This window comes from Paenibacillus sp. FSL M8-0212 (assembly GCF_038004645.1).
GTDB lineage: Bacteria > Bacillota > Bacilli > Paenibacillales > Paenibacillaceae > Paenibacillus.
The window spans coordinates 1,441,405-1,499,075 of the sequence record NZ_JBBORP010000001.1 but is presented as its reverse complement, the minus strand read 5'-3'; the positions used below and the strand labels follow the sequence as shown (position 1 = coordinate 1,499,075).

The window sequence follows — 57,671 nt, the reverse complement described above, 5'->3', positions numbered from 1 at the left end:
TAATCCGAAATGTTGCGCGTATAGTATTCAATAATATCCTTACGACGGATAATACCGAGGAAGACACGATCGACATCCACCACGGGCACAAAATTTTGGTCTGCTGCAAGTGTCAGCATATCCTCCATTTCAGCCTCAATGAATACACATTCATTATATACCCGATTGTTAATCTCATGGACTTGGACCTGATCCATCGTGTCAAAAGTTAATCCGGGTGTATTTCGCATTTTCCATAACAAATCGCCTTCGGACAGGGTAGCAACATATTTTCCATCCTGGTCAATCACGGGAATGGCGGTGTAGTGTTGCGATTCCAATTGCTCAATAGCATCTTTCATGGAAGCGGTAGACTTGATATAGGCCACTTCGGCTTTGGGGAGTAAAAAATAGCTGATTTCCATCATCGGGCTCCTTTTCAGCCTTTTGCATAGCAAAAAAGCTTTAGTATGTAATCTCTCTCTTCTTATTTAAACATATTATGTGAGCTTTCGGCTATTTTTAATGATAAATTCGTCAGATTTGTTTCATTGTTTAAATGGCTCTGGAAATCTATAGTGTATATTAGAGGTGATGTAACCATGAAATCCAAACGTAAATTAATGTACGGACTGCTGCCCATCTTGTTTGCAGGTGGAATCGGAATGTATCTATACATGCAGAATAATAAAGAAGCAGAGGCCAAGCCCCAAACTACCGTGAATCAGTACATAGAGCATCTGCAAAAAAAAGAGTTTGACCAGTTGTACACCTTGATGACACCTGCTTCGCTGCAAGAGTCGGGCATGAACAAGGAACAATTTGTTGAGAAATACAATGCGATCTATTCGGGTATGGAAGTATCCACCGTCAAGGCGGAGGTTAAGCCTATGGATGTTGCCGAAACGGCTTCCGATGGCAGTAAGACCGATACAGATAAACAAAACCCGGATACGTATGAGGTGGATTATAATCTGCAACTGACAACTTTTTTGGGGGAAGTCAGTGAGACGCATACATTGAAACTGGTCCGGCAAGAGCTTGAGGACGGGGGCAAAAACTGGCAAATAAACTGGCAGCCTTCGCTGATCCTTAATGACATGGTTAAGGGCAGTAAGGTACGAGTGAGGACGCTGTTCCCGGATCGTGGAGACATTGTAGATCGTGATGGTTTGCCACTCGCTACCAAGGGCACGATGAATGAATGGGGAATTGTACCTGAGAAACTTGGTGATAACCCGGACCAGATGATTGCTCGAATCGCGAGCCATTATCAGGTTTCGGAAGATGCCATTCATAAGGCGCTTGCGCAGACATGGGTGAAGCCGGAGTATTTTGTCCCGATTGGTTCAACGGAGGAGTTTGACGTGCCAGAATCTTTAAGCGGGGTTACGATGCAAAGCAAGGAAATCCGCTATTATCCACTTGGTGAGGCAGCTGCGCACCTGATTGGTTACGTGCGCAAAGCCACCAAGGAAGATCTGGATAAGGATACGGAAGGGTATTATCGCGCAGAAGATTGGATTGGTAAAGCGGGTTTGGAGCAGTCCATGGAGAAACAGCTGCGTGGTGAACGTGGTGGTCTGATTGAAATCACGGATGAATCCGGTAACTCCCGTTCTGAGCTTATTCGCAAGGATGCTGTAGATGGACAGAATGTTCAGCTGACGATTAGCTCCAAACAGCAAAAGAAATTATATCAGACATTATCCAGTGGTGGAGACGCCGGTGCAATGGTTCTAATGAATCCGACGGACGGCAATCTGCTGGCGTTGGTCAGTGCACCTTCCTATAACCCGAACAAAATGGTCACAGGACTTACACAGGCAGAGTGGGATGCTTATTCGGCGAATGAGAAGCTTCCTTTTATCAACAGATTCACTACCCGGTATGCACCAGGATCAACCTTCAAAGCGATTACAGCCGCAGCGGGACTGATGGAGAAGGTGACTACAGCGGACAAAACACATGATATCTCTGGCTTGCAATGGCGTAAAGACGATAGTTGGGGCGGTTATTATGTCAAGCGTGTGAAGAGTTTATCTCCGGTTAACATGGTTGATGCACTGGTATACTCGGATAATATTTACTTTGCCATGGAAGCGATTGAGATGGGCAGCGCCAAGTTTATTGATGGGATTCAGAAGTTTGGTTTTGGTGATAACTTTGGACTGGATGAAATGTATCTGAAGCCAAGCCAATATGCCAATGAAGCACATCTGGATCTGTCGTCTGAGGTATTACTCGCGGATACGTCTTACGGGCAAGGGGAGATGTTAATGTCCCCGATTCATCTTGCAGCGTCATTTACACCTTTTATTAATGAAGGGAAGCTGGTGAAACCTGTTCTGATCGAGGGAAAAGAAAGCACTAACCCTGAGGTAATTATTACTCCGGAAGCCGCAAATACGGTTAAGGATGCTTTGGGAGAAGTTGTTTCCCGGCAGGGAGGCACCGCCCACACCTTGAATTCAGTTCCTGGAGGACTCGCGGGCAAGACGGGAACAGCGGAGCTGAAAGCGAAGAAGGGAGAGAAGGGGCAGGAAAACGGATTTTTCGTAGTATTTGATAACGATTCTCCGACCTTCCTGTTATCAGCTGTAATTGAAGAGGTGAACGGCCGGGGCGGAAGTCACTATGTCGTGGATAAATTAAAGCCTTTTTTGGAAAAGTTGGAGATTTCGCAGTAACTCTGATTTAATATATAGCCTCGCAAGCATAATTTAAAGACCCGGTCACCATGTTATGGTTCTCACATGTGATCGGGCCTTTTTTTATTTTATTCAATATGGAATCATTTATTTCCTTGCAGTGATCATGAAGCGTGCCGAGTTGGTACGAATGCCCTTCTCGTCGTGATTTTCTTTCACAAACTGCTGGAATCGCTCGAAGTCAGTGTCTACCTTTCCGAAATCAGGAATGATGGGTGCATGGGTTAGGAGAAACATCAAATCTTCGGGTGTAGCGTAATGCTCCACCACATTATATTCACGGGCCTGAATGTCATGGAAACCTGCTTTTTGAAGTTCATGTTTGTACCGTTCCATCAATGTACCAGGTTGAATGCCAAGGCTCTGTCCACGGCCAAAAGCTTCTGAAATGTTGGATTTATCGTGTTCGCTGACCTGCTGGGTTAGAAATATCCCGCCATCAGCAAGAACCCTTAATACTTCTGAAGCAGAGAATCCGGAGTGTCTGGAAGATACCACATTAAAGAAGCAATCTGGAAAATCCAGTTTTTCTGCGTCCATATGAAGAAAGCGTACATTGGAATGACCGCCCGTAGCCTGAAGATTATGCTGTGCGGTCTCAATCATTCCTTGAGCGAGATCAATTCCCACCAGTAATAAGGCATCTTCCGCAATGGACAGAATAGCTTCTCCGCCACCTGTTCCAATATCCAGCAACAGATCGGACGGTCGTGTATGGCGAACAACTTCCTCATAGAAGTTCCATCCGATTTTCTCCGAGACCACGTTCATGGAGCTGAAGTTCCAGCCATTCGTCCGGCCTACGCGTTCGTAAAAGTCAGCGTAATTTATGTTGTTTTTCATTTTCATATTCCTCCAATGTGAGTTTGTTTGAACAGGACAAGAGAGTTGTGCCAAATCGTTCTAGTGTATAGGTCGAATACGATCAAATGGACAGACGTGTCCCTTGATAGCTGGTACGCGTTTTGACCCAGCCCGACAACTATATACTTCGAACAATACGGAGCAACATCCGTGTCACCTCACAAGTTGGAATGTCTCCATTATATTCAATTGACAGCGTATTCGCGAGGTGTTATTTTGAGGTGGAATGTATTCTATGAGTTCGAGGTGATCCATGGTGGCTATTCGTGCGAAGCAGATTTTTGTCAATTTACCTGTTCAAGATTTGAAGAAATCCGTTGAATTTTTTACCAAGGTGGGGTTTGAGTTCGACGCCAATTTTACGGACGAGTCTGCTACTTGTATGATCATCGGGGAAAATATTTACGCCATGCTTCTGGTGGAGGAACGTTTCCAATCCTTCATCTCGAAAAAAATCTCCAATGCTGCCGATACAACCGAAGTCATCGTTGCCCTGTCTGTAGATAGCCGTGAGCAGGTAGATGTGATTGTACAAGCTGCCCTCGATGCAGGAGGGAAGCCATCCAACGAACCACAAGATCATGGATTCATGTATGGATGGAGTTTTCAGGATCTGGATGATCATCTGTGGGAAGTCTCCTATATGGACCTAAGTGCTTTTCCTTCGGCGTGACAAAATGAAAATAAATAGAGCCTTCCTAAGTTTATAGGAAGGTTTTTTTGCATCCATTTATTATCGGAAGTATGCATTCACACATCCCCATGGACATGGACATGAATAGGATAACCCAAGCTTGTTAAAAACGATTACAGGGAGATGACCATGACTCGTTCAAACGTGAAAAGTTATCGCTATCGTATTGGTAAAAAGCAATATATCGTAATACAGATTCACCAAACGGCGAAGGGTTATGCCGATTCAGGGAATGTACTTGCAAGTAATGCAGTCAACGTGCAGATCATGAAACAGAAAGGTCGCCGTTCTTCTCGCAGACGTTAGTCTGGCAGCAGAGAAGAGAAGTGGGGAGGGGGATGAATAATGAGTACACGCAGAAAGAAAGCAAAACAGGTTAACCGGGTGGACGTAGACAAAAGCCGTTTGAAATTCCAGGCACGACAGTCAGCCAAAGCTTCGGTTGGACAGGGCGGTAATGCATTCGCGATCAATGCCAACGAACTGGGCAACATCCGGGTGCGCGCAGGACAGCAGGGCTGAACAGGAGGAGATACCGCGTGTCGGTATCTCCTTTTTCGTTTATGGAAACACACACAGAATTTATCCGGATTACATATGGTGTATTTTACCTTTTTGCTATATGATAAGTGTCGATTCCTGTTGACACTAAGTATCGAAAGATGCCTAAAGCTGATGTACTAAAAAGTTAGAAGGTAAGTATACATACGTTTCTTTTTGATGGAGGGATTAGGATGTATTGTCACATATGTGGGACCAAAAGTAGTCCTGGGGATAGTACGTGCAGAAAGTGTAACACAAAATTGAAAGATGCAAGCTCCACAGAGGAACAGATCTGGGCGGAAACAGCCGTGGGTTTGGAAAAAAGAACAGAAGAAACAGCCGAATTATTATCCCGGCAGCAACAGCCTGCACCCAGACAGAGCAACACCAGTCAAGGCCGCGCATTTAGTTGGATCATTCCACTGCTACTTGCAGCCGTGATGGGGGCTTTACTAACGTTTTACTACAAGCAGGAGATGAGTATTAATGCGGAAGTGAAAACTCTGCATCAACAGGCGGAACAAGCTGCACTAGAGGGGAAATATAAAGAGGCTCTTCAGCTGCTGGACAGCGCTCTAACGAAACGACCGAACTATGATGCACTTATACAGGATCGGCAAATTACGGCGAAAGCGTTCAATCTGATGAATCAGTTGGATGAGGCATCCACAAGTCTGAAGACAGGAAAGCTGTCCGCAGGAGACAAGACCATTCAAGCTGTAGCCAAAGCGTTGATGGAGCGGGAAGAACCTGTTTTTGCCAAAGTGCGTGCCGCATTCAACAACAGAAAGGTAACGCTGGCCGTATTGAAGGTGAAAAAGGAAATCGACAGTTTGACAACAATTGAGGCACTAGCTGAGAAGCTGGATACCGTATCAAACTTGAAAGGCAAGGAAGCTGAGACGGTAGAGAAGCAAATTGTCGACAAGCTCGCAAGCATAAGTTATAAAGAGGCGGAACAGCAAGTAAAGCAAAAGAATTTCACAACTGCTTTACAAACGGTCGACCAGGGATTGTCCTATGCTCCGGAAAATGAAAAACTGACTTCGTATCGTGAACGGGTGCTCAGTGAAAAAAAGGCATTTGAAAAAGCGGAAGCGGATCGCATTCAACTGGCGGAGCAACAGGCTGCAGAAGAAGATCTGATGAATCGAACGGCGGCAGTAAGTGTCGTGAACGTTGATGCGACGCTTGATATGTACGGGGATCTTTATATTAGCGGTTCATTGATCAATAATGCAACTCGTCCGATCTCTTCCGTTACAGTTTTGATTGATATTTATGATATAGACGGTGTATACCTGGGCCAAACTTATGCAGATGTGTATCCAAGCTGGCTGGATGTAGGTGAAGAAGGTTTCTTTGAAACCTATTATTATGGTGTGTACGAGGAAGCGGAAATCTCTGTTGTGAATGCAACGTGGTATCTCGAATAGGGGGACAGGTTGGAATGGCCAAACGAACATGGAGTACAATCATATCCAGTGCTATTATCATTGGTGCTGGAGCAGGAGGCGTGTTCTGGATACACCAGCATTCAGCAGATCAGTTGCAGGATGGGCCCAGACTGGCAGTTGTTGCCGCGAAGGAAACGGAAAATGCGGCAGCGACGACTGCCTCCAAGCAACCTGTGAAGAAGACACGCAAACAGATTATAGAAGAAAGCCAGAAGAAAGTGGTAACGATCGAGAGTAGCAGCGGATTGGGCTCCGGTTTTCTCTACAATGATCAGGGAGATGTCGTGACCAATGCGCATGTGGTGGAGGGGGCGAATGAAGTAACTATTCGGACCTTGAACCATGAGGAATACAAGGGGACGGTTATTGGTATTGGGGATGAAACAGACGTAGCTGTAGTCAGGGTTCCTGATTTGAAAAAAATTAAGCCGTTAATCATCGCCAAATCCAAAGCTGAGACCGGAGACGAGATTCTAGCATTGGGTAGTCCACTTGGGCTAGAGAACACCGTAACAACCGGAATCATCAGTGGATTGGGGCGTAGCTTTGAAATAGCGCCTTACATCTATAGTAACCTCTATCAGATCTCGGCACCAATAACACATGGCAACAGTGGTGGACCACTCATTAGTGCGGAGACTGGTGAAGTGATCGGCATTAATTCGGCGGTCGTGGAACAGGAGGGGGGAATAGGATTCAGTATCCCTATGACTAGTGTGCTCAAGCAGGTGCAGGCGTGGTCCAAAAATCCTTCTGGCACAACGTTGGTACGGACGGCTGGAGATACTCACTTGGGTTCAGCCACTAAGACATTGCAAGCAGAAGGAATTGTAACGGACTTTTATACAAGCCTTAATCTGAGTGATTATGTCACTGCTTATGCACTGCTCGGAAGCGAGTGGCAGAGTGCTACAACATATGCCAAGTTCAGAGAAGGATATCTGAATACAAGTGAAGTGACCATCAGTGAGGTGTCCTCAGTCAATAAAGGCGATGACGAGATGGAAGTGAAGGCAATGATTACAGCAAATGAACGCAAGGATGGGGAATATATACTATCGCAATATCGGGTCGAGTATCAGTTGGGTTATGAGAATGGTCAACTGAAAATATTGCATGGTAAAGGTAAAAAAGTGAAATGATTGTGGAGGGAGAGTTGGCCTATGTGCCAACTCTCCTTTTTGATTGCTTATATTCGATGTATCTGTTAAAATACAGAACGAATGTTCAGTATGTATGGGACGGAGTGAAATGGAATGAATATGAATAAAAAGCAACTTCAAACCGAGCAGACCAAGAAGAAACTTGCGGATGCTTCCAAAGCCCTTTTTGTACAAAAAGGTTATAAAGCAACGTCCATTGAGGATATTGTAGCTGCGACGGGCAGCAGCAAAGGCAATATATATTACCATTTTAAAAGTAAGGAAGGTCTGTTCCTCTATCTAATCGATGAGTGGGACCGGGAGTGGGAAGAGAGCTGGGCGGCCAAAGAACATCTCTATCGCACCTCCACGGAAAAGGTTTATGGTTTGGCGGAACAATTAGTTCTGGATGATATGAATCACCCGCTGACGAAGGCAGCTGATGAGTTCTTCACAGGGGAAAAGAAAGAAAATGATATTGAGGAGCGGATCTCCTTAATGTTTGAGCGGCATATTCAATTTAATAAACAAATGATAGAGCAAGGCATTGAGAGCGGTGAGTTCAAAGCAGACAATGTAGATAATCTCGCACTCATATTGGAAAGTACCATTATTGGTCTTAGTCAGATGTCACGGGGCATGGAGCCAGATCAGGCTCTTGCGTTATACCGCCAGGCTGCCAGTGTATTCTTACATGGGATTGCAAAAGATAAAGCTTAAGCAACATTTTGACAACTACGGAGGATGGAATCATGGCATTACTTACACGGAACAGGGGCGCACTGCTGCTGTTAATGTTTAATATTTTTCTTGTTTTTACGGGTATTGGTCTGGTTGTGCCGATCATGCCTGCGTATATGGATCTACTGCATATCACCGGATTCACGGTTGGATTGCTGGTAGCGGCATTTTCCTTCACCCAGTTTCTGTTCTCCCCGCTTGCGGGTCGTTGGTCGGATACGTGGGGACGTAAGAAAATTATCGTTGGCGGCATGCTGATCTTTGCCGTATCGGAGTTTATGTTTGGTGCGGTCAATGCACCAGTCTTGCTATTCGCAGCCCGGATGTTAGGAGGTATTGGTGCGGCGATGATCTTCCCGGCAGTTATGGCATACACCGCGGATATTACAACAGAGGAAGAACGCGGCAAAGGTATGGGATTGATTAATGCAGCGATTACAACCGGATTTATTATCGGTCCGGGAATTGGTGGGTACATTGCGGACTTTGGCATTCGAATTCCGTTTTACGCCGCTGGGGTTGCCGGGTTGCTGGCATCCATCATTACATTGATTATCTTGCCTGAATCTACGCGAAGCACAGGAGAACAAAGTAAACCTATCCCTGGCTTAACGAAGGTCAAAGCTCCAGGTATGGTATCCCAATTGCTGAATTCATACCGTGAACCATACTTTTTCAGTTTGATCATCGTGTTTGTTATGGCATTTGGTCTGGCGAACTATGAGACGGTATTTTCACTGTTTGTGGATCACAAGTTTGGCTTCACGACCAAAGACATTGCATTTATCATTACATTTGGTTCCATCGCGGGTGCGGTTGTGCAAGTATCCCTGATCGGTTGGTTGCTCAATCGGTTTGGTGAAAAGATGGTCATTTCGGTCTGTCTGTTATTTGTAGCCGTATTTGTACTGTTGACCTTGTTTGTGCATACGTACTGGCTCATTCTTGTTGTAACGTTTATCGTCTTTCTGGGTATGGATATTTTACGTCCGGCGATCAGTACACAGATGTCCAAACTGGCACAAGAACAACAGGGCTTTGTAGCCGGACTGAACTCGGCGTATACCAGTTTGGGGAATATCGCAGGTCCAATCGTAGCTGGAGCACTGTTCGATGTGAATATTAACTATCCTTATGTTTCAGCAGCAGCCGTTTTGGCGATCTGTTTCCTGTTATCCCTGCGGGTACTCAGAGGGGCCAAAGCGGTAAAGCAACCGAAGGCTGAAATGTAATTTTATAATTGGAAAAGAAAGCTTGCATATCAATGCATCAACACCAAAAAAGTCGACTACACATGTTTCATGTGCAGTCGACTTTTTTAATAGTTCGGTATTAACGAATTTCTCCATTCGTTTCAATCAGTTTTTGATACCAGTGGAAACTCTGTTTGCGGATACGTCTCAATTCCTTGATATCGAATTCCTCACGATCCACATAGATGAATCCATAACGTTTGCTTGATCCTTGATGTGTGCTAACCAGATCGATCGCAGACCAAGGGCAGAAGCCAAACACATCCACGCCGTCCGTGATCGCTAGTTGAATCTGTTCGATATGCTTATTGAAGAATTCAATACGATATGGATCGTTAACCACGTCGCCTTCCTCGAGTTTATCAAATGCCCCCAGACCATTTTCCGTAACGATCAATGGCAGATGATAACGAGAGTAGATCTGGCGCAGGGTAGAGCGGAAGCCCACCGGATCAATTTCCCAGCCAAACTCCGTTTTTTGCAGATTGGGATTCACAGATCCTCTATATGCGCCCGGTTCACCTACGATTTCATGCTGATCTCCTGTATGGGAGAAGTCATTGCCATCGTTCAGGCTTTCACCAACCGTTTGGGAAGTATAGTAGTTAAACGCAATAAAGTCAGGGTTTCCTTGAGCCAGGATGTCCATATCTCCGTCTTCAATGACAGGTGTATATCCTTTCTCCTCGAGATAACTCCAAGCAATATGATTATAACGTCCATATACCGCCATATCGAGATAGAGCCAGTTACGAATGGCAGCATAGTTATCAGCCGCGAGTGTGTCTTCTGGTTTGGAGCTCGCCGGGTAAATTACACCGATATTAGGAGCTGGGCCAATTTTGGCTTCAGGCAGCATTTCATGACATAGCACCATGGCTTTAGCTTGAGCAACCAGCATGTGGTGATTTTGCTGATACAGTGTTTTTTGCGGATCAACAAGTGTTGTATCCAGTGTACCCAGAGAGCCAGGATGCAGGATCAGCATATTTTGTTCGTTAATGGTCAACCAATATTTGACCCGATCTCCGTAGTTCTCATAAAGGGTCTTGGCATATTGTTCAAAAGCATCAATCGTTGCACGGTTGGACCAGCCACCTTTTTCTTCAAGTGCATAAGGAAGATCGAAGTGATACATCGTCACAATGGGTTCAATACCGTATTTAATTAACTCATTAATGAGAGAATCGTAAAAGGCGAGTCCCTTCGGATTAACCTCACCCGCTCCTTGCGGATAGATGCGTGTCCATGCGATGGAGAAGCGGTAGGCTTTAAAGCCCATTTCGGCGAGCAACGCCACATCTTCTTTGTACATATGATAGTGATCACTGGTTACCTTGAAGTCGGTTACGCCTTCCACATGATTGCCCATGTCGATGACAGAAGGGCCTTTGCCATCTTCATTCCAGGCTCCCTCGATCTGATAGGCAGAGGTTGAACCTCCCCAGAAGAAATCTTTAGGAAATGGTTTCAGTTGAGTATGTTTCATGTTTAGTTCCTCCTAAGTTGAATTCATAATATATAAGTTGGGTCAGACAACGAGAGTCAGCAGGACATCATTTTTCTGTACCTGTTCCTGAGTCGTTTCGAACACATCTACTTCTTGCTGCGTTAGGGTCACAATGACAGGTGTTACGGTTTCGTATCCGGCTTCCTTGATCTTATCGATGTCAAACTGGATCAACAGATCGCCCTGTCTGACGATATCCCCTTCCTGAACGACAGGAGAGAAGTGTTTTCCTTTCAGTGCTACTGTGTTGATGCCAATATGAATCAGGATTTCCGTTCCTGCGTTGGTGGTTAGTCCAATGGCATGTCCAGTTGGGAAGAGGGAAGTGACAACACCGTCTACCGGAGCGACAACTTCACCAATCTCAGGGACAATCGCCAAACCTTTGCCCATAGCACCAGTCGAAAAGGCGGGGTCATTAATAGTACTAAGTGCTACGGCTTTACCTGTAAGTGGGCTATAGATTTGTTCTTTCTTGATCTCCGTTGTTTTGGTCTCAGGTACTACAGGAAGTTCTGCTGGTGTACTTTGAGCCGATGTGTTGGAGACAGATTCATTTTTCTTGGAAACTGTGTCTTTCGTTTTGCTTTCATAACCAAACATCACTGTTAATACCGCGGCTACCGCAAAGGAGCAGGCAATTGCAATTACGTAGACAACCGTTGGTGTATAGACAGGAATGGCAAATATATTGTGGAACACATAAGCAGTCATTTTAACACCAAAGTGACCATTGATGGCACCGCCGATCGCACCTGCGATAACCACGATAGGAATCACACGTTTATAACGCAGGATCAGACCGTATACGATTGGTTCAGTGACTCCTGCAAGTAAACCTGTAAGGCTGGTCGAGCCAGCAAGAGTGCGCAGGGTTTTGTTTTTTTTCGCTTTCAGGAAAATACCGAAGGCTACACCGATTTGTGCAAATACAGCTGCAGCAGCCATGGCTTCAATTGGATCGCCGCCAACCCCGATATTCTGTATCGTGATTGGAGTGAAGCCCCAGTGGAGTCCGAACACAACCATGAAGGTCATGAATCCACCCAGTACAACCCCTGATAATATACCGCTGACGCCAATGAGCCAAGTTACGCCGGAGGAGATCCAGTCACCTACCGTAGTGCCGAATGGTCCAAAGGCCATTGCGGACAGCGGAACCATAATCATCAGAGCAATCATCGGTACAAGGAACAATTGCAGGTCTTTCAAAATGATTTTCTTGAGTAACTTATCGAGAACAGCGTAGATACTAATCGATATGAAGATTGGGAATACGCTGGCTGAATAATTCATCATCACAACCGGTATACCCAGGAACGATACATCTGAGCCCTTATCCATGAGCCCGGTGAAGCTCGGCTCCATCAGAGCGGCACCAATTACACCAGCTACATAAGGATTAGCTTTCAGCTTCATACCCAGTGTGATGCCGAGGAAAATGGGCAAGAAATAAAATACAGCGTTGCCGGCAGCAGATAGAATCAGGTATGTGTCACTTGTATCCGACATCCATCCGAGCATGGTCAAGACAGTCAGCAAAGCTTTTAGCATACCTGATCCTGCCATAGCCGGGATTAACGGTGAGAAACTTCCGGATATTATTTCAAAAACTTTGGATAATAGCGAGGTTTTTTCCCCTGTGGACTCAGCCGATGAGGAGGAGTCTCCTCCGAAATCCCGGTTTTTCATAATCTCCGCATATACATGAGCCACGTTACTACCGATGACCACCTGGAACTGGCCGCCGCTTTCGACAACGGTAATAATACCGTCATGCTTTTCCAGCGTTTCGCGTTCGGCCTTTTTCGAATCTTTCAGGTCGAATCTCAGCCGGGTCGCACAGTGGACAAGACCATTGATATTGGCTTCTCCGCCGACGAGACGAACGATGTCATCCCCCATTTTTTTATGATCCATGTTCATTCTCCTTTGTTGTTAAGATTGCCTGAAAACAAAAAAATACCTAAACGAATGGCTATGATCATCGGAAAGATGACCTGTTGCCAATCATTTAGGTATCGCCTGCTTGAGCAGTAACAATCCTTGTCGTTAAGTTGTGAGACCTACTATATCTGACGCCGAAATCGTTTGCAAGCTTTTTTTATTCCACGTCAAGCAAATCGTTACGGGAAGTGACACGTTGAATATGGATCGTTAAATACACCTTTTCATCAATGGACATGGCACTTTCAAACTTGTCTTCAAGGTACTGATTGATCCGTTGTGTGCATTCAAATGCCTTGTTATATTTGTCCTTCACCTGTTCATACAGAAAGTTATCTCCTGAAGCAAATTGCTCCTGTTCATTACTCAACATTCTCTGCACAAAATATTGAAGATGGGTAATAAACCGGGAATAATTAAACGAATTTTCATCCAGGGCAATTTGGTAATGATTAGTCACAATATTGAAGATATCATCAATCACTTCGGTAATTTCAACGGTTTGTTTCATACCCTGAGCATCTTGGCGTGCGTTTACAAAATGCATGGCAATAAAACTTGCCTCATGTTCATCCATTTGAATGCCAAATTGTTCCTGGATCAGTTCCACAGCGTTCATGCCAATCCCAAATTCCTTCTTGTAAAACTTCTTGATCTGCCACAAAAGAGAATTCTTCAGCCCGACGGATTTACGGTACCGGGTAATGGCAAACTGAATATGATCGATCAATGAGATATAGATATTATCACTAAAAATATCGCCCATTTCCTGTTTTGCATGGCCTACAATTTCGTCTGCTAACTTCAAATATTCGACCGACGTTTCCCCAATCAGATCAATGAGTTTTTGCGGTATTTTATCCGATTTCAGCACAAAGGTTTTTTCAATTTTATCCTCATCCACAGGCTGTCCATTTTTCTTTTTGAAGCCAAGACCGTTGCCAATGACAACAAATTCGTGACCAACCTGGTTCTCAGCCCGGATGACATTGTTGTTAAAAATCTGACGGATGATCATATATGTGTTTCACCTCAATTGGTCGTAATAATAACAAAAAACCCAAACTAAGGCTTAATAGACAGCCTTGGTTTGGGTATCGCCTGCTTACCAGTAACAATCCCGAAGAAGACGCAGCTTCCTCTTTCAATTATGTCCACTATACCGCTTTCATAACAGAATAACAATACAATGATTTATGGAAATGGACGTAAAGACGTGGATTTTTGGTATAATAAGAAATGCTGGAAGTGAATTAGATGGGCTGGGTTGCATAATAAGTTACCGAGGACGGTCATTTTTAAGCATATACAGGATTATTGGAGTGATAACATGAGCAATGCAAAAGGAAAAGGCGGCACCGGCCGTGGTACGGGTAAAAAAGGCTGGAACCGTTGGCAGGCCGCTGCTAACCGGGCGAAAAGTGCCCCAAAGCCTTATAAAAGTAAAGGTACAAAGAAGAAGGACGATACCGAAACTTCAAGTGACAAGTCCGAGTAAGTATGGCTTGGCGATGCCAGAGGAGAGAGCTGCCTGACTAACGGGTGGGTCTCTTTTTGCTTGAAAAGATAAAAAAATTAAATTGACAGTATTGTAGATATGGTAATAATATAGAGCTTACGCAAATTAGATGGTAGTGCTACTATATAGAGAAAGGAGCATCAGCATGCCTGTTAATATGGATGATAATCCACTTGGACTGATTCTGTCACGGACGTATCTGGCATACAAAAAAACAACAACTAGAAATCTGAGCGAACAGGATATTACGCCGGAACAATTTGCAGTTCTGAATGAATTGAGCAAGGCTGGAAGCCATATATCACAGAAAAAACTGGCTGAATTAACAGTGCGGGACCAGACAACGGTAGGCAAAATTATAGACAAGTTGATTCGCAAAGGTCTGGTGACAAGAGAAGAAGATCCACAGGACCGCAGAGCGGTTTTGCTTTGTTTAACGGCGGAAGGACTGGAAATGAATAACGTTCTGACACCTAAGTCAAAAAAGCAAGAGCAAGAGGCACTCGCCGATTGTTCCCCTGAAGAGCTTGAAGCATTTATGAATGTGATGAATCGGATCTACGAAAAGATGAAATAAATTTTTTTTGGTCTAATATGTGCATGTGCATATATATGTAGTGCAATTATTTCAATTTTAACTAATGGGAGTCGTGAACGAATGAAAAGCTTCAAAGATTTTCTTAAAGTGCCGCAGACAAAAATAGGGTTGGTTTTTGCAATAATTGTTCCACTGTTATTTGTTGTGATCTGGATGACGGGTTATCATCAAGCCACGGAGAGAGTGGATCAACTTCAAGTAGCGCTGGTGAACGAAGACGGGACACAGGGAACAGAGGTGCAGAAGCAGATTGAAACGCTCGCGCCTTTCCATGTCAATGTACTGGATTCTGCCCAGGAAGCCGAGAAACAGATGAATGCTGGTAACTATGCCATGGTTATTGTTATTCCGGAAGGATTCACTGACCAGATTGAAGGAGGTACAGAGGCGAGCTTGTCCTTTTATATCAATCAGGGAAATGCCGATGTAGCCAAATCCATTGTGGAACACGCGGCGACTGGAATGACTGCACAAATGGGACAAGGGATTTTGGAGTCCAAGGTTCAAGTCACCCTTAACCAGGATAGTATCAACAACGATGAGTTGAGTGCCGCTATTGGACAAGCGATGGCAAAGATGAATGAAGGGCCTGTGAAGGCTGAAATTAATAAAACGAACAGTGTAAGTGATTTTGCTACATCGATGCTGCCCATGATTCTGGGTTTTATCACCTACATTGCTGCGATGACTATGAACATTCAGTTCAATATTACGTCGAATATGATGAAACGTACCCATTCCAAGTGGGAAATCTTCTGGGGACGGCAAATGTTGTTACTGTGTATAGCAGTGATTGTTCCTCTAATTGTGGATACAGTTGCTCTTCTGTTCACGGATGTAGCGAGCTCCTTCGGCGCGTTGTATCTGTATCATGTGCTGGTGAGTCTGGCGTGTATCTGTTTTACACAGATGAGTTTTGCCCTGTTTGGCAATGCAGGCCCTCTATTTAATGTAGCGATGGTTCCACTCCAGTTGATGACAGCAGGAAATATCATTCCAGCCGAGATGCTGGCGCCGTTCTACCGTTATATCGGTAACTTTCTGCCCGCTTCCAATGGGGTACAGGGATTTATGCGTTTGATCTATAGTGGAGAGGCAGTAGGTGGATACATGGTTCATCTTCTGTTGATCTCCATTATTACGTGGGGAATTACGTTGCTGCGAGTTGGCATGCAAAAAGCAGGTAATGGACAGTTGACGATGACGCCTCCAGCATCAGCACAGGCACAACATTAATAGTTTCCTTCTATATATAATGTAATAACACACAAGAAAGTGGTTCACGTATAGTTATATGCGTGCATCACTTTTTTTGTGTATCTTCTATAGTAGTTCTACTTATACTCGTGGTAACTTACAGTCGCCCCAGTAATCTTGAAAGATTTTGATATGAGGGATAAGCATAATTAAACATATTAATGAAGCTAAAATATATTAGAGAAGATTTAGCCCTATTAATTCTAAAAAAAATTAGACATGTATTGCGTTGTATGAATGGATTTTAGGATATAAACACGATGCAACTGGGATAGAGGAGAGCAACACAGTAAAGGTGGTTGATTTGTGGTAAATGAATTTTATTAAATTAAGTATTGTAATTAATATCTATGCGTGATATATTATTAGTCCGGCCAAGAAAACACGGTTGAATACTGGTGCGGCAAGCAAATGAAATAAGCTTCGAAAGAAACTTGAAAAAAGAGCTTGCAAAGTTGGTTCGGACATGATATTATATAAGAGTTGCTGAAGAGAACGACATTCGGTAACGAAACAAGTTTGATCTTTGAAAACTGAACAACGAGTGAGTAAACATTCTGCTTGCAGAATGAACGCGAAAGTTTGAGACAAGCCTTGGCTTGGATCGGCTGGAGCACAAATGAGATTTTTAATCTCGTCAGATTCAAAATGAGCTTATCGCTCTTTTCAATACTTTATTGGAGAGTTTGATCCTGGCTCAGGACGAACGCTGGCGGCATGCCTAATACATGCAAGTCGAGCGGACTTGAAGAGAAGCTTGCTTCTCTGATGGTTAGCGGCGGACGGGTGAGTAACACGTAGGCAACCTGCCCTCAAGTTTGGGACAACTACCGGAAACGGTAGCTAATACCGAATAGTTGTTTTCTTCGCCTGAAGGAAACTGGAAAGACGGAGCAATCTGTCACTTGGGGATGGGCCTGCGGCGCATTAGCTAGTTGGTGGGGTAACGGCTCACCAAGGCGACGATGCGTAGCCGACCTGAGAGGGTGATCGGCCACACTGGGACTGAGACACGGCCCAGACTCCTACGGGAGGCAGCAGTAGGGAATCTTCCGCAATGGGCGAAAGCCTGACGGAGCAATGCCGCGTGAGTGATGAAGGTTTTCGGATCGTAAAGCTCTGTTGCCAGGGAAGAACGCTTGGGAGAGTAACTGCTCTCAAGGTGACGGTACCTGAGAAGAAAGCCCCGGCTAACTACGTGCCAGCAGCCGCGGTAATACGTAGGGGGCAAGCGTTGTCCGGAATTATTGGGCGTAAAGCGCGCGCAGGCGGTCATTTAAGTCTGGTGTTTAATCCCGGGGCTCAACCCCGGATCGCACTGGAAACTGGGTGACTTGAGTGCAGAAGAGGAGAGTGGAATTCCACGTGTAGCGGTGAAATGCGTAGATATGTGGAGGAACACCAGTGGCGAAGGCGACTCTCTGGGCTGTAACTGACGCTGAGGCGCGAAAGCGTGGGGAGCAAACAGGATTAGATACCCTGGTAGTCCACGCCGTAAACGATGAGTGCTAGGTGTTAGGGGTTTCGATACCCTTGGTGCCGAAGTTAACACATTAAGCACTCCGCCTGGGGAGTACGGTCGCAAGACTGAAACTCAAAGGAATTGACGGGGACCCGCACAAGCAGTGGAGTATGTGGTTTAATTCGAAGCAACGCGAAGAACCTTACCAGGTCTTGACATCTGAATGACCGGTGCAGAGATGTACCTTTTCTTCGGAACATTCAAGACAGGTGGTGCATGGTTGTCGTCGCTCGTGTCGTGAGATGTTGGGTTAAGTCCCGCAACGAGCGCAACCCTTATATTTAGTTGCCAGCATTTCGGATGGGCACTCTAGATAGACTGCCGGTGACAAACCGGAGGAAGGTGGGGATGACGTCAAATCATCATGCCCCTTATGACCTGGGCTACACACGTACTACAATGGCCGGTACAACGGGCTGCGAAATCGCGAGATGGAGCCAATCCCAACAAAGCCGGTCTCAGTTCGGATTGCAGGCTGCAACTCGCCTGCATGAAGTCGGAATTGCTAGTAATCGCGGATCAGCATGCCGCGGTGAATACGTTCCCGGGTCTTGTACACACCGCCCGTCACACCACGAGAGTTTATAACACCCGAAGTCGGTGGGGTAACCGCAAGGAGCCAGCCGCCGAAGGTGGGATAGATGATTGGGGTGAAGTCGTAACAAGGTAGCCGTATCGGAAGGTGCGGCTGGATCACCTCCTTTCTATGGAGAATCGTTTCCTGCAACGGAAACATTCAAATATGCAGCTTAGCTGCAAAACACTCACTCGTTGCTCAGTTTTGAGAGCTCAAACTCTCAAACAGCTTGCTTTTGCATGGAGCTTGTTCTTTGAAAACTAGATATCGAAACGAAACAAACGCGAATTAGAACATTCCTTTAAGCTGATCTTGTGTAAACAAGTGAAGTGTTTTTATAAGGTAGATTGCACGTACGATGGTATCGAATGGGAGCGACTTTTGGCTTTGCGCAAGCAAAACAAGGGAAGCGAGCAGTCGAAACCGGAGCACGAGGTTAAGCTACTAAGAGCACACGGAGGATGCCTAGGCGCTAGGAGCCGATGAAGGACGTGGCGAACAACGAAACTGCCTCGGGGAGCTGTAAGCAAGCTTTGATCCGGGGGTGTCCGAATGGGGAAACCCAGCTGGGGTAATTTCCAGTTACTCACAACTGAATACATAGGTTGTGTAGAGGCATACCAGGGGAACTGAAACATCTAAGTACCCTGAGGAAGAGAAAAATAGTGATTCCGTCAGTAGCGGCGAGCGAACGCGGAGAAGCCCAAACCAGAGAGCTTGCTCTTTGGGGTTGTGGGACGTCTCACATGGAGTTACAAAGGAACCGGTTAAGTGAAGAGGTCTGGAAAGGCCCGCCAAAGAAGGTAAAAGCCCTGTAGTTGAAAGTTGGTTCCCTCCGAGACGGATCCCGAGTAGTGCGGGGCACGTGAAACCCCGTATGAATCCGGCAGGACCATCTGCCAAGGCTAAATACTTCCTAGCGACCGATAGTGAAGCAGTACCGTGAGGGAAAGGTGAAAAGCACCCCGGAAGGGGAGTGAAATAGAACCTGAAACCGTGTGCTTACAAAAAGTCAGAGCCCGTTTTAGGGGTGATGGCGTGCCTTTTGTAGAATGAACCGGCGAGTTACGTTCCCGTGCAAGGTTAAGGTGAAGAGCCGGAGCCGCAGCGAAAGCGAGTCTGAATAGGGCGACTTAGTACGTGGACGTAGACCCGAAACCGGGTGATCTACCCCTGTCCAGGGTGAAGGTGCGGTAACACGCACTGGAGGCCCGAACCCACGCATGTTGAAAAATGCGGGGATGAGGTGGGGGTAGCGGAGAAATTCCAATCGAACTCGGAGATAGCTGGTTCTCCCCGAAATAGCTTTAGGGCTAGCCTCGGAAACTAGAGTCGTGGAGGTAGAGCACTGATTGGGTGCGGGGCCCGCAAGGGTTACCAAGCTCAGTCAAACTCCGAATGCCATAGACTTACTTCCGGGAGTCAGACAGTGAGTGCTAAGATCCATTGTCAAAAGGGAAACAGCCCAGACCATCAGCTAAGGTCCCCAAGTGTGTGTTAAGTGGGAAAGGATGTGGAGTTGCACAGACAACCAGGATGTTGGCTTAGAAGCAGCCACCATTGAAAGAGTGCGTAATAGCTCACTGGTCGAGTGACTCTGCGCCGAAAATGTAACGGGGCTAAACACACCACCGAAGCTATGGCTTGATGCTTTGCATCAGGGGTAGGGGAGCGTTGTATAAGGGTTGAAGGTGTACCGTAAGGAGCGCTGGACATTATACAAGTGAGAATGCCGGTATGAGTAACGAAAAGATCAGTGAGAATCTGATCCGCCGAAAGCCTAAGGGTTCCTGAGGAAGGCTCGTCCGCTCAGGGTAAGTCGGGACCTAAGGCGAGGCCGAAAGGCGTAGTCGAAGGACAACAGGTCGAAATTCCTGTACCACCGTAAGCCGTTATGAGCAATGGGGGGACGCAGTAGGGTAGTGACGCGGACTGATGGATGTCCGTCTAAGCAGTAAGGCTGATGTGTAGGCAAATCCGCACATTGTAAGGCTGAGCTGTGATGGGGAGCGAAAATTATAGTAGCGAAGGTCATGATCTCACACTGCCAAGAAAAGCCTCTAGCCAGGTGATGGTGCCCGTACCGCAAACCGACACAGGTAGGCGAGAAGAGTATTCTAAGGCGCGCGGAAGAACTCTCGTTAAGGAACTCGGCAAAATGACCCCGTAACTTCGGGAGAAGGGGTGCCCCGGTAGTGTGAATAGCACGAGGGGGCCGCAGTGAAAAGGCCCAAGCGACTGTTTAGCAAAAACACAGGTCTGTGCGAAGCCGTAAGGCGAAGTATACGGGCTGACGCCTGCCCGGTGCTGGAAGGTTAAGGGGAGTGGTTAGGAGCAATCCGAAGCTGTGAACCGAAGCCCCAGTAAACGGCGGCCGTAACTATAACGGTCCTAAGGTAGCGAAATTCCTTGTCAGGTAAATTCTGACCCGCACGAATGGCGTAACGACTTGGGCGCTGTCTCAACGAGAGATCCGGTGAAATTTTAATACCTGTGAAGATGCAGGTTACCCGCGACAAGACGGAAAGACCCCATGGAGCTTTACTGCAGCTTGATATTGAATTTGGGTACGATCTGTACAGGATAGGTGGGAGCCTTTGAAACGTGAGCGCCAGCTTGCGTGGAGGCAACGTTGGGATACCACCCTGATCGTATCTAGGTTCTAACCTGGTACCGTAATCGGTGCGGGGACAGTGTCAGGTGGGCAGTTTGACTGGGGCGGTCGCCTCCTAAAGAGTAACGGAGGCGCCCAAAGGTTCCCTCAGAATGGTTGGAAATCATTCGAAGAGTGCAAAGGCATAAGGGAGCTTGACTGCGAGACCTACAAGTCGAGCAGGGACGAAAGTCGGGCTTAGTGATCCGGTGGTACCGCATGGAAGGGCCATCGCTCAACGGATAAAAGCTACCCTGGGGATAACAGGCTTATCTCCCCCAAGAGTCCACATCGACGGGGAGGTTTGGCACCTCGATGTCGGCTCATCGCATCCTGGGGCTGAAGTAGGTCCCAAGGGTTGGGCTGTTCGCCCATTAAAGCGGTACGCGAGCTGGGTTCAGAACGTCGTGAGACAGTTCGGTCCCTATCTGTCGTGGGCGTAGGAAATTTGAGAGGAGCTGTCCTTAGTACGAGAGGACCGGGATGGACGTACCGCTGGTGTACCAGTTGTTCCGCCAGGAGCACCGCTGGGTAGCTATGTACGGACGGGATAAACGCTGAAAGCATCTAAGCGTGAAGCCCCCTCAAGATGAGATTTCCCAGTATGTAAGACCCCTTGAAGACGACGAGGTAGATAGGCTGGGGGTGGAAGTGCAGCAATGCATGGAGCTGACCAGTACTAATCGGTCGAGGGCTTATCCAATTAGCAAGTTGTAATTCGCATGTTTCGTTTCGAATCTAGTTTTCAGAGAACAACACTCTGAAATGTAAGCTACGCGTTTGGTGGCGATGGCGGAGGGGTTCCACACGTACCCATCCCGAACACGACCGTTAAGCCCTCTAGCGCCGATGGTACTTGGACCGCAGGGTCCTGGGAGAGTAGGACGCCGCCAAGCAATAGGAAGACACACTTGATGATATCGAGTGTGTCTTTTTTATTTCAATGTAATTCATTTTATGTAATTCATTAGTTCTGATTTGACTTGTTATATACATAAAATACTGGCGTTCCAATCCTTAAAGCTGTGATACAATAGGTGAGGTCTATATAGAAAACGGAAACACGCATAAGTACGAGGAGGAACAGTGAACACGATGAAATCAGCCCCGTTTATTGCCGTGGAAGGTCCGATCGGAGCGGGGAAAACAACGCTGGCAACGATGCTTTCCCATGAATTGAATCTTCCGTTAGTTAAAGAAATCGTAGAAGAGAATCCATTTCTGGCTTCCTTTTATCAGGATATCGACGAGTGGAGTTTCCAATTGGAAATGTTTTTTCTGTGTAATCGGTTTAAACAACTGGAAGACACGGGCGCTCATTATGTAGAGCAGGATACCCCAGTTATTTCAGACTATCATATCTATAAAAACATGATTTTTGCCGATCGTACCTTAAAGGGAACGAAACGGGATAAATATCGTCAAATTTATCATCTGTTAACAGATGATCTGCCAAAGCCCAATCTGGTGCTCTATATTGAAGCTGAACTCGATACGTTGATGTACCGCATTAACAAGCGTGGGCGCTCATTTGAGCAGGATATGGACCCGGCATATATGGAACAATTGATCGCTGATTACAAAACAGGCATGGATTATCTGGCGAATAGCTCAAATCCACCAGTAATCATTAAGGTTAATGCAGAGCAACTCGACTTTGTGGAACATCCTGAACACTTCAGGCAAATTGTTAATCAGGTAAAGGAGTATATCATATGAATAACTATGGCATTCCAACGAATGCATTAATTACGATAGCAGGTACGGTTGGAGTGGGTAAATCCACGTTAACAGCTGCGCTTGCACAGCGTTTGAATTTCAAGACTTCTCTGGAGCAAGTTGATCATAATCCATATTTGGAGAAGTTCTATCATGACTTTGAGCGTTGGAGCTTCCATCTGCAGATTTATTTCCTGGCAGAGCGCTTCAAGGAACAGAAAAAGATTTTTGAACTAGGTGGGGGATTCGTACAGGATCGTTCCATCTATGAAGATACGGGCATTTTTGCACAAATGCATGCAGATCAAGGAACCATGTCTGCTACAGATTTCGAGACATACAGCAGTTTGTTTGAAGCGATGGTAATGACACCGTATTTCCCACATCCAGACGTGCTGATCTATCTGGAAGGCAGTCTGCCTTCGATTTTAAACCGTATTACGGAACGTGGACGCGAGATGGAAATCCAAACGGACCGTTCGTACTGGGAGCACATGCACGAGCGCTATTCCGTGTGGATTGATCAATTTACGGCTTGCCCTGTGCTGCGTCTGAACATTGATGAGTATGATGTGCATGATCCGGCATCGGTGGATGCCATTTTGGCACAGATTGCAGCTGTCATTCAGCCTTCCAAGGAAGTGCAAAGATAAGATAGAGCGAGTTTTCCAATATAGTTTTCTGGATTACAGAGGTTATATCTATGATATAGATACGGACAACGTCCCTTCTACGGCTATTATGCTGTTGAAGGGATGTTTTTTTATGTGCCAAGGGAATGATTATGAGATGTTTGTGGACAAAACTAAAAGGATATATTCGAGCGTATAAGGAAATGGATGCTTAATATATCTTTTCTATTATATAAATACATGGTCACCAAAAGTAGAAAAATGTTGAATAATAGGTCTTTTTGTGGTTTCATAGGAAAGGTGAATTCTGGAAAAGAAGCATATGCATGACTCAGGAGGGAAAGACAACGTGGAAGAGAAACAAGGAGTTAAAATCGGTATGCCGATCATTGGTGGCTTAATTGCAGCCATTCTGGGAGGCATCGTATGGGCAGCTATTGCCGCAATGACCGAGTATGAGGTGGGATTAATTGCGATTTTGATTGGAGCGCTCACGGGCTACGCAGTTGTGTTGTTCTCCAATAAACGAATTGCGACGGTGCATAAAGTCATTGCCGTACTTTTTGCGCTCGTCGGCATTCTGCTGGGGAAATATCTGACGGTGGTTTATTTTACTTCCGAACTGTTTGGTGATGTAGGCGTGATGGAACTCGTGTTTGATAGCGAGATGATCAGTGCGTTTGTGGAAACCTTCCAGGACTACTTCAGTCAACCGATTGATTTGTTATTCATCGTGCTTGCAATTGTATCTGCATGGCAGATTCCTGGCCGGATGGCGAGAACCAGTTTAGCTACGGATGCATCTTCATCGGAGCACGCGCCAAGAGCTTAATCGGATGGACGGTGGACGCTTGGCAGCAAAATGAAGAACGTTTGATAGAAGAAACTTAATGCTCATCATCCTAAGCACTTGTGAAAAGGTTATATCGAAGGACTGGTAGCAGAAGAAAAACGTAGTAAAGAGCATCTGCTTTAAAAGATATTTATAAAGTACTCAGAGTGAGCAGCAGTTAGGCATGTTCACATTGCGGCTGAGTTACTTGCATACATAAAAGGGACGATACGCCTGAGGGTGTACGTCCCTTTTGTGTATCCACCAGGTAGGGGTGGATATTGCTCATAACTTTTGCAACAATTCGGATCGAATTAAATTACTTACCACATAACCCTAGTAAATATCCAGCATGTTCATAAGGTTAATTACAAGAAAGATAGGGTCACCCCAGGAGGTAGGTTCAAATATCCGAATGGTCATTTACAGCGATAAAGCTGATGATGAGAGATTACTTTTACCACTAGAGGACAGAGCTCTAAGTTCCAGATTATCGTTTAAAGCGCATATCTTACGGCAATGAGAGTTGAATAATACTGTATGAAGTTGAAGACAGGGCTATATTATTTGTTTTGGTCAGCGAATACAGCCATGGCATCTTTCATAAATACTGCCAATCCATCGCCAAACTGATCAATATTACGAGTGAAGCGTTCATCGTCTACGTACATCTGACCAAGTCCTCTAAAGGCCTCAGGTGAGTAGCTTCCCATTTGGTTTAGCCAAGTGTACCACTCTTTAATGCCTGCCTGTGCCTCCGCAGACGCTGGTTCTGTGTGACGAAGTGAAGCCAGATGTTTGTAGATTTCGTTCATTTGATCGGATAGAGCTTTCTGATCCGTGGTTGATTTACTGTGGAGCTTCTGATTTGCCTGATCTACGGCTTGGTCTCCCCACCGTTCACGCGCTTCCTGTTCATACGGATTCTGGCTAAAATCAAATCCTTCGAATTGTTCTTTGGCTGTCATTTTAATTTCTCCTCTCACGTGTAGAACTGTTCTATCAATAGTAGCAATCATCTGGTCCAAGCGTTGGCGCTTCTCCAGCAAAATAAGTCGGTGCATATTTAGTGCTTCTTCTGGATCGAAGGAGGGGTTGGTGATAATGTTTTTGATCTCCTTCAGAGAGAAGTCGAGTTCCTTGAAAAACAAAATCTGCTGCAACCGTTCCAGGTTGGCATCTGAATATAATCGATACCCGGCAGCAGTTACTTCGTCTGGGGTTAATAGTCCGATCTCATCATAGTGATGCAGTGTGCGCACACTGATCGAGGCAAGTTCGGCAACTTCTTTTACCTTCATGGCCATGTGTGAAACCTCCTTACAACACCGATTGTACAGTGTCACGTTACGTGAGAGTCAACAGTTGAAAATGAAAAAACAAGATGCAAGCATGGAGGCTGCATCTTGATTATGGATTGGTGGCTGGATGTGAATAGATGTGATGAAATTATTGTATCATTCAGTCACTGTAGGGGAGCGGCTGTGCTTCTATGTCGAAGACATGGGTTGCTGCCGCGCCGCGGGGGTGTTTTGAGGCTCCTCTGTTATGGAGAGGAGCGTGAACAGTTGTGGGCTGCACCATGTATGCGGTGCAGCCCACGGGGCTGGCAGTGCAGGGAGAGCAGGGCTACGCCTGCACCCCGCGCACTGCCGCAGCGAACTGCGCAGCCGCTGCGCGCACATCGGCCGCGCCCGCGATGGCGGAGATGACGGCTACGCCGTCGGCTTCAGCCGCCATCACGGCGGCCGTGGTATCGGGCGTAATGCCGCCGATACCCACAACCGGAACTGCGATGCCTGCGGCGCGCAGTTCTGCCACCCCTGCGGGGCCCAGCACAGCATGGGCATCCGCTTTGGAGCGCGTCGGGTATATGGGCCCGACGCCAAGATAGTCGGCGCCCGCCTGCACCGCACGGCGCGCCTCATCCACGGAGTGGGCGGATACGCCAAGCATCCGCCCATCTCCAATGCGGGCGCGTACCAGCGCCGCGTCCGCATCTTCCTGGCCGACATGCACGCCGTCGGCCTCCACCGCTACAGCCAGCTCCACATCATCGTTCACGATGAACGGCACCCCGTGCTGGCTGCACACCTCACGAAGCCGCATCGCAAGCGTGATGCGAGCTTCGTGAGCCAGGGCGCCAGTTCCCTTTTCACGGAACTGGAACAGCGTGATGCCGCCAGCAATGGCCTGGCGCAGCACTTCCACAGGGTCTTGCGTTGTATTAACGCTGCCCATCACCAAATACACCTGCATCGCGCGTCGTACTGCTTCTGCATCCCAAGGGCGCATCACTGCTCACCCCGCTGTCTGCGCTGATACGCAAAATGATTCGTCGGCCCATGTCCGGCCCCAATCCCCAGCTCATCTTCGATGGCCGCCTGAATGAATGCTCGCGCAGTCGTAACGGCAGCCAGAACAGGTGAACCCTTGGCTAACTCTGCGGTGATCGCAGCAGAGTATGTGCATCCTGTTCCGTGTGTATGACGTGTTACCACACGAACATTCTCCAGATAATGAAAAGACTGCCCATCGTAGAGCACATCCACGATCATGCCACTTCCTTCATCATGACCACCTTTGACCAAAGCATACGTCGAGCCCATCTGTACAATCCGTCTTGCGGCTTCTTCTCGCTGACTCAGATTCGTAATGGCCATCCCGGTAAGCAGTTCCGCTTCAGGAATATTAGGTGTTGTGATCAGGGCATGGGGCAACAGCTCCGTAACCAGCGCCTGTACCGCTTCATGCTGGAGCAGGGGGGCGCCACCTTTGGCTACCATCACAGGGTCAATGACCAGATTTGACCAACGGTATTGCTGCCATTTCTCAGCCACTAGACGAATAATCTCGGCACTATATAACATCCCGGTCTTCGTTGCGGTTGGTTGAAAGTCCTCCCCGGTCGAGTCCAACTGTTGAGCGATACCATCGTAAGGGATGGGAAAGACACCCTGCACTCCTGTTGTATTTTGGGCAGCAATAGCGGTGATGACGGTCATGCCGTATACCCCAAGCTCCTGGAATGTTTTCAGATCGGCCTGAATTCCTGCGCCGCCCCCGTTATCAGAACCTGCAATGGTTAGCGCTTGAGCAAAGCTCATATTGCACCTCCACGGATCTGACGGATCTGTGCGCGTTCTGACAAGAGGTCGGTTGTAACTTGTGCTAATTGATTCAACAATTCAATCTGGAAGCTACCCGGTCCCTGATGAGCCGTTCGCTCTGCCGCCAGTTCAGCTGCTACACCATAAAACACGAGCGCTTCAACAACACTGCCTAGAAGATCGGCTTCTGATTCCGCTATGGCTGTAAAAGCGCCAATCACCGAACTGAGCAGACAACCTGCACCCGTGACCTGAGTGAGTAAGGCATGTCCATTACTTGTGAGGAATGTGGATTGTCCATCAGTAATGATATCTTCTTTCCCGGTAATGACCACAACACAGCCAAGTTGTTGTGCTGCCCGCTCAGCAATTCCAATCCGGTCACCTTCACCTGATCCTGCGTCTACACCTTTGATACTCCAGCTCTCACCGATGACATTGGCGACTTCCGCCACATTGCCGCGCAGCACCGTGAGGCGAAGCTCACGAACGAGCATCTGCACGGTTTCCGTGCGATAGGTGGTTGCCCCTGCGCCGACGGGATCAAGCACCACAGGCACGTGATGCGCATTAGCCGATTGGCCTGCAAGTCGAATCGCCTGAACGACATTGTCATCGAGTGTACCAATGTTGAGTACCACGGCACCTGATATCTTGGCGACATCAGCGACCTCTTCATGAGCATAGGCCATAAAAGGGGACGCACCGAGTGCAAGTAGACCATTGGCTGTGAAGGGAGCAACGACAAGGTTGGTAATATTGTGTACCAGCGGATTTTGCGTACGAACACGTTCCAAATAAGACATATAATTTCCTCCTTGTTTTGAAGTAACCCCATCGGCGGAAGTCCGATATCTGGAGTCACTCAGCAGAATAATAGGATATGAGTCTCCTTGTTGAGTAGGGGTGCAGAGTAAAACAACAGCCAGATGCATTAATGCGGGAAAAGCAGAAACGTGAAATCTAAATTCTAAAATCTAAAATCTAAAACAATTTCATAACTCACTAAAAATGAATTTTTGTAAATGGATATAGACAAATTGAATCATTCTGATCGATATCTAGCCTTGATTGAAATAGCTAAAAGGTAGATTCATATAAAATGTAAATTCGCAGATAGACAACAGTACAAATACGAAACAATAAAAAAAACGAAACGATACAAAATACAGAAAGTGAACCGAAGGTATTTCTCCAAACTCAGGCTAAAAATACGGTGATAGACGTTTAGCTTCCAACTAGTGTCTTGAAGCCCAGGCTGGTCGATATCCGACTGATCGAGGGGCGATCGGGCACCAATGGTCAGACGATGTTTCTAAAGAACCCAGGACGTCTTATATGGCTGTCAGATCCTCCTTTTGAAATGTAAGGAACACAGGACACGTTATTTCCCAGAATCTCCTGACCAAAACGCTGCAAACAGCTATTTATTCCGATATAACATTTCTCAGGTTCCTTAGATTTCTGCAACCGCTCCAAATCCATGAATAGGGCACCCTCAGATTCGTTAGCGCTCGCTCCATGTTCTACTCTGAGCATATTAGGGCGCGATTCAGCTCCCAGTAGGCTTGAAGATAGGAGCTAACTTACATTACCAAATACATATCAACAAGCCACCAAAACTCATATCAAGCTGCCCAGATGCACATCAGGCCACTTAGGCTTGTTATAAATTCTGATCCTCCGATGCTTGATTCAGGCCAATTCCATTTCGCAAACCTTCATGCATCAGATCCTACGTTTTTGCTAACTTTGCTTTCATTCCCTTTGCGTTCATTCACTTCTCCTTCATTCACGTTGCACTCCTTTACTTACTCTCCTTGCAGATGAATAAAAGCATCCTCGGCTTTCACCGATTCAGGAATCAAAGCCTTTTCAACGAGCCATGCGCGTACATTTTCCCATGATTCCATTTCCTGCCGGCCAAATGGTTGGCCTTCTTCATTCATGAGTGGCAGTAGAATAGCCAGACTTTTGGTTTCGATCTCCGGGTCAAGCGGAGACGTTTCATTCTCATGAGCGAGCAGAATATTCAAGGCTTCTTCTGGATGCTCAGTCACATATTTCTGTCCTTCCTGGATCGCTTTGACGAAACGGGTAAGTTGGTCTTTTTTTGCTTCAATGCCAGCTTCACTCGCGGTCAGGACCAATTCATAATAATCAGGCACACCATAATCGACGGGGTTAATGGATTTCATGGCATGTCCTTCTTTCTCCAAAATCAATTGCTCATGGTTAATAAAACCACCCATAATCGCGTCCGCCTGTCCAGAAGCCAGCGAAGGAATCAGATCGAACCCAACGTCGACCAGATTCATGTTGTCGGGATTGCCACCATCGTGGCTGATCATCGTACGCACCATCGCTTCATACAGGGGAATTGAGGAATAACCAACAGTTTTTCCTTCAAGGTCTTTGGGTGAGCTCACGTTGCCATTTGCTTCGGTCAACAGATGCACAAGCGGGTGGCGAACAACAGCAGCAATGGAACGTACAAGAATGTTCTCACCACGAGCGAGCAAAATTTGGGGCTGGTAGCTTAGAGCCAGATCAATTTTTCCAGCAGCAACAAGTTTGAGTGAATCATTGGTATCCGCAGGCATCTGAATTTCGACATCGAGACCTTGATCTGCAAAGTATCCTTTTTCTTGAGCGACGTAGATGAAGGAGTGTACTGCATTCGGGTACCAGTCGAGCATAATGGACAGTTTATCTTTGGTGTCAGATGCTGTTTCGGTTGCAGCGTCTGTTGTTGGCGTGTTTTTGCTGGTATTCGTGGTGCTGCATCCGCTAACGATCAGCAAAAGGCTAATGAGCATGATGGGAAGCAGGGAGTATATACCTTTGTTATTCATAAATGAAGGTCCTCATTTCATCGTTTTGATTTGTAGAAAATGGACAGCAGCATGTTAACGACAACGTGACAGTGAACTGATTGAAGATGCTGCTGAAATTGTGCATAAGATATGTTTTGTTTTGAAGATTGTAACTCCTGTATTTACATCTAATTTCTGTCTAAGTATTATCCAACCTTTCTTTTGCCTCCATGACGATGACGCCGTATGCTAAACCGTTTCTCCAGCCAGGTAATCAGTACAAACAAAACGATCCCAAGCAGGGATAACAGCAAAATGGCGGCAAACATCGCATCCGTGTTCATGTTGCTGGACATACGACGGCTGAAGTACCCTAGACCTTTGCTACCACCGAGCCATTCGCCAATCGTTGCCCCAACCACGCAGTACACCACAGACATCTTTAGCCCCGGGAAAAAAGAGGGAAGTGCCAGTGGAACCTGGAGTTTGCAAAAAATATCCCATTTGTTGGCGCCCATGGTGAGCAGTAGTTCACGCTGCTCCGGATCGCCTTGGCGGAGTCCATCGTAGGTACTGACCACAATAGGGAAGAATGCGATTAAGAACACCACCGCGACTTTGCTCCACAACGTGTAACCAAACCACAAGATAAATACGGGAGACAAGGCAATCAGCGGGATGGTCTGACTGATCACGATGAAGGGATACAAGGCCTTTTCAATTGATCGGTTCATATGCATGCCTGTTGCTAGCGTAATTCCGGTCACTATGGACAAGCCAAAACCAACAACAACCTCCATAAAGGTAGCAGGTAGATGGATAGTCAACAGCAGACGGCGATGCTCAACCAGTGAGCTTACGATGGCCGTGGGTGCAGGAATGATAAATGAGGGCACCCATCCCATACGCACAATCGTTTCCCAGATCGCCAGTAAAAAGAACATGAGCATAATAAACAAACCATATTGGGAAAACGACCTCGAGAGCCACTTCGAACACCACGTCCAAACGCTAACCTCAGCTCTATCATTTTGCATGTAATTGTTCCTCCAGTTGTTTCCTCATCTGCACGAGAGCGGGTTCGTAGATCATGTCCGAATGCCTTGGGCGTGGTAAAGGAACCGTTATCTCCCGTAACTGCTGACCTTGCCCTCCTGGAGTTAACAGAATGATACGGTCACTTAACAGCAGGGCTTCCTCGATGTCATGTGTAATGAACAGCACGGTTTGTCCAAAGTCCTTCCACAGCTCCAACAACCAGCGATGCATTTCTCGTTTGGTTAAAGCGTCGAGTGCACCGAAGGGTTCATCCAGCAACATGAGCTGCCCGCCTGTAAGCAAGGTACGCAGCAATGCCACCCGCTGCCGCATGCCGCCGGATAACTCATCCGGATAGGCCTGCTCATAACCGGACAAGCCAAACCTTGCCAATCCAGCGATGATATCGGCTCGTAGTTTGTCCTTGTCCTGTCGGCCTGGTGCCAGCTCGGCAGGCAGCAGGCAGTTCTCCATGACGGTACGCCAGGATAACAGCAGGTCTTTCTGCGGCATATAGGCGACTCGTCCGAGCCGTTGTCCTTGCGGTACATCAGCAATATCGATGGTGCCAACGGTTGGCTCGTGCAAGCCTGCGAGCAGCTTGAAGAGTGTGCTTTTACCTGATCCGCTGGAGCCGATGAGCGAGACAAATTCTCCTTGTTGAACCTGAAGCGACACATTGGAGAGCACGGGTGAATCTTTTTTTTCGGGAAAAGCGAAGCTAACGTTCTCAATGGTTACATGGTTGCTCATCTGATCCTCACCCCCTTGATGTCAGACTGCTGGAATAACAACGGCATCCTGTACTCTGCAAAAGGAACAAAAAAGACCCACCCATTTCCGGAGAAATGAGTGGGTCTGTAAGTTAAATCCGCAATTTATCTTCACATACATGAAAAAATTCCGCTTACTAAAAGGCCGCTCCACTTCCCTCCGCTGGTATGATCCAGATCAGGTTCAAAGGGTCCGAATAGTCATATTCGTCTCAGCCGCAAGGCTCCCCTAGTGCAAAAGTTCAAGATATGCAGTTGTCTGTTCAGCATATATCACTCGAACATGAACTGTAAAGAGGCAGCATGATAACTGAACAATTTACCTTGGCTCATGAACCCGATATAATAGGGATGGCCCGTATAGGCCGGATCACAAAATGCAGGTGGGATTGTTCTCCCTCCTAGGCAGAATGGGGACCCGAGTTGAAAACGTTCAAAAAAGTATATATTGAGATCACGAGTATCTGCAATCTGGCTTGCAGCTTCTGTCCGCAGACGCAGCGTGCCAAAGGATTCATTGACCCTGAAGTCTTCAACAATATACTGGAACAAGTTAAACCACACACCAATCATATTTATCTACATGTCAAAGGCGAACCCTTGTTGCATCCCAAAATAGATCTGCTGCTTGATTCCGCACATGAGAAGGGACTCAAGGTGAACATTACAACGAATGGTACACTCTTGCCCAAGACTCAGCATAAATTGCTTGGCAAACCGGCGCTGCGGCAGATGAATTTCTCCCTGCACAGCTTCGATGGGCATGAAGGTTCAACAGACCGTGACGGATACCTGCGTCATATTTTGTCCTTTGTACACGAGGCCGTTAAGCACAATGTCATCATCTCATTCCGACTGTGGAATCTGACGCAGGATAACTTCACAAATGCTCAGATGAATCGAAATCGGGAGACTCTTGAAGTATTGGAACGTGAGTTCAATCTGGACTTCCGCATTGAGGAAAAAGTAGTTCCAGGCAGTGGGGTCAAAATTGCCCCGAATGTATATCTGAATCAGGACCATGAGTTCCAGTGGCCAAGTCTGGATGCACCTGAAGATGACGGCAAAGGCTTCTGCCATGCATTGCGTGGGCAGGCAGCTGTGCTTGTAGATGGAACGGTGGTTCCATGCTGTCTCGATGGCGAGGGTGTAATTAACTTGGGTAATGTGCACGAGAAGTCATTCTCGGAGATTATTGAGGGTGAGCGAGCGAACAATCTGGTATATGGTTTCTCCAAGCGGGAAGCTGTGGAAGAGTTGTGTCGAAAGTGCGGTTATCGTCAGAGATTCGGAGCCTGATATCTTATATCAGCAAGACAGAAGCCGTTCAAGATCACACATTTGGAGACAAATGTAGTGGTCTTTCTTTGTTATCGGGGATTCAAGTTAGGGGTACATACGTTACAAATGAGCATACCAGAGGTTGATATCAGCATATTGCTTGAGAGACCTGGCATGCAAAAAATGCCGATATGACAGGGATTGTGCGGTTTCATGATATATCTGATCTAATGATTATTCTAGTTACCTTCCTTATTTGGTAGGATTAGGTTGTGGGTCGGACAGAGGTGCACCTCTGACGAACTTCCAGGACAAGCTTAGGCTTGTACACTACCAAATAACGAGAGAATAAGGGAGGAATAAAATTATGAAAAAAATATTGACGTTGTTGTTGTCCGCTGGTTTGGTTGCTTCCATATTTGGTGCAGTTCCGGTTGCTGCTGCACCTACAGTTGTTAATTCAACGATTGTTGTTCCAAAGGGCACGACCTATGACGGTCAAGGCAAAACATTTGTAGCCAATCCTTCCACACTGGGTGACGGTTCTCAAGCAGAGGGCCAGAAGCCAGTCTTCCGGCTGGAGGCAGGGGCCACGCTCAAAAATGTAAATATCGGATCACCTGCTGCCGATGGTGTTCACTGTTATGGTAACTGTAATATATCGAATGTAGTCTGGGAGGACGTAGGCGAGGATGCTCTGACATTGAAGTCGGCTGGAACGGTTAATATTACCGGTGGGGCAGCGTACAAGGCTTATGATAAAGTGTTCCAGATGAATGCAGCTGGAACGATTAACATCAAAAATTTCCGTGCAGATGATATTGGCAAACTGGTTCGCCAAAATGGTGGAACTTCCTTCGCAGTTAATATGACGCTGGATAACTCAAACATTTCCAATGTGAAAGATTCGATTATGCGTACAGACAGCAGTACATCACAAGGCAAAATTACGAATACCCGTTATTCCAAAGTACCAACGTTGTTCAAGGGGTTTGCTTCAGGTAAGACCAGTCAATCCGGCAATACGCAATATTAAACAGGAGATTGAATCGCTGGAGTTGGTAAAAGTTTAAGCTCCACTTGTGATTTGAAGTTAAAATATAACGCCAAAAAGAGCGTCCCAAGGTCATTGCCACACTGACTTTGAGGGACGCTTTTTGTAATGCAGATGTCATAGTATAGTTCTTATAGTTCTCCTGAGCAATGTTTTATAGCGGAGGCTCATATTATTTTTCTCCCAGAACTTCAACGATGATTTTGCCTTTCTCGGGGGTAACAGAACCGGTATCAATAGAGCCCAATTTGTTCATGATTTCGTAAGAGGTTTCTTCAAGCACGCGAGAGTACTTGAATGATACGAGTGTTTGACCTGCTACGGAAGGACGAGTCCCTGCTTCAGCAACGGCTTTGGTTTTAATAAAGAACAGGTCACCGATGGTTCCAGCACTTTTGCTGATGTTGGCCTGCCATTGTAGTAGGGCACTTCCATTTTTGAGGATATAATAACTGATCAGATCGTTATCCTCAACAACGAAGAAACGATCTTTTTTGCCTTGTTCAAAAATGTATTCAATGGATGAATCCACTGGACCCAAAGGGTTGCGAATGTCCAGACGTGCTTGTCCCAGTTCAGAAAAGCGGGGCAGATGCAGTGCGGCTTCACGCGCCACAGTCAGATCGGAACTGTTATATTCTTTTACAATCGTAGCATCGGTAGTGTAAATGTAGGCTTCCTTGGCCTTCTGGTTCCACTGCACCTTGGCACCAAAAGCTTCACCGACGGCACGGAGCGGAAGCATCGCTTTACCATTCACCAGAATCGGCGCTGAAGACAATGTCGCATTTTGACCATTTTTCTTCATTGTTTTGCTGTTAGGTGTAAGGACATACTTATCGCTGCCTGTATTAATGCTGATCTCTTTTGTTTTGTTATTGTAACCAAACGTATAGTTGCCGAGGAATTGAAGCTCCGTCAATGCCACGTACGTAATACCCTGCCGTATGACAACATCATATTGAGCTTGAACATTGTTAATATAAGCTGTCGGTTTAGGTTTGGTTGCTGCGGCTTCCGCCACAGTGGATGAGAGTAAGGCAGGTGCCGTGCCTGCGGTGAGTATCGAAGCGGCAAGGACCATTTTCCATGTTTTAAGCTGCCAAACAGAGTTGTAATCTTTCATCACTATCAATCTCCCTTCTAATGTTTAAGACGGACTACATAACCTAAATGTTTCATATTATGGAAAGTGAACCATCCGATGTCCTGTTCCCTGTTACCCCAAATAAAGCTTTTTCTAGGGATTGCCACAAATACCCATCTGATGTACATTAGAAGCAATGAAATAAGTGAACCGGGAGCTCAATGAAGTTGGGCTGAGAGAGTGGCCTTGTGCCGCTGACCGTACATCTGATCTGGGTAATGCCAGCGTAGAGAACAAGGATTTGCGATATGTAAGGGTGAATTGTGAGGAATGAACGTGGATGAACAACTGACCTTCTTTGAGCTGTGGTGATGTATCTGCCAGGGCGGAGAGGGAATGGTTGATATTCCGTATTTTCGACATCCATCCATTACATCATTGTGAGGATTGTACACTGTACGTAAGGCCTTCCCGGAACCGGGGAGGCTTTTTCGTTTATTTTTAGAGGTTGTTCAAAAAGTCTGCTTTTGATTACGAAGGATGCCTGACGGCATCATCAGCATCGAAGATGGAATTCAGCCGAAATGTCCGTTGCTCGCGTAGTTTTCCCTACGCTCCGCTACTCCATTTCTAGCTTCATCCCATCTTCTTGGTACTGAAAACCAGTCTTTTTGAACACACACTTTTACAACCCTCACAGGGAACAGAGGAAGGACGTAGAGAACATGGCAACAACAGCAGGCAACAAGCGATTGAAACTAACGGATATTCTGGTAACCATCGTGATCGCAGTAGTGTTTGGGGTGATTTACAAGATATGGGGACCTACATATGACTTGATGAAACCATTTGGCGTTCATGCGGAGCAGATGATCTACGGCATGTGGTTTATGGCGGGCACGTTTGCTTTTGTTATCATTCGTAAACCAGGCGTGGCTATTCTTGCCGAAGTTGCGGCTTCAACGGTAAGTGCCTTTCTGGGCAGTGAATGGGGCATGTCCACACTTGTATACGGTCTGTTGCAAGGATTGGGAGCCGAGATATTCTTCGCAGCATTTTTGTATCGAAAAACCAATCTGTTTGTCACTTGTCTTGCAGCCATAGGAGCCGCAGCGGCTTCGCTTGTGCTGGATTATCAGTACGGGTATATTGATTCACTCTCGGCCTGGAATTATACGTTATTTATCGGATTCCGCTTCATCGGAAGCATCCTGATTGCAGGAGTGTTCGCTTATTATCTCGCAAAAGCATTGGAACTGACCGGTGTAACACGCTCCCTCAGACCGGTATCCAAACAGGATTATGAGGCGCTGGATTAGATGAGCGGAGAGGGGAATTCGCAAGCGGTAAGTGTGACAAATCTAAGATGCAAGTTCCCGGGAGAGAAAGCCTTGGTATTTCAAGGCTTGTCTCTTTCTGTGCGTCAAGGAGAGAAAGTGCTGTTGCTTGGCCCTAGCGGCTCCGGTAAATCAACGTTATTGCAAATTCTGAGCGGTTTAATTCCACGTTCGGTTGAGATTCCGATGAAATGTGATGATATTCAGGTTCCCGCCAAAGCAGGAGTGGTCTTCCAAGATCCGGATACCCAGTTCTGTATGTCCTTTACGGATGAAGAGATCGCATTTGTTCTGGAAAACCGAAATATTCCACGTGAAAAGATGCCGGCTCTGATTGAATATTATCTGAAACAAGTGGGGTTATCCTTTGAACAGAATCGTGTATTGATCGAGTCCATGTCACAGGGGATGAAGCAGCGTCTTGCGATTGCTTCGATGCTTGCCATGGACCCGGAGGTATTGTTTTTGGATGAACCCACTGCACTGCTGGATGATGAGGGCACTTCCCAGGTGTGGGATACCGTTAAACGGATCGCCAGTGACAAAACAATCATCATCGTTGAACACAAAATTAATGAGATTGTGGATATGGTCGACCGCATCATTGTGTTGTCACCTGAAGGAAAGATTGTGGCGGATGGGCCAGCGCAGCAGGTATTCACGGATGAAAGAGGCAAGCTGAAGGCTTATGGAATCTGGTATCCGGGCGTGTGGGAGGAGCGCGAGCAGGCAACCAAGGAAGAACAGGAAAGTATCTCTGGAGAGCTGCAAATGTGTGTGGATCAGGGCTTGCCGAGCTTGGAAGCACAGCAATCGTCTGGTTTATCCGAAACAATGGGGATATTCCCCGTAGCTCACGTCTCTTCCTTATCACCTGTATCACCCACCTATCAGCCTGCACTGGACTTGAAGCAGTTCACCGGATGGCGTGGGAAAACACCCTTTATTCAGGTGGAGCAGGCCAAGGTATGGCATGGAGACTGGATTGGTGTTGTCGGAGCTAATGGAGCTGGCAAGAGTTCATTATTGTTATCTCTGATGAATATCCTGAAAACAACAGGTCATTATGAGGTGGACGGTCTGCCTTCTGGCAAAACGGAGCAGCTTGCAGATCAAATTGCGTTTGTATTTCAGAACCCGGAGTTTCAATTTGTGACCAACACCGTCGCGGAAGAAGTGGAATTTTCATTGCTGGGGGGCAGGCTAACAACGGAAGAAAGACTTGCCAGGACGAATCATATGCTGAATCAATTTGGATTAATCGACCTGTCCGAGCGTCATCCCTACCAATTATCGATGGGGCAGAAACGACGCTTGAGCGTTGCCTCTGCACTGGTGAGAGAGCAGCGAATACTGCTGTTGGATGAACCTACTTTTGGACAGGATGCCCGCAATACGTTTGCCATGTTAGCCCAACTGGAGCAATTGCGGAGAGAGGGAACAGCCATTGTTATGGTTACCCATGATCGTGAAATTGTAAAAAGATATTGCACCCGAATTTGGTCGGTGGATGAGGGGAGGTTATCTGATGCAACTGTCGTTTCCTCACCGTGAAACCTGGCTTCATACCGTTAATCCGGGATTAAAGATGATTATTCTGACGATGATGTTTGTCATCGTTATCCTTATTCACAATCTGAATGTAATGGCCAATGTTGCTGTGGCGATGATGTTATTACTGTGCTGGACAGGTCACCCATGGTATAGATTGATCCTGTACGCGTCCCCATTCATTCTGGTGTTTATCTCCACATCTACAGGTATGATGATGTTTGGTAAGGGCGAGAACACATGGTATACGTGGGGACTGATTCACATAACCGAAGAGAGCTTCTATCGCGGTCTACACTTGGGTTTTCGCTCGCTGAGCATGGCAGCGGCTGGGTTACTCTTTGGTCTTACGACCAAGCCGGTACGGCTGTTTTATTCTCTGATGCAGCAGTGGAAGCTACCTGCAAAATATGCTTATAGTTTTCTGGCCGCGATGCGCATGATCCCGATTTTGCTGGATGAATTCCAGACGCTCCGTTACGCTATTCGCATTCGGGGGACAAGGCAACGTGGTTCTCGCTGGAACGTGTATGGTACGCTGAAGCGTTACGCTATTCCACTGCTGGCACAGAGCATTCGCCGTGCACAGCGAATGGCGGTAGCGATGGAAGCGAAGGGATTCACGGATGGGGCCAGCCGGACGTATTACATTCAGATTGGCTATTCCCGAGCTGATCTGTGGTTTGTATTTTATTATATCCTCACCTTAACAGCTGCTTATTACATCGGGGTTACCTTTCCTTATCATGCTGCGATGGTGGATGTAAGGTAATACGGGGAGATAGAGAGAAATATATTGAGTTAACCGGTAACTTTTTCCTGTTTACAGCGTCTATATGGAAATAACTTCTAATGGATGGGGATGAACGAGAGTGAAGACGGGTCCTGACTGGCAGAGAACGGGGTACAAATGGATTACCATGACTGGATTATCAGTTGTGCTGTTGACGGGATGGATGCTGCTGGATTCCAAAATGGTCGTGCTTGGAGGACAAGCTGTGGCTACAACGCCACAAGCCTTGGGGGCAAGTTCTCAAGTCTTATCAACACAGTTGGCCTACAAACAAGGAGATACCGTTACGCTCATCAATGACATCCCTCTGTTCAAAAACAGAAGGGACGGCAGTGTGGCTGCTGACCAGCTGGGGATTGAATACTATACAACAAAAAACGAAAAGTATACGTTGGCCTCGGTTCGAGGCGAGTGGGTACAGCTTGAGTCAACCGAGCATGGAGACTTTTGGCTGCCAAGTTGGTATGCACTGAAGGAGAGCAGAAGCATGACGGAAACGGCTCCCCAAAGCTTCACGCTCCAATCAGGCAGCAAGCTGTATCTGGCTCCAGATAGTTCTACAACCTGGTCTAGTGAGAAAGCGCTAACGGATAAGGCTGTTATTGTTGCAAAGTGGAAAGGATGGTATGGGGTTTCCATTGCCCCACGAGTCTGGGATAAAGAATCCTTCACGTATCGGCCAGGACTCTTCTGGATCAAGGCACAGGCTATAGAACAGCGGATGAATGTGGCGGATGGTTGGTTCCAACAGGATGCATCGCTGCCAACTTCGGTTATACGCCATCTGACAGATATGAAGCTGAACAAGGCAACCACCTCCGAACAAGTGGCTGGGTGGTTAGGCGAGCCGGATTGGAAAGAGAGTTCTAGCAATTTGAATGATACCGGTTATGCAATGAGTATTGGGCAGACCTGGAGATATGAGCGGGAAGATGCGCAATTTCTGGTCATGTTCAACAAGAATGGCAGACTGGTCAGAACACGCTGGAATTTAGCACAGGATAATCGAAATACTGTCGTTTCCGATTGGAACATCAGTCGGGCGGATGAATATGGGTTCACGACAAAAATCTATGGCACAACGCTGCCGACGACAATACCTTGGAAACCGGTATGGACGAACCAGGGAGATATTAACTACACTTTTTTACAAGCAGCCACGGATGATGTGCTCCTGATGAAAGGCGATGACGGTGGATTTAGCGGAGGTTACTACGAAGGCTCCATATATGCTCTTGACCGACATACAGGCCAGAAATTATGGGGGATCAATGGGGGCTTTGGAAGACAGCAGGCAGAGGTGGATGCAGAGCGCAAATACGTTACAATCTACACCGATTATGACCCGGAAAAGAAAAAATACGTGGATCGTATTCGTCATCTGAACTTGAAGAACGGAAAGGTCACGTGGACGTACACCCCTAAGCAAAATTTTAGACTAAATGGTATCACCGCTGCGAAGAACGTTGTGGTTGTGGATAACCCGGTTGTTGAGAGCTCAAGCAACAGTTGGTTAACGGTTCTGGACAGTGCAAACGGAAAAACATTGTGGACGCGAAAACTGGCTACGGGTTATGAATTGTTGAACAAGAGTGCAGATGACCCCTATGTGTTGTATTGGGAAAAGAATAAGCTGGTTGCAGTCGATCCGCAATCAGGGCGAACCGTATGGAGCTTAAAGGGCAAACGATCCACCATAGAACAATTTTGGAGTGATCCATATACTGGTGGAATTGAACGTCTTGATCCCTTTGCAACCACGAATGCTGAAAGATGGCTATCACTAGATAATCAGTGGTTGCTGCTTGATCTGAACACGGGGAAAAAGCTTGCCCAATTTCCTGCTCGGGTAGGACAGAGATTTGAGGTGCTGAATGATGGCATGTTGTTGATCCGTGAGAACAAAAACGGCAATCATTACGGCGAATATGAAGATTTTACAACCACCCTGTATGATGCCAAGACAGGCAAAACATGCTGGACGCTCAAGGGCAAGATTGAACGAGGACTGGTGGAAGAGGATCAGTTGTATGTGATTAAGAATGGTTATCCAGCGGCTTTGGATTATAAAACGGGGGAGACGCGTTGGAATGTCAAAGATACGATTGCAACACTAAGGCATCCGACGAATCAGGGAAGTTATCTGATCATTGATGATCAGTTGCTGTTGCCCATGGACGAGAATCTGCTCATAATGAACAAAAAGAATGGAGCACTGTTAGGTCGTGTACATGACGTTGTGATGGGAAACCCGGAGCACCGGGACCGGGATGCGAAGAATGGAACGATCAACCGGATCGGTAATGAAGTGTATGTGGGTTCGTCCAACGGACGTTTTCGTCTATATGAAGCCAGCCGCCTTCAGTAGGCAATCTCACCTTAAAAGCTTGTCTCGTAAGGGATGTTGATTTATTATAAATGAACAGGATTGCTCGCGCTCCGGTTATCGGCTGTGCGGGCTTTCTTCATGTGTTCTTGAAGAACCATGCATGATCATTCACGGGAGGACTCTCCATGATCTCATTATATGGTGTAAGCAAACGTTATAACGAGCGCGGTTCCCGTGCAGATCAGGGATTCGAAGCGTTAAGCTCGGTGTCGCTTGAAGTGGGACAAGGTGAAATTCACGGCATCATAGGTTCGAGTGGCGCAGGCAAATCCACGCTTCTGCGGATGCTCAATGGTTTGGAAAAGCCGGATGATGGTGAGGTTGTTGTGAATGGGCAGCACCTGACCCAGATGAATGAACAGAGTCTGCGTCAGGCACGAAGATCCATTGGCATGATCTTTCAACACTTCAATCTGGTCAGTAACCGAACGGTGAGTGGCAATGTCTGCATGCCGCTGGAACTGGCGGGTATATCTCGTGCGCAGCGAGTTGAACGTGGACTTGAGGTACTGCGGTTTGTTGGACTGGAAGACAAGGCAGATCAATATCCTGCTCAGCTTAGCGGAGGACAGAAGCAGCGTGTGGCGATTGCACGGGCGCTCGCCAGTCGTCCGGATGTGCTGCTCTGTGATGAACCGACCTCTTCGCTTGATCCACAGACCACAAGCGGTATCCTGGATGTGCTGCGTCATGTCAATGAAACGCTGGGCGTGACCATTGTTGTAGTGACGCATGAGATGGAAGTGGCTCGCAGACTATGTCACAGGATATCCGTCATGAAGGATGGGCGACTCGTTCGTACGTTGTCTAAAGTGGAAGTGAGCAGTATCCCCGCTCCACAGCCTGATCTGCTGACCTCCTTGCTTGCGGGTGACGAATACGGGATGACAGGTTCGTCTTTGTTCCGTCAGGCAGAACAGGAGGACAAGTCATGAGGTTACCTGAGTCTGTGCTGAAGTATCAGCATGAGATATGGCAGGCGATCGGAGAGACTTTTGTCATGGTGGGCATCTCCATTGCGGCAGCTGTTCTGATCGGGTTACCTCTGGGTACACTGCTGTACTTATTCCGGAGAGGACAACGGTATCAGAATCAAACGCTGTCTTTTGTACTCGGCAGTGTCGTCAACATCGTTCGTTCGTTTCCGTTCTTACTGCTGGTTGTATTCATGATTCCATTCACACGGATTGTCGTGGGAACGTCCATAGGTACGCTGGCGGCAACCGTGCCACTCTCGGTCATTGCGATTGCCTACTACGCCAGACTGGTGGAACAAGCGTTGCTGGATGTACCTAGGGGAGTGGTTGAAGCTGCTGCTTCCATGGGGGCATCGACGATGCAACTTGTGGTGAAATTCTTGTACGTGGAGGCACGATCTGGCCTTGTACTGGGACTCACGACAGCTACGATTAGCTTCATCTCCTACTCGACGGTGATGGGCATTGTAGGTGGCGGAGGGGTTGGCGATTTTGCCATTCGCTACGGTTATCAGCGCTTCGAAACGGAGATTATGGTATTTACGATCATCATTATGATTATCCTGGTACAGATGATCCAATTCACAGGCAGCAGACTGTCCCACTGGCTGGATCGCAGATCCTGAACGGTTGGACCGCGCATTATCACGAATAACCAATACAGATTATACGATGAGGGGTAGACATGAAATGAAAGCAAAAATGATGCTTATGTTGCTTGCAGTAATGCTGGTTGTAGCTGCTTGTGGCAAAAAAGAAGAAACACCTGCGGCTGAAGGAACGAAGGAAGACACACAAGCTGCACAAGAAGTTACGCTGAAAGTGGCCACATTGATTCCGCCGATGACAGACGTACTGGATATTGTTAAACCGCTATTGAAGGAAGATGGCGTCAACCTGGAAGTTGTTGTACTGTCAGATAACGTTCAACCAAATACGGCACTCGCGAACAAGGAAGTGGATGCAAACTTCTTCCAACACGTGCCTTACATGACTCAGTATAATGAAGCGAACAATGCGAACCTGGTGGCCGTGCAGCCTATCTATAATGCCATCTATGGGGGCTACTCCAAAAAGTACAAAACGATTGAGGAATTGCCAGAAGGTGCAACGATTGCAATTGCAAACGATCCTTCCAACATTGGTCGCTCTCTTGTGATGCTGGAGCAGAACGGGTTGATTAAGCTGAAAGAGGGCGTAGGTTTTAACGCCACACAGGCAGACATCACCGAGAATACAAAGAACTTCAAGTTTGAGGAAGTGGACTTGTTGATGCTGGCTCGCATGATGGATGATGCTGATCTGGTAGCCATGACACCTGCATATGCAAGTCCGCTCGGTCTTACACCGAAAAAGGATGCATTGTTAACCGAGAAGGATGATTCCCATTTTGCGATTACCCTGGTTGCTCGTGAGGATAATAAGGACTCCGAAGCGATCCAGAAGTTGGCTAAACGCATGGCGGGTCCAGAGGTCAAAGCCTTCTTTGAAGAGAAATACGCCGATATTGCGATCCCGGCATTTAAATAGAGAATACGTTGGTCCAATACTAATAGCCTTTAGATCTGAGCGATAACGCTTGGATCTTTTTTTTTGTCATCTGCGTGCTTATTAACAAGTATTTAGAAAGTTAACAATTTGGTCATATCCCCGGAACACTTTATTTAATAGTTTTTTCGTATAATTTGTTTGAAAATAGTTCTTTTGGATTATAAATTAAGAGATTTGTGCGAGTTTTTTAGTGTGAAAAGTGTTTTTTACAAGAATGGAGACCTAGTTTTTAGAAAGATGGTTTACAATCTATGAGAGCTTTACAAGAGTTAGATCAAGTAAATCTAAAATTAATCTGGAAGAGGTAGAGAAATTTGTCCCAAAAAAATAGCAAATCGAATTGGTTCAACAAGATGCATAATAACTTTAAGACGAAGTTGATCGTGTCCTTTATTGCTTTCCTGGCCATTCCATCGTTCAGTATTGGAGTTTTATCGTATAACAGTGCAAAAGATGAAGTGGAGAAGCAAATTTTACATAGTGCGATGGAAAACGTGAACCTTGCCAGTGCAACGATTGATCTTTCGATCAATGCCAAGCGGAATCATATTGAATACTATGCGAATACACTTGCAGAGCAATTACGACAAGAAGATGCCGAAGTTCGGGTTGTGAACGAATTGAAGGGGTACGCTGCGCAGAACACCGATATCATCACCATAGGTGTGGGAACAGAAGCCGGTGTGTATCTGATGTCCTCTGATGCAGAGATGCCCAAGGATTACGATCCCCGAGTAAGACCATGGTACACCGAAGCAATGGGAAAACCAGAGCAGGTCATTGTTACAGACCCATATATTTCTGCCGAGACAAACGAGATCACCATCACCATCGCCAAGGCATTGAATGACCAATCTGGTGTAGTCCAGCTGGATCTGAATCTGTCGAATATCAGCACCTTGGTGAGTGGAATTAACGTGGGAGAACAGGGATATCTGATTCTATTGGATGCCAGCGAAAAGTATATCTACCATCCCACGGTAGAACCCGGAACAGATGCAACAGAGGATTTTTGGAAACCGGTGTATGCGAATGAATCGGGCAACTTCAACTATACCTTTGATCAGGTTGATAAGGTCATGTATTACGCCACGAATGCATCCACGGGATGGAAGGTCGCTGGCACAATGTTCTCCTCTGAAGTAGAGGATGCCGCTGCACCTATTCTGAATCGAACGATTATGGTCATCGTTTCTTGTCTTGTCATCGGGATTTTGATCATCTGGCTGGTGATGCGATCGATTGTTAAACCGATCCGTCAATTGAAGGATCAGGCGATTCAGGTGAGCGAAGGGGATCTAACCCAGACCATTACAAGCACAAGTCATGATGAAATAGGTGAACTGAGTGATGCCTTTGGCAAAATGCAGCACAATCTGCGTGTGTTGATTCAAAATGTGGAGAACAGCGCCAGTCAGGTAGTCATTTCATCGGATGAAATGACTCAGAGCGCAGAATCAACCAGTGCAGCCAGTGAGCAGGTAGCGCGAGCCATTCAGGAAATTGCGAGTGGTGCGGAGAAACAGACCCAGGGTATTGAACATAACCATCAGGCCATGAATGAAATTACGATTGGTATTACAAGAATCGCCGAACGTTCCATACATGTCGCTGATTTGGCGAAACATACAACCGTACAAGCAGAAGAAGGCGGTAACACCGTCAAGCAGACGGTAAGTCAGATGCAATCGATTCAAGAGACGGTAGAACAGACAAACCAGTTGATTCAGGCGTTATATGAACGATCACACCAAATTTCAGCGATCACGGAGTTAATCGGAAATATAGCCAAACAGACAAACCTGCTCGCACTGAACGCATCCATTGAAGCTGCTCGTGCAGGTACACATGGCAATGGATTCGCCGTTGTAGCAGCAGAGGTTCGCAAGTTGGCAGAGCAATCCGGGCAGTCCGTCAATGAAATCACCGTGCTGACTACGGCAGTACAGGAAGATATGGCTGCTTCCGTTCGCATGATGGAGAAGGTGACTTCAGAGGTTGGAGAGGGTATGGACATCTCTACAGAAGCGATTCGGAAGTTTGAACGTATTCTGGATAGCATGCGGGAAACGACACCTCAGATTGAAGAGATTGCTGCCACGTCGCAAGAGATCACAGCAGGTGTACAGGAAGTATCTGCTGTATCCAATGAGTTGGCAGGCATTGCGTCAGGCAACGCCGCAACTTCCGAAGAAGTGGCCGCTTCCTCAGAGGAGCAACTGGCAGCAATGGAGCAGATTTCTGCCTCGGCTCGTGGCTTATCTACCCTGGCTGAAGAGCTACAGCGCCTGATTAGACAGTTTAAGTATTAAACGGGATCGTAGAAGGGAGTATCACACAGGGACAGCATCACATCATGTTTCATTAGAGGGAGTGGACAACCATGCAACTGGAACTCAAAGCCTTCTTACTGCTAACGGATGCGGTCATGATTACGGATGAGGAGGGTGTGATTCTGGATGTGAATTCCGTTTATGTAACCAAAACAGGATTCTCACGGGAGAGCACCATAGGTCAGCCTGCCCGATTGCTAATGGATACCCACTGGAGAGGCAATCAGACCTGGTCGGGCGTAGCTAAACTGATGAAGGCTGATCAGGAAGTGTGGGAAGCCCAAGTTACGATTACATCGGTTCATTTGGATGATTCTCTTTTTTATATCAGCATATTTAATGATGAATTTTCATGAAAAAAAATCGTTGTTTGGTGATAAGGGTATGTTAGCTGAAATTAGTAATTATTTTCAAGAAAATGGTCAATATCGTCAATTGAATAAGGGAGCCTGGCATACTATGATTTGTGTACTGAGGAACTGCGACCATGAATCGGACAACATTCATTGAATGCATGAAATCCTGAAGTCGTAATGTGGACGGTGACCATTTGCTACGCGATCTTGTATTAAATTTCACGCTAATTTTGATCTTTGTTTTCCTAATTCATCACTATCTGAACCATACAAATGCTACCCGTTCAACATCCATCACGACTCGGATCATTATTGGTATTACGCTGAGCATGTTGGGCACGGCGCTCTATTATTTCTCTATTGTGCTTGAGGATGGTACATTGTTGAATTTCCGGGCCAGTGTGTATCTGCTTGCTGCTTATTTTGGTGGGAGTGGCTCTGCGTTCGTTACTTTTGCATTCATGTGGATTTTTCGGATTAATATGGGGCGTAATCCCTTGTTGGAGAACTGGCAGTATGCGTTGACAGAGTTGTTATTTGTTGTAGCCATATGTCTGATCTTTAAGTATATCAGGGGATTTATACAGAAGTGGTTGTCCGGAGCGTTGCTGCTGATTACTGTGTATGAACTTTCTGTACTAAAGACAAATTCTCCTTCTCTGCTAACGATGGGGCAGATTCTCTTTTTTCAATGTATCTGCCTGCTGTCCGTTATATTATTCCTGTATTATCTGAACCAAAATCATCGATATAGGAGATTGGTCATTCAGAGGGATCAGGAAATGCTGGAGATGCTTCGGATGCAGCCGGGTTTTACTTTTAAAATCCGAAAACAGAACGGAAAATTCGAGTATCTTGTGCTTGAGGGAGAGATGCTCTCCCGACTGGGCTTGGATATGAGTAGTCTGAAGCAAGATTACAAACTGGGCACATTGGATATTTTACCTCAGGAAAAGGTAGAATTTCTGCGAAAGCAGTTTAACCGGGCATGGGAAGGGGAATCTTTTTTTTACGAGATTGAGCATGGAGGTTACTATTCGTTGGTGAACGTTCGCCCTCTGCGAGAAGAGGGCGTGGTGAAATATGTCGTGGGATATGGACTTGATATTACGGAACACAGAGCGGTTAAACGAAGGATTCAAGAAAGTGAAGAGCGATATCGAACACTTGAGCGAGTGTCGGCAGACTGGTTTGTCGGATTGGATAACAACAGATCTATTGTGTCGGTTGATCAGAAATTTCTGGATGTTCTCGGTCTCGGCAGGCAGGAAGTGATTGGGCGTCAGCTTGAAGAATTGTTGTTCATTGAGCAGCTAGAGAACTGGTTGTTCGTTTTCCAAAAAGCCTTACATCACAATATAGCACAGGATACGGAGCTGAGTTTCATTGTTGGAGAAGGTCATGAGCAGCATGTTCGGGTTCACCTATACCCTGTTAAAGTATTAAACTCGAGTGAGAAAATTAAGGCAGTCATTCATGACATTTCGGATCACTATAGACGTGTTAAGGCCGACAAAGCAAGCCAGGCGAAGAGTGAGTTTCTCGCATTCATGAGCCACGAGATTCGTACCCCACTGAGCGGTATTATCAACTTTTCGGTGTTGCTTCAACGAACGGATCTATCTCCACAACAAAAGGATTATTTGAGTAAAATCAACGCGTCCTCCCAAACCTTGCTTGCCCTCGTAAATGATATTCTTGATTTTTCAAAAATAGAGGCAGGCAAGCTGATGTTGGAGAAGGTCTCTTTTTCACCAGAGGAAGTGATCAAACGTGTGGCAGATCAGATCGGTGTGGCTATTGGGCACAAAGATATCGAAGTGATCTTTACAACCGATCCCGATCTGCCGTTAACGGTAATTGGTGATCCATTCCGACTTGAACAGGTGTTATTGAATCTTCTGAGTAATGCGATTAAATTTACGGAGCATGGATATGTAACGTTGCAGGCAGAGGTTCTTTCATTGGAGACGGAGCGAGTTCATGTCCGTTTTGAGGTAGAGGACACGGGAATCGGAATGTCACCCGAACAATTGGAACGGCTCTTTGTCCCGTTTACTCAAGCGGAACCCTCGACGTATCGAACATATGGTGGCTCTGGTCTTGGGCTGGTCATCTGTTACCTTCTGGTCACCTCTTTGGGAGGAAGCTTGCGGGTGGATAGTGTGCTCGGAGAGTACAGTCTGTTTTCATTTGACTTGATATTTGAACTCGCAGATTCGGAAGAAGAAAGTTCCTTCCTGCAAACATACCCTCTTCTATATTCTGCCGATGATGTGGTTATCGTTGAAGAAGATGAACGAATGGCCGAAAATCTGAAGCAGTTACTCTACTCATTCGGAATGAAGCCGAAGCTGTATCCTTCGTTGAACCATATGATGAAAAGTGATTGGTATGTCCCTCATGTAGATGGGGCAAGTTCCATGCTGATAATGATGGATATGGATGCAGAGGACACCGTCCACGATTCGTCATGGGACAGCTTCATGAAGCGATTGAATCGAACCAAATTTCAAATGGTGGGTTATACCCATGCTTTTAGTGAAAATGCCCTGTGGAGTGCGGAGAAATCCTTTCGCCCGGATCTCATGATGATCAAACCGATTACTCGTCTGGGATTGTTCGAAGTGTTACTTGCACTTCAGGGTGAAGGGCCATTGGAGAAAAAGCGGATGATAGAAGGCGATGAATCTTATTTGCTTAAATCCAAAGGGCACATTCTAATCGCTGAAGATCATGAAATCAATCAACTGGTCATTCGGGCCATGCTGGAACATACCGGATTCAAGGTGACGCTGGCAGACAGTGGCACAGAGGTTTTGAAGAAATTGGACGAACATATATGGGAACTGATCCTGATGGACCTCTATATGCCAGATATGAACGGAATTGATGCAACGCGACACATTCGCAAGATGAGGAAATATGATCGTACACCCATTATCGCGCTTACAGCGAATAGTTTAAAAAGCGACCATGAATTATATCTTGAAGCAGGCATGAATGCCATATTGACTAAGCCCATACATGAACAACAGATCGCAGACATTTTGGAAATATGGATTGATCTAAAAGGCATAAGGGAGATCAATGGAATTGATGCAGATAAGGCGATCAGACAGATGGACGGCAAGCCGCATATTCTGCAATATGCGCTCACGAAATTCAGAATGGAGTATGGCTCGTTTCAGAAAAAACTGGCGATTCAACTTCAGCAACAGCAGATTGCTGATGTCATTCGTAGTGTTCATTCTCTTCGAGGCGTAGCTGCGAATCTGCATGCAGTGGACCTGATGTGTGCGGTTCTCCAATTGGAATCGCTCTTGTCCCGTCCGTTATTTAAAGAAGATGAACTGCGTTCAGTATTGGAGAAGGTACAACAGGAAATTGATACAATCACCGAGTCCCTGCCATGGTGATCGGAATGAAGCTGTGTTGTTTTAAGGTGTGAACTTATATCCGACCCCCCAGATGGTTTGAATGTATTGGGGGTTTTTTGGATTGTCCTCAATTTTTTTACGAAGCTTGGTAATGTGCACATCGATGGTGCGATCATTAATGTACGCATCAATACCACGAATGGCTTCAATCAGGGCATACCTACTGTAGACCTTGCCAGGATTGAGAATAAACAGCTTCATGATCTCAAATTCGGAAAACGTCATCTCTACGCGCTGGTTATTCAACAGAACAGTTCTTCGGGCCAGATCGAGAGATATTCCGGATTCCTGTTCAGTGACAACAGAGCTGTTCAATATGGAGTAGCGGCGCAATACGGCCTCAATACGTGCCTTCAGCTCCTGCATGCTGAAAGGTTTACATACATAGTCATCAGCACCATCTGTTAATGATCGAATCCGCTCAGAAACCTCGGTTAACGAAGATATGACAATAATGGGGATTGCCGTATGCTGGCGCATGAGAGAACAAGGATTCTTATTACCCGAATCAGGGAGCATCAAGTCAAGAAGCAGGATATCAGGCCGCGCTTGAAGCTGTAGAAGACCATCTCTTGCGTTATCGACACGGATAACATCATACCCTTCACCTTGCAAATACAAGGATAATGTATCGCCTAACATGTTGTCGTCCTCTATGATAAGCACTTTCGTCATGATATTCCTTTCTGAACCCCCTTCTTGTAGAAGGACTAAGATCCATGAATTACTTAATATACCTGATATTTAAAACATGCAACATGAGGAAGTCAAGACTCTAACATGACTCCAAGAAGTTGAGAGACTCCGATTTAATGCTTGCCAAGATGTGGATCAGTTTCACGCTCGATCAGGCGCATCAGTTTGCGTTCGGTAGCGCTCTCTGGCGCAGGGGTGTAGACACTGCAACGAAGATCGGAACTACCCTGAACCTGCAACGAAGTCAGATCAAACAACATTTTGCCTGCTTTGGAATGTCTAAATTCGATTAATACGTCCGGGGCACTGCTGACGCTGCTTTGTTTCCAAAGGGTATGAAAATCGGGATGTCTGTTCATCATGTCATCCAGAAATAAATTATACCATTCATCATCAACGTACTGACCATAGTAAGCACGAAAAATCGCCAGAAATCCGCTAACAAAATCCTCCCAGTTCACCGCGAGCCTGCGAAATTCCTTTCGATCAAATAACAGACTGATCATATTCCGCTGTTCGGGGGCAATCTGTTCAAAATCCATAAAAACATGCCGGGCTGCATCATTCCAGCCAACAATATAACAACGCCGATCCGAGATCACGGTAGGGCAGTGGTGAAGCTCTTGTAAAATTTTCTGCAAGGAAGGGTGAAGTTGAACCGGTTCTTCTTCCAGTGTGGGCAGCTCCATATGATGGTCCATGGCGAGCGAAAATAGATACTTTCGTTCATCTGCAGTAAGCCTTAGTGCTGAAGCAATGTTATCCAACACGGAATGGGAGACCTGAATATCCCGACCTTGTTCAAGCCAGGTATACCATGTTGTACTCACTCCTGCCAGTTGGGAAACCTCTTCTCTTCTCAGCCCAGGCGTTCTTCTCCGACTTCCAGTGGGTAAACCGACCGATTCGGGAGAAATTTTGGAACGCTGTGTTTTCAGAAAAGTGGACAATGCCTGTAACCTGACATCGTAGTTCACTCCATCACCTTCAATCCTCGTTATCATGGTAGTCATTATACTATTATAATTGACAACTTGTAATAGGATATTCAAAAGTGCACTATTAGTGGCAGAGCGTAAGAATAAGGTAGACAACAGCGCTGAAGGAGGATGGACATGGAACGAGTCGTGATTACAGGTATGGGAGTCATCTCTCCTTTGGGAAATGATGTACATACATTCTGGAATGGATTAATTGAAGGTAGATCAGGTGTATCGCCTATAGAACATTTTGATACAGCTTTGTACAAAACCAGAATCGCTGGTGTAGTCCGTGATTTTGATGGTGAAGAGCGTTTTGGACGCAAGGAAGCAAGGCGTATGGATCGATTCGTTCAATTTGCTGTTGCTGCTGCGGATCAGGCTGTATCACAATCGGTTCTTGTGATGGATGAATTGGACCGTGAACGGGTAGGTGTATATATTGGTTCAGGTATAGGCGGCATCCAGACATTAATGGAACAAGGCAAGGTCCTGTCAGATCGGGGACCTGCGCGAGTCAGCCCAACACTGGTACCGATGATGATATCCAATATGGCGGCAGCTATGGTCAGTATGAGGTTTGGTTGCTGGGGGCCGACATTGTCACCAGTAACAGCTTGTTCCATTGGCAATACAGCCATTGGAGAGGCTTTCCGGGTAATTCGTCATGGCGGAGCTGATGTCATTATTGCTGGCGGGACAGAAGCGGCTGTAACGGAAGTGTCACTGGCAAGCTTTGGTAATGCAACAGCGTTGTCAACAAGAAATGAAGCGTTCCAAGCAGCAAGTCGTCCATTTGATGCGGGGAGAGACGGTTTTGTCATGGCGGAGGGCGCTGGAATTCTGGTTGTTGAGTCACTATCTCATGCACTGGGAAGAGGGGCGAATATTCTTGCCGAAGTGATTGGATATGGTGCCAGTTCAGATGCGTATCATATGGTAGCTACCCATCCGGAAGGGCGGGGTGCATATCTGGCGATGAAAGCAGCGCTGAAAGAAGCACAGATTGGTCCTGAGGATATTGATGTGATTAACGCTCATGCCACCAGTACGGAGGCAGGTGATCTGTCTGAGACGAGAGCGATTAAGCAACTTTTTGGGACAGGTGCCTATGATATTCCGGTCACAGCGAATAAGTCCATGACGGGACATATGCTTGGTGCAGCTGGTGGTGCGGAGGCGATCTCACTTATCCAAAGTCTGCGGCATGGCATCATACCTCCAACAATCAATCAGGAGCAGAGTGACCCTGAATGTGATCTGGATTATGTACCAAACGAGGCAAGAAAAGCGGATTTGCGGATTGGGATGTCTAATTCCTTTGGTTTTGGCGGTCATAATGCAGTTATTGTTCTTCAAAAATATTCATCTTAAGTCAAAAAGAAAAAGCTGCTTTAAGCAGAAAGAAAGCCGTAACCAAAGAAACAGCGCTGCCTGATGAGGCAACGCTGTTTCTTTGGTTACTTATGGATCACTCGTAAACACCATACCATTGGTTAACGGCCAAGTGGTTGTACGCCTCAGGAAGAGAGGGATGTTGATTCCGCCATGCCTTTGCTGCCCCGATTCAACCAGCTCACACGCCAGCGGGATTGCATGAAGAGAACCAGGAACAGGGAAGCTGCTGCAATCAGGCTAAGAATGACAAAACCTGGTGTATAGGATTGATAACTGCTGTACAGTTGACCGAGAATCAGCGGCAGTGCATACCCGCCCAATCCGCCAGCGGCACCTACAATACCTGTCATTAGACCAATCTCGTTACCGAAGCGTTGGGGAACCAGTTGGAACACCGAACCATTTCCGGCTCCCAGACACATCATGCCGAGGAACAACATGACTACCACAACGGGAAGTGGTGGCATGAAGGATACACCGATCAACATGATACAGGCACCTGTGTACAGGAAAGTTAGCATGCGAGTTCCCCCAATTTTGTCCGCCAAGTACCCCCCAACAGGCCGGAAGAAACTGCCTGCGATCACACAGAAGGTGGTAATGTCTGCGGCACGAACAGGAGAGAGTCCATACTGGGTGTTGAAGAAGATGGTGAGATAGTTACATAATCCAACGAAACCACCAAAGGTTACACAATAGAAGGCACAGAATACCCAAGCATCTTTTTGTTTAAGCAGACTTCCATATTGAGACAATTTCTTGGGTTCAGGCCGGTTAGGGCTATTCTTGGCAAAGATAGAAAAGAGAATAAATACGATAGCAATCGGTATAATAGCAAGTCCGAACACAACTTCCCAGCTGCCAAAATGCGTAGCCAAGCGATTGGCAAACAACGTCGCGAGTACGGTTCCGCTGTTACCCGCCCCGGCAATACCCATGGCCAGACCCTGATGCTCCTTGCCATACCATTGGCCTGCCAGAGGTAGCGCAGCAGCAAATGAGGCACCTGCGACACCAAGCAAGAGTGCCACCACGTACAGTTGGCTTAAAGAGTCAACCCATAACCAGCCGAGTAATAAAGGAACTAAGGTGACGAGCATCCCGATCTGTGCGGTTAGTTTCGGACCAATATAATCAGACATGAAGCCAAGCACAAGGCGCAGGATGGAGCCGCCGAGAATAGGCAATGCGACCAGATTGGCCTTTTCCAGCGGAGTCATCGGATAGTCCAATGCAATGACAACTGCGAGTGGACCCAGCATCCCCCATATCATAAAACTGATGTCAAAATACATAAACGCCCCGAAGAGGGTGGGCTTATGCCCGCTTTTCCAAAAACTTTTGCTCTCCATCATCCATCATCGCTCCTCATCCAATTGAGATCTTCGTGATTTGTCTATGTGCGTGTTAAGGCAGAAAAAGGCCGCAATTCGTCCAGATCTGAACGATTTGCGGCCCCGTTGCCGACAGGCGGTACACGTCATTGTGTTCCCGCATCTGAGTTGATCACAGCACTGTGATTTTGATTCAAATTATAATCAAGAAAAAATAGATGTGTCAACAAAAATAACATGAAATTTTAAATAATTCATTTTTAAATGTATTTCGAAGTTTCTGTGTTAATTATGTTGACATTAGATTCCGATTCCCTTAATCTGAATCTAATATGAATCCACACAAAGGCGTGTGGATTCCGGAGGCAACGGTGCCCTTTTCCGAATCATGGAGAAGGGATTTTTCTGTTTATTTTTAGGTGAGAGAGATAGGGGGGCAGCCCATGAGCAGAAGCAAACTGGTGATTATCGGAAATGGCATGGCTGGAGTGAAGTGTGTTGAAGAGATCATCGCACTGGAGCCTGATACGTATGAGATTGTCATCTACGGCAATGAACCCCGTCCCAATTACAATCGGATCATGTTATCGAAAGTATTGCAGGGTGAGCATTCGTTACAGGATATCATAATCAATGATTGGAGCTGGTATGCCGAGCATCATATACGGCTATGTACAGGTGAAACGGTACACCGGATTGATACCCGTGGAAAATATATAGAGACGGAATCCGGACTAAAAGAAACCTATGATGTCCTGATTCTGGCGACAGGGTCTTCACCTTTTATCCCATCGATTCCGGGAATGGATAAAGAGAGGGTCATGTCCTTCCGAACGATTGATGATTGTACGCGCATGTCTGATTATTCTAAAACCTATCGCAAGGCCGCCGTCATTGGTGGTGGATTGCTTGGGCTGGAGGCTGCGCGCGGGTTACTGCATCTGGGCATGGAAGCTGTGGTGGTACATAACGCACCTTACATTATGAACCGGCAGTTGGATGAGAAGGCTGCCGCGATGCTTCAGGAGGAACTTGAAGCGCAGGGCATGTCCTTTCTTTTGGCCAAGAATACGCAGAAAATTACCGGACGATCGCAGGCCCAGGGGCTGCTATTCACAGATGGTTCCAAGCTTGAAGCTCAGGTTGTCATTGTCGCTGTAGGGATTCGGCCAAATGTGGATCTGGCCAGACGAAGTGGAATCGCCACGAATCGGGCAATTATGGTAGATGACTATATGCGCACTAGTGTACCTGATATATACGCAGTCGGGGAATGTGCTGAACATCGGGGGATCAGTTATGGTCTGGTGGCTCCCTTATACGAGCAGGGGAAAGTACTCGCACGTACGCTCTGTGGGCAGGAAACTCCTGAATACAAAGGATCTATTCCCTACTCACAGTTGAAGGTATCGGGGGTTGATGTTTTCTCAGCGGGTGAGATCAGTGGGGAAGGCATGCAGACCGCAATTCAACATCTGGATGGCATTCAAGGCACATATAAAAAAGTGCTGATGCAGGCTGGTAAAGTGCGTGGAGCCATTTTATTTGGAGATACAACCGAAGGAACGGCATTGCTTGGACTTGTGCAACGGGGCGCAGATGTGGCGGAATTGGCTCCGCGTGAAGGGGCCCCAGACCCGGCTGAGATGGCTGCTGCGGCATTACCGACTCAGGAGACCGTATGTGCCTGCAACAATGTGACCAAGGCGGCCATTATGAAAGCTATTCAGGAACAGGGTCTCGAGACGGCAGATCAGGTGAAGGAGCAGACTAAGGCGTCGGGTTCATGCGGTGGCTGTCGTCCGATGGTGGCTGCTCTATTGAAACATACACATAATCTGAAAAATAACGGGGGTACAGGCGTGGTAGCCACACCGGATAAACCTGCTCCAATGCCTGTGTGCAGTTGTACGGATCTTGGGCATGCAGAACTGAAGGAAATACTGGTTGACATCGTTGTTATGAAGATAGGGCTACCAGACTTATCTTTGATCTTGCAGAAGCTGGGTTGGGATTCGGAACATGGTTGCTCGGTATGTCGCCCGGTAATTCATTATTACTTACAGGTATCCGGTGGAACGATTAATGACAGAGAGATCGAAGGTCACTCAGAGATTCAGGTGCGCTGGGATGATCGTATTCCACAGTTATCCTATGCAAGAGATGCCAGGGGGTTGGCTGCACAGCTCCGTGCGAGTTGGATCGGTGCTGCGATGCCGTCGCCGGTGAATATGGGAGTCGCACCAGGACCCGGGTCATTGGTGAGCGCACTAGTGCAGGATATCGGCTTGCTGGCTTCACCGGCTGGATGGGAGATATACGCAGGCGGTCACGCAGAACATCCGGTCAAGCAAGGTGGCTTGCTCGGGGTGGCTGAAACAGAGATACAAGCGGCAGCACTCGCATCAGCCTGCCTTCAATGGTATCGACAAACCGCTTGGTATGATGAGCCGTTATGGGCATGGACGGAACGATTGGGATTCATGTCGATTCGGGAAACGCTGCTGGATGACCAGTTACAGAAGGAACTTGCAGCTACACTTCAAGCTGATATATAGATGAAAGGCGGGGATGGAAAGATGGGATTATCCGTGAGTTCAGAACCAACAGCCTCCAAGCTGTATGTAAAGGAAACCCAGTGTCCGTATTGCAGTGTGCAATGCAAGATGACTGTTGAAGAACTGGCTGCACCTGTTGCGGGCCAGCGTCGTGGTGAGTATACGGTTCAGGGTGTCCCGAATGAAGCCTCTCAGGGCAGGTTGTGTGTGAAGGGCATGAATGCTCATCAACATGCGCTCAGTGGTCAACGATTAATGCATCCGCTCATTCGTCGTAATGGCGAGCTTGAACCCTGTTCCTGGGAGGAGGCCATTCAGACCATCGCAGAGCGGGTTCAGGACTTGAAAGATTCATACGGAGCAGATACGGTCGGAGTATACGGAGGCGGATCTCTGACAAATGAAACAGCCTATCTGCTCGGCAAGTTTGCCAGAGTTGCATTGGGGACAAAATATATCGACTATAATGGACGGTTCTGCATGTCAGCTGCGGCTTCAGCTGGCAGTAAAGTATTCGGGATGGATCGTGGATTGACGTTTCGTCTGTCCGATATTCCTAAGGCGGGCTGCATTGTACTTGCAGGTACCAATATTGCAGAATGCCAACCTACCCTTCTGCCATACTTCAATCAAGCGAAGGAGAATGGAGCCTTCATTATCGTTATTGAT

The 57,671-nt window shown here is 46.7% G+C and carries 45 protein-coding genes, 3 rRNA genes and 1 riboswitch (2 of these 49 only partly in view); of the genes, 32 read left to right on the top strand and 16 right to left on the bottom strand.

From position 1 onward, the window contains the following. A protein-coding gene (locus MKX68_RS06720) for a CBS domain-containing protein (protein WP_047840578.1) crosses the window boundary here: on the bottom strand, positions 1-404 show its 5' portion. The gene continues 1 nt to the left of window position 1, outside the view; only the first 404 of its 405 coding nucleotides appear in the window; its start codon is at positions 402-404; the stop codon is cut by the window's left edge — 2 of its three bases fall inside, at positions 1-2. Positions 405-581: 177 nt separating this feature from the next. Between MKX68_RS06720 and pbp4 the strand changes: the two genes are divergently transcribed. Then, positions 582-2,669, top strand: a complete 2,088-nt coding sequence (gene pbp4 / locus MKX68_RS06715) for a penicillin-binding protein PBP4(5) (protein WP_340910236.1) — start codon at positions 582-584, stop codon at positions 2,667-2,669. Between the two features lie 108 nt (positions 2,670-2,777). Here pbp4 and MKX68_RS06710 read toward each other — a convergent pair whose 3' ends face one another. Then, positions 2,778-3,533 (bottom strand): class I SAM-dependent methyltransferase, encoded by a 756-nt coding sequence (locus MKX68_RS06710; RefSeq protein ID WP_340910234.1) that lies wholly within the window; start codon positions 3,531-3,533, stop codon positions 2,778-2,780. A 277-nt stretch (positions 3,534-3,810) separates the two neighbouring features. Between MKX68_RS06710 and MKX68_RS06705 the strand changes: the two genes are divergently transcribed. The 7 genes from MKX68_RS06705 (at position 3,811) to MKX68_RS06675 (ending at position 9,363) form a co-directional block, all read left to right on the top strand. Beyond that, positions 3,811-4,227: a VOC family protein gene (locus MKX68_RS06705; protein WP_340915318.1), complete on the top strand. Its 417-nt coding sequence runs from the start codon at positions 3,811-3,813 to the stop codon at positions 4,225-4,227. Positions 4,228-4,392: 165 nt separating this feature from the next. After that, positions 4,393-4,554 (top strand): hypothetical protein, encoded by a 162-nt coding sequence (locus tag MKX68_RS06700; RefSeq protein WP_165980437.1) that lies wholly within the window; start codon positions 4,393-4,395, stop codon positions 4,552-4,554. 39 nt (positions 4,555-4,593) lie between these two features. Continuing rightward, positions 4,594-4,770, top strand: coding sequence for a hypothetical protein (locus MKX68_RS06695; protein ID WP_165980439.1), 177 nt, complete (start codon positions 4,594-4,596; stop codon positions 4,768-4,770). A gap of 281 nt (positions 4,771-5,051) precedes the next feature. Beyond that, a complete protein-coding gene (locus MKX68_RS06690) occupies positions 5,052-6,227 on the top strand; it encodes an FxLYD domain-containing protein (protein ID WP_340910228.1) in 1,176 nt (391 codons plus the stop codon). 14 nt (positions 6,228-6,241) lie between these two features. Beyond that, entirely contained in the window at positions 6,242-7,390 is a 1,149-nt protein-coding gene (locus tag MKX68_RS06685; RefSeq protein WP_340910225.1) for a S1C family serine protease, read from the top strand. A gap of 120 nt (positions 7,391-7,510) precedes the next feature. Beyond that, entirely contained in the window at positions 7,511-8,110 is a 600-nt protein-coding gene (locus tag MKX68_RS06680) for a TetR family transcriptional regulator C-terminal domain-containing protein (RefSeq protein WP_340907623.1), read from the top strand. A gap of 32 nt (positions 8,111-8,142) precedes the next feature. After that, a complete protein-coding gene (locus tag MKX68_RS06675; RefSeq protein ID WP_340910222.1) occupies positions 8,143-9,363 on the top strand; it encodes an MFS transporter in 1,221 nt (406 codons plus the stop codon). Positions 9,364-9,463: 100 nt separating this feature from the next. Here the strand turns inward: MKX68_RS06675 and MKX68_RS06670 are convergent, their stop codons facing one another. The 3 genes from MKX68_RS06670 to licT all read right to left on the bottom strand — a co-directional run bounded on the left by MKX68_RS06670 (position 9,464) and on the right by licT (position 13,859). Next, entirely contained in the window at positions 9,464-10,873 is a 1,410-nt protein-coding gene (locus MKX68_RS06670; protein WP_074093605.1) for a glycoside hydrolase family 1 protein, read from the bottom strand. A gap of 42 nt (positions 10,874-10,915) precedes the next feature. Beyond that, positions 10,916-12,814, bottom strand: coding sequence for a beta-glucoside-specific PTS transporter subunit IIABC (locus MKX68_RS06665; protein ID WP_340910217.1), 1,899 nt, complete (start codon positions 12,812-12,814; stop codon positions 10,916-10,918). 184 nt (positions 12,815-12,998) lie between these two features. Beyond that, a complete protein-coding gene (gene licT, locus MKX68_RS06660) occupies positions 12,999-13,859 on the bottom strand; it encodes a BglG family transcription antiterminator LicT (RefSeq protein WP_091038933.1) in 861 nt (286 codons plus the stop codon). A gap of 312 nt (positions 13,860-14,171) precedes the next feature. Between licT and MKX68_RS06655 the strand changes: the two genes are divergently transcribed. The 9 genes from MKX68_RS06655 (at position 14,172) to MKX68_RS06615 (ending at position 24,150) form a co-directional block, all read left to right on the top strand. Further along, positions 14,172-14,339 (top strand): DUF3934 family protein, encoded by a 168-nt coding sequence (locus tag MKX68_RS06655; RefSeq protein WP_340910213.1) that lies wholly within the window; start codon positions 14,172-14,174, stop codon positions 14,337-14,339. A 166-nt stretch (positions 14,340-14,505) separates the two neighbouring features. Next, positions 14,506-14,937: a MarR family winged helix-turn-helix transcriptional regulator gene (locus tag MKX68_RS06650; protein WP_340910210.1), complete on the top strand. Its 432-nt coding sequence runs from the start codon at positions 14,506-14,508 to the stop codon at positions 14,935-14,937. 81 nt (positions 14,938-15,018) lie between these two features. Further along, positions 15,019-16,194 carry a YhgE/Pip domain-containing protein gene (locus MKX68_RS06645; RefSeq protein ID WP_340910207.1) on the top strand — a complete coding sequence of 392 codons (1,176 nt, stop codon included), beginning with the start codon at positions 15,019-15,021 and terminating at the stop codon, positions 16,192-16,194. Positions 16,195-16,889: 695 nt separating this feature from the next. Further along, a 16S ribosomal RNA gene (locus MKX68_RS06640) occupies positions 16,890-18,441 on the top strand. A 307-nt stretch (positions 18,442-18,748) separates the two neighbouring features. Then, positions 18,749-21,670, top strand: a 23S ribosomal RNA gene (locus MKX68_RS06635). Between the two features lie 76 nt (positions 21,671-21,746). Further along, positions 21,747-21,863 (top strand): 5S ribosomal RNA (gene rrf, locus MKX68_RS06630). Together the 16S, 23S and 5S rRNA genes form the textbook arrangement of a ribosomal RNA operon. A 199-nt stretch (positions 21,864-22,062) precedes the next feature. Beyond that, a complete protein-coding gene (locus MKX68_RS06625) occupies positions 22,063-22,686 on the top strand; it encodes a deoxynucleoside kinase (RefSeq protein WP_340915316.1) in 624 nt (207 codons plus the stop codon). Further along, positions 22,683-23,339: a deoxynucleoside kinase gene (locus tag MKX68_RS06620; protein ID WP_340910204.1), complete on the top strand. Its 657-nt coding sequence runs from the start codon at positions 22,683-22,685 to the stop codon at positions 23,337-23,339. The genes MKX68_RS06625 and MKX68_RS06620 overlap by 4 nt, the downstream gene beginning before the upstream one ends. A gap of 328 nt (positions 23,340-23,667) precedes the next feature. Beyond that, on the top strand, positions 23,668-24,150 hold the full coding sequence (locus MKX68_RS06615) for a hypothetical protein (protein ID WP_340910201.1): 483 nt from the start codon (positions 23,668-23,670) through the stop codon (positions 24,148-24,150). A 563-nt stretch (positions 24,151-24,713) separates the two neighbouring features. Here MKX68_RS06615 and MKX68_RS06610 read toward each other — a convergent pair. From MKX68_RS06610 to MKX68_RS06580, 7 genes are all read right to left on the bottom strand, one after another. Beyond that, entirely contained in the window at positions 24,714-25,457 is a 744-nt protein-coding gene (locus tag MKX68_RS06610; protein ID WP_340910199.1) for a MerR family transcriptional regulator, read from the bottom strand. A gap of 322 nt (positions 25,458-25,779) precedes the next feature. Beyond that, the gene (gene thiE, locus MKX68_RS06605; RefSeq protein WP_340910196.1) at positions 25,780-26,445 is read right to left on the bottom strand and encodes a thiamine phosphate synthase; all 666 of its coding nucleotides are present in this window, start codon (positions 26,443-26,445) and stop codon (positions 25,780-25,782) included. Further along, complete coding sequence (gene thiD / locus MKX68_RS06600; RefSeq protein ID WP_340910192.1) at positions 26,445-27,257, bottom strand: bifunctional hydroxymethylpyrimidine kinase/phosphomethylpyrimidine kinase; 813 nt, start codon at positions 27,255-27,257, stop codon at positions 26,445-26,447. Before thiD ends, thiE begins: the two co-directional genes overlap by 1 nt. Continuing rightward, the gene (gene thiM / locus MKX68_RS06595) at positions 27,254-28,066 is read right to left on the bottom strand and encodes a hydroxyethylthiazole kinase (RefSeq protein ID WP_340910191.1); all 813 of its coding nucleotides are present in this window, start codon (positions 28,064-28,066) and stop codon (positions 27,254-27,256) included. The genes thiD and thiM overlap by 4 nt, the downstream gene beginning before the upstream one ends. A 1,005-nt stretch (positions 28,067-29,071) precedes the next feature. Continuing rightward, positions 29,072-30,115, bottom strand: a complete 1,044-nt coding sequence (locus MKX68_RS06590) for an ABC transporter substrate-binding protein (RefSeq protein WP_340910188.1) — start codon at positions 30,113-30,115, stop codon at positions 29,072-29,074. A gap of 167 nt (positions 30,116-30,282) precedes the next feature. Then, complete coding sequence (locus tag MKX68_RS06585; RefSeq protein WP_340910185.1) at positions 30,283-31,113, bottom strand: ABC transporter permease; 831 nt, start codon at positions 31,111-31,113, stop codon at positions 30,283-30,285. Further along, positions 31,103-31,867, bottom strand: coding sequence for an ABC transporter ATP-binding protein (locus MKX68_RS06580; RefSeq protein ID WP_340910182.1), 765 nt, complete (start codon positions 31,865-31,867; stop codon positions 31,103-31,105). The genes MKX68_RS06585 and MKX68_RS06580 overlap by 11 nt, the downstream gene beginning before the upstream one ends. Before the next feature lie 158 nt (positions 31,868-32,025). After that, positions 32,026-32,128, bottom strand: a riboswitch (TPP riboswitch). Between the two features lie 182 nt (positions 32,129-32,310). On the opposite strand from MKX68_RS06580, the gene MKX68_RS06575 reads away from it, so the two are divergent. Both MKX68_RS06575 and MKX68_RS06570 read left to right on the top strand, forming a co-directional pair. Then, positions 32,311-33,186: a radical SAM/SPASM domain-containing protein gene (locus tag MKX68_RS06575; RefSeq protein ID WP_338591071.1), complete on the top strand. Its 876-nt coding sequence runs from the start codon at positions 32,311-32,313 to the stop codon at positions 33,184-33,186. Between the two features lie 349 nt (positions 33,187-33,535). Further along, positions 33,536-34,204, top strand: a complete 669-nt coding sequence (locus MKX68_RS06570) for a pectate lyase (RefSeq protein WP_289391203.1) — start codon at positions 33,536-33,538, stop codon at positions 34,202-34,204. Between the two features lie 190 nt (positions 34,205-34,394). Here MKX68_RS06570 and MKX68_RS06565 read toward each other — a convergent pair whose 3' ends face one another. Continuing rightward, complete coding sequence (locus MKX68_RS06565; protein ID WP_340910178.1) at positions 34,395-35,348, bottom strand: copper amine oxidase N-terminal domain-containing protein; 954 nt, start codon at positions 35,346-35,348, stop codon at positions 34,395-34,397. 686 nt (positions 35,349-36,034) lie between these two features. On the opposite strand from MKX68_RS06565, the gene MKX68_RS06560 reads away from it, so the two are divergent. From MKX68_RS06560 to MKX68_RS06515, 10 genes are all read left to right on the top strand, one after another. After that, positions 36,035-36,628: an ECF transporter S component gene (locus tag MKX68_RS06560; RefSeq protein ID WP_338591077.1), complete on the top strand. Its 594-nt coding sequence runs from the start codon at positions 36,035-36,037 to the stop codon at positions 36,626-36,628. Next, positions 36,629-38,200: an ABC transporter ATP-binding protein gene (locus MKX68_RS06555; protein WP_340910177.1), complete on the top strand. Its 1,572-nt coding sequence runs from the start codon at positions 36,629-36,631 to the stop codon at positions 38,198-38,200. Continuing rightward, on the top strand, positions 38,175-38,969 hold the full coding sequence (locus MKX68_RS06550) for an energy-coupling factor transporter transmembrane component T family protein (RefSeq protein ID WP_338591081.1): 795 nt from the start codon (positions 38,175-38,177) through the stop codon (positions 38,967-38,969). Before MKX68_RS06555 ends, MKX68_RS06550 begins: the two co-directional genes overlap by 26 nt. 100 nt (positions 38,970-39,069) lie before the next feature. Then, complete coding sequence (locus MKX68_RS06545; protein WP_340910174.1) at positions 39,070-41,358, top strand: outer membrane protein assembly factor BamB family protein; 2,289 nt, start codon at positions 39,070-39,072, stop codon at positions 41,356-41,358. A 146-nt stretch (positions 41,359-41,504) separates the two neighbouring features. Beyond that, on the top strand, positions 41,505-42,314 hold the full coding sequence (locus MKX68_RS06540) for a methionine ABC transporter ATP-binding protein (protein ID WP_338591085.1): 810 nt from the start codon (positions 41,505-41,507) through the stop codon (positions 42,312-42,314). After that, entirely contained in the window at positions 42,311-42,982 is a 672-nt protein-coding gene (locus tag MKX68_RS06535; RefSeq protein WP_047841707.1) for a methionine ABC transporter permease, read from the top strand. The genes MKX68_RS06540 and MKX68_RS06535 overlap by 4 nt, the downstream gene beginning before the upstream one ends. Before the next feature lie 46 nt (positions 42,983-43,028). After that, positions 43,029-43,886, top strand: coding sequence for a MetQ/NlpA family ABC transporter substrate-binding protein (locus MKX68_RS06530; protein WP_339786124.1), 858 nt, complete (start codon positions 43,029-43,031; stop codon positions 43,884-43,886). 374 nt (positions 43,887-44,260) lie between these two features. Then, on the top strand, positions 44,261-46,219 hold the full coding sequence (locus tag MKX68_RS06525; protein ID WP_340915314.1) for a methyl-accepting chemotaxis protein: 1,959 nt from the start codon (positions 44,261-44,263) through the stop codon (positions 46,217-46,219). A 71-nt stretch (positions 46,220-46,290) separates the two neighbouring features. Further along, on the top strand, positions 46,291-46,596 hold the full coding sequence (locus tag MKX68_RS06520) for a PAS domain-containing protein (RefSeq protein WP_036672654.1): 306 nt from the start codon (positions 46,291-46,293) through the stop codon (positions 46,594-46,596). A gap of 194 nt (positions 46,597-46,790) precedes the next feature. Continuing rightward, positions 46,791-50,015: a hybrid sensor histidine kinase/response regulator gene (locus MKX68_RS06515; RefSeq protein ID WP_340910169.1), complete on the top strand. Its 3,225-nt coding sequence runs from the start codon at positions 46,791-46,793 to the stop codon at positions 50,013-50,015. A 21-nt stretch (positions 50,016-50,036) separates the two neighbouring features. Here MKX68_RS06515 and MKX68_RS06510 read toward each other — a convergent pair whose 3' ends face one another. Together MKX68_RS06510 and MKX68_RS06505 are read right to left on the bottom strand one after the other, a co-directional pair. Beyond that, positions 50,037-50,711, bottom strand: a complete 675-nt coding sequence (locus MKX68_RS06510; protein ID WP_091034665.1) for a response regulator transcription factor — start codon at positions 50,709-50,711, stop codon at positions 50,037-50,039. Between the two features lie 134 nt (positions 50,712-50,845). Next, positions 50,846-51,709, bottom strand: coding sequence for a helix-turn-helix transcriptional regulator (locus MKX68_RS06505; RefSeq protein WP_338591100.1), 864 nt, complete (start codon positions 51,707-51,709; stop codon positions 50,846-50,848). Positions 51,710-51,847: 138 nt separating this feature from the next. Between MKX68_RS06505 and fabF the strand changes: the two genes are divergently transcribed. Beyond that, positions 51,848-53,086, top strand: a complete 1,239-nt coding sequence (gene fabF, locus MKX68_RS06500; RefSeq protein ID WP_338591102.1) for a beta-ketoacyl-ACP synthase II — start codon at positions 51,848-51,850, stop codon at positions 53,084-53,086. A 146-nt stretch (positions 53,087-53,232) separates the two neighbouring features. Here fabF and MKX68_RS06495 read toward each other — a convergent pair whose 3' ends face one another. Continuing rightward, positions 53,233-54,462 (bottom strand): nitrate/nitrite transporter, encoded by a 1,230-nt coding sequence (locus MKX68_RS06495; RefSeq protein WP_338594837.1) that lies wholly within the window; start codon positions 54,460-54,462, stop codon positions 53,233-53,235. A 425-nt stretch (positions 54,463-54,887) separates the two neighbouring features. Here MKX68_RS06495 and nirB point away from each other — a divergent pair, with 425 nt between their 5' ends. Together nirB and nasC are read left to right on the top strand one after the other, a co-directional pair. Then, complete coding sequence (gene nirB, locus MKX68_RS06490; protein ID WP_340910165.1) at positions 54,888-57,002, top strand: nitrite reductase large subunit NirB; 2,115 nt, start codon at positions 54,888-54,890, stop codon at positions 57,000-57,002. Positions 57,003-57,023: 21 nt separating this feature from the next. After that, on the top strand, positions 57,024-57,671 hold the 5' portion of the coding sequence (gene nasC, locus MKX68_RS06485) for an assimilatory nitrate reductase catalytic subunit NasC (protein WP_340915311.1). Its footprint extends 1,485 nt past the window's final position; only the first 648 of its 2,133 coding nucleotides appear in the window; the start codon lies at positions 57,024-57,026; its stop codon lies off the right edge, out of view.

Coding starts and splice junctions, on each gene's coding strand:
- MKX68_RS06560 (WP_338591077.1), top strand. CDS start 36,035: ATGGCAACAACAGCAGGCAACAAGCGATTGAAACTAACGGATATTCTG.
- MKX68_RS06565 (WP_340910178.1), bottom strand. CDS start 35,348: ATGAAAGATTACAACTCTGTTTGGCAGCTTAAAACATGGAAAATGGTC.
- MKX68_RS06570 (WP_289391203.1), top strand. CDS start 33,536: ATGAAAAAAATATTGACGTTGTTGTTGTCCGCTGGTTTGGTTGCTTCC.
- MKX68_RS06525 (WP_340915314.1), top strand. CDS start 44,261: ATGCATAATAACTTTAAGACGAAGTTGATCGTGTCCTTTATTGCTTTC.
- MKX68_RS06510 (WP_091034665.1), bottom strand. CDS start 50,711: ATGACGAAAGTGCTTATCATAGAGGACGACAACATGTTAGGCGATACA.
- MKX68_RS06670 (WP_074093605.1), bottom strand. CDS start 10,873: ATGAAACATACTCAACTGAAACCATTTCCTAAAGATTTCTTCTGGGGA.
- MKX68_RS06625 (WP_340915316.1), top strand. CDS start 22,063: ATGAAATCAGCCCCGTTTATTGCCGTGGAAGGTCCGATCGGAGCGGGG.
- MKX68_RS06645 (WP_340910207.1), top strand. CDS start 15,019: ATGAAAAGCTTCAAAGATTTTCTTAAAGTGCCGCAGACAAAAATAGGG.
- MKX68_RS06530 (WP_339786124.1), top strand. CDS start 43,029: ATGAGGGGTAGACATGAAATGAAAGCAAAAATGATGCTTATGTTGCTT.
- MKX68_RS06620 (WP_340910204.1), top strand. CDS start 22,683: ATGAATAACTATGGCATTCCAACGAATGCATTAATTACGATAGCAGGT.
- MKX68_RS06675 (WP_340910222.1), top strand. CDS start 8,143: ATGGCATTACTTACACGGAACAGGGGCGCACTGCTGCTGTTAATGTTT.
- MKX68_RS06650 (WP_340910210.1), top strand. CDS start 14,506: ATGCCTGTTAATATGGATGATAATCCACTTGGACTGATTCTGTCACGG.
- MKX68_RS06685 (WP_340910225.1), top strand. CDS start 6,242: ATGGCCAAACGAACATGGAGTACAATCATATCCAGTGCTATTATCATT.
- thiM (WP_340910191.1), bottom strand. CDS start 28,066: ATGTCTTATTTGGAACGTGTTCGTACGCAAAATCCGCTGGTACACAAT.
- MKX68_RS06665 (WP_340910217.1), bottom strand. CDS start 12,814: ATGGATCATAAAAAAATGGGGGATGACATCGTTCGTCTCGTCGGCGGA.
- MKX68_RS06580 (WP_340910182.1), bottom strand. CDS start 31,867: ATGAGCAACCATGTAACCATTGAGAACGTTAGCTTCGCTTTTCCCGAA.
- MKX68_RS06710 (WP_340910234.1), bottom strand. CDS start 3,533: ATGAAAAACAACATAAATTACGCTGACTTTTACGAACGCGTAGGCCGG.
- fabF (WP_338591102.1), top strand. CDS start 51,848: ATGGAACGAGTCGTGATTACAGGTATGGGAGTCATCTCTCCTTTGGGA.
- MKX68_RS06550 (WP_338591081.1), top strand. CDS start 38,175: ATGCAACTGTCGTTTCCTCACCGTGAAACCTGGCTTCATACCGTTAAT.
- MKX68_RS06680 (WP_340907623.1), top strand. CDS start 7,511: ATGAATAAAAAGCAACTTCAAACCGAGCAGACCAAGAAGAAACTTGCG.
- MKX68_RS06555 (WP_340910177.1), top strand. CDS start 36,629: ATGAGCGGAGAGGGGAATTCGCAAGCGGTAAGTGTGACAAATCTAAGA.
- MKX68_RS06610 (WP_340910199.1), bottom strand. CDS start 25,457: ATGGCCATGAAGGTAAAAGAAGTTGCCGAACTTGCCTCGATCAGTGTG.
- MKX68_RS06655 (WP_340910213.1), top strand. CDS start 14,172: ATGAGCAATGCAAAAGGAAAAGGCGGCACCGGCCGTGGTACGGGTAAA.
- MKX68_RS06585 (WP_340910185.1), bottom strand. CDS start 31,113: ATGCAAAATGATAGAGCTGAGGTTAGCGTTTGGACGTGGTGTTCGAAG.
- MKX68_RS06535 (WP_047841707.1), top strand. CDS start 42,311: ATGAGGTTACCTGAGTCTGTGCTGAAGTATCAGCATGAGATATGGCAG.
- licT (WP_091038933.1), bottom strand. CDS start 13,859: ATGATCATCCGTCAGATTTTTAACAACAATGTCATCCGGGCTGAGAAC.
- nirB (WP_340910165.1), top strand. CDS start 54,888: ATGAGCAGAAGCAAACTGGTGATTATCGGAAATGGCATGGCTGGAGTG.
- MKX68_RS06590 (WP_340910188.1), bottom strand. CDS start 30,115: ATGAATAACAAAGGTATATACTCCCTGCTTCCCATCATGCTCATTAGC.
- thiE (WP_340910196.1), bottom strand. CDS start 26,445: ATGCGCCCTTGGGATGCAGAAGCAGTACGACGCGCGATGCAGGTGTAT.
- MKX68_RS06540 (WP_338591085.1), top strand. CDS start 41,505: ATGATCTCATTATATGGTGTAAGCAAACGTTATAACGAGCGCGGTTCC.
- pbp4 (WP_340910236.1), top strand. CDS start 582: ATGAAATCCAAACGTAAATTAATGTACGGACTGCTGCCCATCTTGTTT.
- MKX68_RS06495 (WP_338594837.1), bottom strand. CDS start 54,462: ATGGAGAGCAAAAGTTTTTGGAAAAGCGGGCATAAGCCCACCCTCTTC.
- MKX68_RS06520 (WP_036672654.1), top strand. CDS start 46,291: ATGCAACTGGAACTCAAAGCCTTCTTACTGCTAACGGATGCGGTCATG.
- thiD (WP_340910192.1), bottom strand. CDS start 27,257: ATGAGCTTTGCTCAAGCGCTAACCATTGCAGGTTCTGATAACGGGGGC.
- MKX68_RS06695 (WP_165980439.1), top strand. CDS start 4,594: ATGAGTACACGCAGAAAGAAAGCAAAACAGGTTAACCGGGTGGACGTA.